General features: G+C 73.6%; 28 protein-coding genes (2 of these 28 only partly in view). 13 read left to right on the top strand and 15 right to left on the bottom strand.

Annotation, left to right across the window (positions count from 1 at the left end; all coding sequences use genetic code 11):
- The 4 genes from ACGFSC_RS16505 to ACGFSC_RS16490 form a co-directional block, all read left to right on the top strand.
- A protein-coding gene (locus ACGFSC_RS16505) for an amino acid adenylation domain-containing protein (RefSeq protein WP_359897601.1) crosses the window boundary here: on the top strand, positions 1-817 show its end. The gene continues 12,191 nt to the left of window position 1, outside the view; only the last 817 of its 13,008 coding nucleotides appear in the window; its start codon lies beyond the left edge, outside the window; it ends in the stop codon at positions 815-817.
- Positions 817-21,027 carry a non-ribosomal peptide synthase/polyketide synthase gene (locus ACGFSC_RS16500; protein ID WP_359897602.1) on the top strand — a complete coding sequence of 6,737 codons (20,211 nt, stop codon included), beginning with the start codon at positions 817-819 and terminating at the stop codon, positions 21,025-21,027. The genes ACGFSC_RS16505 and ACGFSC_RS16500 overlap by 1 nt, the downstream gene beginning before the upstream one ends.
- A 367-nt stretch (positions 21,028-21,394) precedes the next feature.
- A complete protein-coding gene (locus ACGFSC_RS16495; protein ID WP_359897603.1) occupies positions 21,395-22,822 on the top strand; it encodes an APC family permease in 1,428 nt (475 codons plus the stop codon).
- Positions 22,823-22,874: 52 nt separating this feature from the next.
- Positions 22,875-24,512, top strand: coding sequence for an amidohydrolase (locus ACGFSC_RS16490; protein ID WP_359897604.1), 1,638 nt, complete (start codon positions 22,875-22,877; stop codon positions 24,510-24,512).
- A 185-nt stretch (positions 24,513-24,697) separates the two neighbouring features.
- Here the strand turns inward: ACGFSC_RS16490 and ACGFSC_RS16485 are convergent, their stop codons facing one another.
- From ACGFSC_RS16485 to ACGFSC_RS16475, 3 genes are all read right to left on the bottom strand, one after another.
- A complete protein-coding gene (locus tag ACGFSC_RS16485; RefSeq protein WP_359897605.1) occupies positions 24,698-25,405 on the bottom strand; it encodes a TetR/AcrR family transcriptional regulator in 708 nt (235 codons plus the stop codon).
- Positions 25,406-25,479: 74 nt separating this feature from the next.
- On the bottom strand, positions 25,480-26,826 hold the full coding sequence (locus ACGFSC_RS16480; protein WP_359897606.1) for a helix-turn-helix transcriptional regulator: 1,347 nt from the start codon (positions 26,824-26,826) through the stop codon (positions 25,480-25,482).
- 109 nt (positions 26,827-26,935) lie between these two features.
- Positions 26,936-27,724 carry a hypothetical protein gene (locus ACGFSC_RS16475; protein WP_359897607.1) on the bottom strand — a complete coding sequence of 263 codons (789 nt, stop codon included), beginning with the start codon at positions 27,722-27,724 and terminating at the stop codon, positions 26,936-26,938.
- Between the two features lie 444 nt (positions 27,725-28,168).
- Here ACGFSC_RS16475 and ACGFSC_RS16470 point away from each other — a divergent pair, with 444 nt between their 5' ends.
- Positions 28,169-28,579, top strand: a complete 411-nt coding sequence (locus ACGFSC_RS16470) for a metalloregulator ArsR/SmtB family transcription factor (RefSeq protein ID WP_359897608.1) — start codon at positions 28,169-28,171, stop codon at positions 28,577-28,579.
- A 55-nt stretch (positions 28,580-28,634) separates the two neighbouring features.
- On the opposite strand, the gene ACGFSC_RS16465 is transcribed toward ACGFSC_RS16470, so the two are convergent.
- The 4 genes from ACGFSC_RS16465 to ACGFSC_RS16450 all read right to left on the bottom strand — a co-directional run bounded on the left by ACGFSC_RS16465 (position 28,635) and on the right by ACGFSC_RS16450 (position 34,011).
- Complete coding sequence (locus ACGFSC_RS16465) at positions 28,635-30,008, bottom strand: nitrate/sulfonate/bicarbonate ABC transporter ATP-binding protein (RefSeq protein ID WP_359897610.1); 1,374 nt, start codon at positions 30,006-30,008, stop codon at positions 28,635-28,637.
- A 14-nt stretch (positions 30,009-30,022) separates the two neighbouring features.
- The gene (locus ACGFSC_RS16460; protein ID WP_359897611.1) at positions 30,023-31,804 is read right to left on the bottom strand and encodes an ABC transporter permease subunit; all 1,782 of its coding nucleotides are present in this window, start codon (positions 31,802-31,804) and stop codon (positions 30,023-30,025) included.
- A gap of 147 nt (positions 31,805-31,951) precedes the next feature.
- Positions 31,952-32,335 carry a winged helix-turn-helix domain-containing protein gene (locus ACGFSC_RS16455; protein ID WP_359897612.1) on the bottom strand — a complete coding sequence of 128 codons (384 nt, stop codon included), beginning with the start codon at positions 32,333-32,335 and terminating at the stop codon, positions 31,952-31,954.
- Positions 32,336-32,361: 26 nt separating this feature from the next.
- The gene (locus ACGFSC_RS16450; protein WP_359897613.1) at positions 32,362-34,011 is read right to left on the bottom strand and encodes an NRAMP family divalent metal transporter; all 1,650 of its coding nucleotides are present in this window, start codon (positions 34,009-34,011) and stop codon (positions 32,362-32,364) included.
- A 659-nt stretch (positions 34,012-34,670) separates the two neighbouring features.
- Between ACGFSC_RS16450 and ACGFSC_RS16445 the strand changes: the two genes are divergently transcribed.
- A complete protein-coding gene (locus ACGFSC_RS16445; RefSeq protein ID WP_359897614.1) occupies positions 34,671-35,981 on the top strand; it encodes a DUF3533 domain-containing protein in 1,311 nt (436 codons plus the stop codon).
- A gap of 43 nt (positions 35,982-36,024) precedes the next feature.
- On the opposite strand, the gene ACGFSC_RS16440 is transcribed toward ACGFSC_RS16445, so the two are convergent.
- The 6 genes from ACGFSC_RS16440 to ACGFSC_RS16415 form a co-directional block, all read right to left on the bottom strand.
- On the bottom strand, positions 36,025-38,355 hold the full coding sequence (locus tag ACGFSC_RS16440; protein ID WP_359897616.1) for an FdhF/YdeP family oxidoreductase: 2,331 nt from the start codon (positions 38,353-38,355) through the stop codon (positions 36,025-36,027).
- A 208-nt stretch (positions 38,356-38,563) separates the two neighbouring features.
- Positions 38,564-39,481 (bottom strand): LysR family transcriptional regulator, encoded by a 918-nt coding sequence (locus ACGFSC_RS16435; protein WP_359897618.1) that lies wholly within the window; start codon positions 39,479-39,481, stop codon positions 38,564-38,566.
- Positions 39,482-39,484: 3 nt separating this feature from the next.
- A complete protein-coding gene (fdhD, locus tag ACGFSC_RS16430; protein WP_359897619.1) occupies positions 39,485-40,390 on the bottom strand; it encodes a formate dehydrogenase accessory sulfurtransferase FdhD in 906 nt (301 codons plus the stop codon).
- A 26-nt stretch (positions 40,391-40,416) separates the two neighbouring features.
- On the bottom strand, positions 40,417-41,727 hold the full coding sequence (locus tag ACGFSC_RS16425; RefSeq protein WP_359897620.1) for an MFS transporter: 1,311 nt from the start codon (positions 41,725-41,727) through the stop codon (positions 40,417-40,419).
- A gap of 276 nt (positions 41,728-42,003) precedes the next feature.
- A complete protein-coding gene (locus tag ACGFSC_RS16420; RefSeq protein ID WP_359897621.1) occupies positions 42,004-42,471 on the bottom strand; it encodes a GreA/GreB family elongation factor in 468 nt (155 codons plus the stop codon).
- 142 nt (positions 42,472-42,613) lie between these two features.
- A complete protein-coding gene (locus ACGFSC_RS16415) occupies positions 42,614-44,764 on the bottom strand; it encodes a DEAD/DEAH box helicase (RefSeq protein WP_359897622.1) in 2,151 nt (716 codons plus the stop codon).
- A gap of 257 nt (positions 44,765-45,021) precedes the next feature.
- Between ACGFSC_RS16415 and ACGFSC_RS16410 the strand changes: the two genes are divergently transcribed.
- The 5 genes from ACGFSC_RS16410 to ACGFSC_RS16390 all read left to right on the top strand — a co-directional run bounded on the left by ACGFSC_RS16410 (position 45,022) and on the right by ACGFSC_RS16390 (position 53,600).
- Positions 45,022-46,464, top strand: a complete 1,443-nt coding sequence (locus ACGFSC_RS16410) for a glyceraldehyde-3-phosphate dehydrogenase (protein WP_359897623.1) — start codon at positions 45,022-45,024, stop codon at positions 46,462-46,464.
- A 363-nt stretch (positions 46,465-46,827) separates the two neighbouring features.
- Positions 46,828-47,412, top strand: a complete 585-nt coding sequence (locus ACGFSC_RS16405) for a hypothetical protein (protein WP_359897624.1) — start codon at positions 46,828-46,830, stop codon at positions 47,410-47,412.
- A gap of 129 nt (positions 47,413-47,541) precedes the next feature.
- On the top strand, positions 47,542-48,588 hold the full coding sequence (locus tag ACGFSC_RS16400) for a hypothetical protein (protein WP_359897625.1): 1,047 nt from the start codon (positions 47,542-47,544) through the stop codon (positions 48,586-48,588).
- 117 nt (positions 48,589-48,705) lie between these two features.
- A complete protein-coding gene (locus ACGFSC_RS16395; protein WP_359897626.1) occupies positions 48,706-50,574 on the top strand; it encodes an HSP90 family protein in 1,869 nt (622 codons plus the stop codon).
- On the top strand, positions 50,574-53,600 hold the full coding sequence (locus ACGFSC_RS16390; RefSeq protein ID WP_359897627.1) for a hypothetical protein: 3,027 nt from the start codon (positions 50,574-50,576) through the stop codon (positions 53,598-53,600). The genes ACGFSC_RS16395 and ACGFSC_RS16390 overlap by 1 nt, the downstream gene beginning before the upstream one ends.
- A gap of 84 nt (positions 53,601-53,684) precedes the next feature.
- On the opposite strand, the gene ACGFSC_RS16385 is transcribed toward ACGFSC_RS16390, so the two are convergent.
- Positions 53,685-55,004: a chitinase gene (locus ACGFSC_RS16385; protein WP_359897628.1), complete on the bottom strand. Its 1,320-nt coding sequence runs from the start codon at positions 55,002-55,004 to the stop codon at positions 53,685-53,687.
- Positions 55,005-55,362: 358 nt separating this feature from the next.
- On the opposite strand from ACGFSC_RS16385, the gene ACGFSC_RS16380 reads away from it, so the two are divergent.
- Positions 55,363-55,695 carry a hypothetical protein gene (locus tag ACGFSC_RS16380; protein WP_359897629.1) on the top strand — a complete coding sequence of 111 codons (333 nt, stop codon included), beginning with the start codon at positions 55,363-55,365 and terminating at the stop codon, positions 55,693-55,695.
- Positions 55,696-55,713: 18 nt separating this feature from the next.
- Here the strand turns inward: ACGFSC_RS16380 and ACGFSC_RS16375 are convergent, their stop codons facing one another.
- On the bottom strand, positions 55,714-56,598 hold the full coding sequence (locus ACGFSC_RS16375; RefSeq protein WP_359897630.1) for a LysR substrate-binding domain-containing protein: 885 nt from the start codon (positions 56,596-56,598) through the stop codon (positions 55,714-55,716).
- 203 nt (positions 56,599-56,801) lie between these two features.
- On the opposite strand from ACGFSC_RS16375, the gene ACGFSC_RS16370 reads away from it, so the two are divergent.
- A protein-coding gene (locus tag ACGFSC_RS16370; RefSeq protein ID WP_359897631.1) for a DMT family transporter crosses the window boundary here: on the top strand, positions 56,802-57,671 show its 5' portion. It continues 66 nt past the right edge of the window; the window shows 870 of its 936 coding nt (coding positions 1-870); the start codon lies at positions 56,802-56,804; the stop codon falls past the right edge of the window.

Here is a 57,671-nt window from a genome sequence, read left to right as displayed (position 1 = left end):
CGACGGCTCACTGCGACCGCTTCCGGTCGGCGTGCCGGGCGAGTTGTACATCGCCGGTGTCCAGCTGGCGCGCGGCTACCTGGGCCGTCCGGACCTGACGGCGGAGCGCTTCGTGGCCTGCCCGTTCGGTTCGGTCGGGGAGCGGATGTACCGCACCGGCGACCTGGCGCGGTGGCGCGCCGACGGCACGTTGGAGTACCTGGGCCGCACCGACGACCAGGTCAAGGTGCGCGGCTACCGCATCGAGCTGGGCGAGATCGAGTCCGCGCTGCTCGGCCGGCCCGGTATCGCGCAGGGGGTGGTGATCGTCCGCGAGGACGTTTCGGGCGACAAGCGGCTGACGGCCTACGTCGTCCCGGCCACCGGTGCCGAGGTGGACACGGCCGAGGTCAGGACGGCCCTGGCCACCGTCCTGCCCGACTACATGGTCCCCTCCGCCGTCATCGCCCTGGACGCTCTGCCGCTGACCGTCAACGGCAAGCTCGACCGCCGCGCCCTCCCGGCCCCCGACCGCACGGCGGAGCTGGAGGCCTCCTACCGCGCGCCGAGGACGCCCGAGGAGACGCTCCTGTGCGAGGCGTTCGCCGAGGTCCTCGGTCTGGAGCGGGTCGGCATCGACGACAGCTTCTTCGAACTCGGCGGGCACTCGCTGCTGGCCACCCGGCTGGTCAGCCGGATCCGTTCCGCCCTGGAGGTCGAACTGCCTCTCAGGGCGATCTTCGAGAGCCCCACCGTGGCGGGCCTTTCGTCCCACATCAACCGTCCCAAGCGCACCAGGCCCGCCCTGCGTCGTCGCACCAGGCAGGAGGAGATCTGATGATCCCGTTGTCCTACGCTCAGCAGCGGCTGTGGTTCCTCGGGCAGTTGGAGGGGCCGAGCGACACGTACAACATCTCGCTCCCCCTGCGCCTGCGGGGAGCCCTGGACCGTGAGGCCCTGCGGGACGCCCTGAGGGACGTGGTGGAGCGCCACGAGGTCCTCCGCACCGTCTTCCCGGCCAAGGACGGCAAGCCGCACCAGAAGGTCCTGGCCGCCGAGTCGGCCCGGATCGACCTGCCGGTGACCGAGGTGGACGCCGCGGACCTGCCGGCGGCGCTGGCCGCGGCCGCCCGGCACACCTTCGACCTGGAGCACGACATCCCGTTCCGGGCCTGGCTGTTCGCCACCGCGCCGGACGACCACGCGCTGATCGTCGTGATGCACCACATCGCGAGCGACGGATGGTCGAGGGGCCCGCTCGCACGGGACCTCTCCGTCGCCTACGCGGCGCGCCGGGGCGGGCGGGCCCCCGAGTGGGAGCAGCTGGAGGTCCAGTACGCCGACTACACCTTCTGGCAGCAGGACGTGCTCGGCGCCGACGAGGATCCGGAGAGCCTCCTCAACGAGCAGCTGGCGCACTGGCGCCAGGCGCTCGCGGGCATGCCGCACGAGCTGGAACTCCCGGTCGACCGGCCGCGTCCCACCCGCGCCTCGCACGTGGGCGGCGTGGTCGACCTGACCGTGCCCGCCGGGCTCCACGAGCGACTGGTGCGGACCGCGAAGGCCGAGGGGGCCACCGTCTTCATGGCGGCGCAGGCGGCCCTCGCCGTCCTGCTGTCGCGGCTCGGGGCCGGGAACGACATCCCGATCGGCGTGCCGATCGCCGGGCGCCTGGACGAGGCCCTGCACGACCTGGTCGGCCTGTTCGTCAACACGCTGGTGCTCCGGGCGCGGGTCGCCGACGAGGCCACCTTCCGGGACCTGCTCCGGCAGGTCCGGGAGACGTCGCTGGAGGCGTTCTCCCACCAGGACCTGCCGTTCGAGCGCCTGGTGGAGGACCTGGCGCCGGCCCGCTCGATGTCCCGGCACCCGCTGTTCCAGGTGACCCTGAGCGTCCAGAACAACGCGGACGCGGAGCTGCGGCTGCCCGGCCTGGAGGCCGAGCCGCTGAGCGGCGACCAGCGTCCGGCCAAGTTCGACCTCGACGTCCAGCTCGCCGAGCGCTTCGACGCCCAGGGCCGGCCCGCCGGTCTGGCCGGCAGCATCACCTACGCCGCCGACCTGTTCGACGAGGCGACCGTCGAGGCGATGGCGGAGCGGTTCGTCCAGGTCCTCGACTCGGCGCTCTCGGACCCCGACCGGCCGCTCGGCCTGCTGGAGGTGACGAGCCCGGCCGAGCGCCACCGCCTGCTGGACGCGTGGCACACCCCCGCGCGCGGCACCCGGCCGGCGGCGACCCTGCCGGCGCTCTTCGCGGCGCAGGTCGAGCGGACGCCCGACGCCGTCGCCGCGGTCCTCGGCGACGCCCGGCTCACCTACGCGGAACTCGCCGAGCGCTCGGACGCGCTGGCCGCCCTGCTGGTCCGGCACGGCGTCGGGCCCGAGACCTCCGTCGCGGTCTGCCTGGAACGCTCGCTCGACCTGGTCGTGGCCCTGCTCGCCGTGCTGAAGGCCGGCGGCGCCTACCTGCCGGTCGACCCGGCCTCGCCGTCGGACCGCATCAGCTTCGTGTTCGCGGACTGCGCCCCCGCCCTGGTGATCACCTCCACCGCGTCGGCGGGAGCGGTCGCGCACGAGGAGGCCGTCCGCCGGGTGGTCCTGGACGACCCGGAGACCCTCGCGCGGCTGTCCGCCGGCAAGGGCGACGTGCCGCTGCCGGCCGAGGTCCCCGGCGCACTGTCCCCGGCGAACACCGCGTACATCATCTACACCTCGGGCTCGACGGGCCGCCCCAAGGGCGTCGTCGTCCCGCACGGGAACGTGGTGCGCCTGCTCGACGAGACCCAGCCGTGGTTCGAGTTCGGCGCCGACGACGTCTGGACCTGGTTCCACTCCTTCGCCTTCGACTTCTCGGTGTGGGAGCTGTGGGGCCCGCTGCTCCACGGCGGCCGTCTGGTCGTCGTGCCGGTCGAGGTGTCCAGGTCGCCGGTGGAGTTCCTGCGCCTGCTGGCGGACGAGGGCGTGACCGTCCTCAACCAGACGCCGTCCGCTTTCTACCAGCTGGCCCAGGCCGAGGCCCAGCACCCGGACCTCGGGTCCGAACTGCGGCTGCGCACGGTCGTGTTCGGCGGCGAGGCGCTCGACACCGGCCGCCTGCGCGAGTGGTACGCGCGGCACCGGGACGACGCCCCGCGACTCGTCAACATGTACGGCATCACCGAGACCACCGTGCACGTGAGCCACCTCCGGCTCGACCGGTCGACGGCCGTCGAGGGCTCCCTGGGCAGCCCGATCGGCGAGGGCATCCCCGGACTGCGCGTCTACGTGCTGGACGCCGGACTGCGGCCGGCGCCGGTCGGCGTGCCGGGCGAGATGTACGTCGCGGGCGACCAGCTGGCGCGGGGCTACCTGAACCGTCCGGGGCTGACGGCGGAGCGGTTCGTGGCCTGCCCGTTCGGCGAGGCGGGCGCAAGGATGTACCGCACCGGGGACCTGGCGCGTTGGCGCGCCGACGGCACGCTGGAGTACCTGGGCCGCACCGACGACCAGGTGAAGATCCGCGGCTTCCGCATCGAGCTGGGCGAGATCGAGGCCGCCCTGCTCGGTCGGGCGGGTGTCGCCCAGGCGGCGGTGATCGTCCGCGAGGACGTCCCCGGCGACAAGCGGCTGACCGGCTACGTGGTGCCCGACCCGGGCGCGGAGGTCGACACCTCCGTGCTGCGGGGCGCCCTCGCGACGATGCTGCCGGAGTACATGGTCCCGTCCGCGGTCGTGGTGCTGGAGACGCTGCCGCTGACGGTCAACGGCAAGCTGGACCGCCGTGCGCTGCCCGCGCCGGACCGGGGGGCGCTGCTGGAGGCGTCCTACCGGGCGCCGCGCACCGCGGACGAGGAACTGACCTGTGAGGTGTTCGCCGAGGTCCTCGGCGTGGAGCGGGTCGGCATCGACGACAACTTCTTCGAGCTGGGCGGGCATTCGCTGCTGGCGGTGACGCTGGTCGAGCGGCTGCGCTCGCGCGGCCTGCACGTCTCGGTGAAGGCGCTGTTCCAGGCGCCGACGCCCGCCGGGCTGTCGGCGGCCGACGAGGCCGCCCGGGCGTTCGTGGTGCCGGAGAACTGGATCCCGGACGGCGCGACCGCGCTGACCCCGGACATGGTCACGCTGGCCGAGCTGAGCCCGGCGGACCTCGACCGGATCGTGGAGCAGGTCCCCGGTGGTGCGGCGAACGTCGCCGACGTCTACCCGCTGGCGCCGTTGCAGGAGGGGATCTTCTTCCACCACCTGCTGGACGCGGAGCAGGGCCGTGACGTCTACATCCTGCCGACCGTGCTGGCCTTCGACTCGCGGGAGCGGGTCGACGCGTTCGTGTCGGCGCTGCAGGCGGTGGTGGACCGCCACGGCATCCTGCGGACGGCGGTGCTGTGGGAGAACCTGCCCCAGCCGCTCCAGGTCGTCCTGCGCCGGGCGACCCTGCCCGTTCACGAGGTCACGCTGTCCGGTGGCTCCGGTGGCTCCGGTGACTCCCGTGACGCGGGCGACTCCGGCGATGACGCGGTGGCCCGACTGCTGGCGGCCTGCCCGCCGTCGATGGACATCCGGCGTGCCCCGATGGCCGATCTGACGATTGCTCAGGACGCCCCCGGTGGGCGGTGGTTGATGGCCCTGCGCAGTCACCACCTCACCCGCGACCACACCGCGCTGGAGATCCTGCTGGACGAGGTGCGCGCGCACCTGGAGCAGGACGTCCAGCGGCTGCCGGAGCCGGCGCTGTACCGCGACTTCGTCGCCCACGCGCGCCTGGCCGTCAGCGCCGAGCAGCACCGCGCCTACTTCGAGCGGGCACTCGGCGACGTCGAGGAGCCGACCGCACCCTACGGAGTGCTGGACACCCACGGCGACGGCAGCGGCACCGGCGAGTCGATCGTCGAACTGTCCGACGGGCTCGCGGAGCGCGTTCGCGAGCAGGCCCGCCGCCACGGCGTCAGCGCCGCGGCGTTCTTCCACCTGGCCTGGGCAGGCGTCGCCGCGGCCACGACCGGCCAGACCCACCCCGTGTTCGGAACCGTGCTGCTCGGCCGGATGGACGCCGGGGGCACCGCGCACCGGACCCCCGGGCTGTACATCAACACCCTGCCGATCCGGATCGACGCCACCCGGCCGCTGGACGCCGGACTGCGCGCCGTCCAGGTCCAGTTGGGCGAGCTGCTGCGGCACGAGCACGCCCCGCTGACCCTCGCCCAGCAGGCCACCGGAGTCCCCGCGCAGAGCCCGCTGTTCACCTCGCTCCTCAACTACCGCCACAGCCCCGGCGCCGCGAACGAGGGCACCGGCCTCGCCGGGATCCGGGTGCTGTACGGGCACGAGCGGACCAACTACCCGCTCACCGTGTCGGTGGACGACACCGTCGTCGGCTTCCGGCTCTCCGTGCAGGCCGTTCCCGCGATCGACCCGGACGTGGTGTGCGGTCTGCTGCACACCGCCGTCGAGAACCTGGCCGCAGAGCTGGAGCAGGACTCCCGGACCCCGCTCGACCGCATCCCCGTCCTCGACGACCGGCAGCGCGACCGGCTGCTGACCGCCTGGAACGACACCGCCTCCGACGTCCCGGCCGCGACCCTGCCCGAGCTCTTCGAGGCGCAGGCCGCCCGCACCCCGGAGGCCGTCGCCCTGGTCGCCACGGGCGAGAGCCTGACGTACGCCGAGCTGAACGCGCGGGCCAACCGCCTGGCGCACCTGCTGGCGGCCGACGGCGTCGGCCCGGAGCACCTGGTGGCCGTGTGCCTGCCGCGGTCGGCCGAGCTGGTCGTGTCGCTGCTGGCCGTCTCCAAGACGGGCGCCGCCTACCTGCCGCTCGACCCGGACTACCCGGTCGAGCGCCTGGCGACGACCCTGGCCGACGGCCGTCCCACCGCCCTGGTCACCGACAGCGTGACGACGGACGAGGCCCTGACGGCGGACGCGGGCGTCCGGCGGATCGACCTGGACGCGCCGGAGACCGCCAACGCCCTTGGTGCGCAGCCGGTTTCGAACCCGGAGCGCCCCGGCCACCGCCCGGAGAACCCGGCCTACGTCATCTTCACCTCCGGCTCCACCGGCCGCCCCAAGGGCGTCGTCCTCCCGCACTCCGCGCTGAACAACTTCCTCGCGGCGATGAACCACCGCCTGCGGGTCACCGAGCACGACCGCCTGCTGGCCGTCACCACCATCGGCTTCGACATCGCCGGACTCGAACTGCACCTTCCGCTGGTGTCCGGCGCCGCCGTGGTCCTCGCCGACCGCGACGAGGTCCGCGACCCGGACGCCCTGCGCGCCCTCCTCGGGCGCGAGGCCGTCACCGTCATGCAGGCCACGCCCAGTCTGTGGCGGGCCCTGGCGGACGACGACGTCCTGCGGTCCGTCCGGGTCCTGGTCGGCGGCGAGGCGCTCCCCGGCGAGCTCGCCCGCACCCTGGCGGGCACCGCCGCCTCCGTCACCAACCTGTACGGCCCGACCGAGACGACCATCTGGTCCACGGCCTCGGAGGTCTCGGCGGACACCCCGGTCTCCATCGGCCGGCCCATCCTCAACACCCGGGTGTACGTGCTGGACGCGGCGCTGCGACCGGTGCCGGTGGGCGTGGCGGGCGAGCTGTACATCGCCGGCAGCGGCCTGGCACGCGGCTACCTGAACCGCGCCGGCCTGACCGCGGAGCGGTTCGTGGCCTGCCCGTTCGGTGAGGCGGGCGCAAGGATGTACCGCACCGGCGACCTGGTGCGCTGGCGCGAGGACGGGACGCTGGAATACCTGCGCCGTACGGACGACCAGGTGAAGGTGCGCGGCTACCGCATCGAGCTGGGCGAGATCGAGTCCGCCCTGCTCGGCCGGGCGGGCGTCGCCCAGGCCGTCGCGGTCGTCCGCGAGGACGTCCCGGGTGACAAGCGCATCGTCGCCTACGTCGTCCCGGCCGTGGACGCGGCCGTGGATGCCGGCGTACTGCGGGACGCGCTCGCGGTGACGCTCCCCGACTACATGGTCCCGTCCGCCGTGGTCGTGCTGGACGAGCTGCCGCTGACCGCGAACGGAAAGATCAACCGCCGGGGCCTGCCGGCACCGGACCGGTCGGCGCTGCCGGAGGCGTCCTACCGGGCGCCGCGCACCGCGGACGAGGAACTGCTCTGCGAGGTGTTCGCCGAGGTCCTCGGGCTGGAGCGGGTCGGCGTCGACGACAACTTCTTCGAGCTGGGTGGTCACTCCCTGCTGGCGGTGACGCTGGTGGAGCGGCTGCGCTCGCGCGGCCTGCAGGTGTCGGTGAAGACGCTGTTCCAGACGCCGACCCCGCTCGGACTGGCGGCCGTGGACGCGGGCCAGGCGTTCGTGGTGCCGGAGAACCGGATCCCGGACGGCGCGATCGCTCTCACCCCGGACATGATCACGCTGGCCGAGGTCACCGAGGACGATCTCGCGCGGATCGTGGAGCAGGTCCCGGGCGGTGCGGCGAACGTCGCCGACGTCTACCCGCTGGCTCCACTGCAGGAGGGCATCTTCTTCCACCACCTCCTGGACGCCGACGAGGGACGTGACATCTACGTCTTCCCGACGGTGCTGGCCTTCGACTCGCGGGAGCGGGTCGACGGATTCGTGTCGGCGCTGCAGTCGGTGGTGGACCGGCACGACATCCTGCGGACGGCCGTGCTCTGGGAGGGGCTCTCCCAGCCGCTCCAGGTCGTCCTGCGGCAGGCGCCGCTGGCCGTCTCCGAGATCGCCCTGGCGGCGGGTGCCGACGCCGGTGCCGGCGCCGGTGGCGATGTCGTGACGCAGCTGCTGGCGGCCTGCCCGTCCGCGATGGACGTCCGACGGGCACCCCTGATCGATCTGACGATCACTCAGGACATCGATGGTGGGCGGTGGTTGATCGCTCTGCGCAGCCACCACCTGATCCGTGACCACCAGGCGCTGGAGATCCTGCTGGACGAGGTGCGCGCGCACCTGGAGCAGGACGTCCAGCGGCTGCCGGCCCCGGCGCCGTACCGCGACTTCGTCGCCCACGCGCGCCTGGCCGTCAGCGCCGAGCAGCACCGCGCGTACTTCGAGCGGGCGCTCGGTGACGTCGAGGAGCCGACCGCGCCGTACGGCGTTCTGGACACCCACGGCGACGGCAGCGGCACCGGCGAGTCGATCGCCGAACTGTCGGACGAGCTGGCCGGCCGGGTCCGCGAGCAGGCGCGTCGCCACGGCGTGAGCGCCGCCGCGTTCTTCCACCTGGCCTGGGCGCGGGTCGCGGCGGCGACGACGGGGCAGACGCATCCGGTGTTCGGCACCGTGCTGCTCGGCCGGATGGACGCCGGGGACACGGCGAGCCGCACCCCGGGTCTGTACATCAACACCCTGCCGATCCGCATCGACGCCACCCAGCGGTTGAGCACCGGACTGCGGGCGGCGCAGGTGCAGTTGGGCGAGCTGCTGACCCATGAGCACGCCCCGCTGACCCTGGCGCGGCAGGCGACCAGCCTGCCGGCGCAGAGCCCGCTGTTCACCTCTCTCCTCAACTACCGTCGCACCGCCGCCACCGGCGGGGTCGGCGGGGTCGGCGGTGGAACCGCGCGGACGATCGCCGGGATCCAGCTGCTCCGCGCTCAGGAGCGGACGAACTACCCGTTGACGGTGTCGGTGGACGACACCGGTGTCGGGTTCCGGTTCACGGTGCAGGCATGTGCGCCGATGGACTCGGACGTGGTCTGCGGTCTGCTGTGCACGGCGGTGGCGAATCTGGTCGGCGGGCTGGAGCGGGATTCCGCCTCTTCGCTGGATCTGGTTCCCGTTCTGGACGCCGGGCAGCGGGAGTTGGTGCTGCGCGGGTGGAACGACACCGTGCGTGAGGTGCCGGTGGGGACGCTGCCGGGGCTGTTCGAGGCGCAGGTGGCGCGGACGCCGGATGCCACGGCTGTGGTGTTCGGCGGTGGTGCGGCGCGTGAGGTCGTGTCGTACGCGGAGTTGAACGAGCGGGCGAACCGCTTGGCGCACCTGCTGGTCGAGGGCGGTGTCGGCGCCGAGGATCTGGTGGCGGTGTGTCTGCCGCGCTCGACCGAGCTGGTGGTGTCGTTGCTGGCGATCGGTAAGGCGGGGGCGGCGTATCTGCCGCTGGACCCGGACTACCCGGCGGAGCGTCTGGCCTCCACCCTGGAGGACGGCCGTCCGACGGTGCTGGTCACCGACAGTGTGACGATGGGCGGGGAGCTGGCGGCTGGTGTCCGGCGGATCGACCTGGACAGCCCAGACACCGTCAACGCCCTGAGTGTGCAGGCGGTTTCGAACCCGGAGCGGGTGGGCCACGGCCCGCAGAGCCCGGCGTACGTGATCTACACGTCCGGTTCCACCGGCCGCCCGAAGGGTGTGGTGGTCGCGCACGACGGTGTGGTGAACCGTTTGGCGTGGATGCAGGACGACTACCGGCTGACGTCGTCGGATCGGGTGCTGCAGAAGACTCCGGTCGGGTTCGACGTCTCCGTGTGGGAGTTCTTCTGGCCGCTGACCACCGGCGCCACCCTGGTGGTCGCACGTCCGGACGGTCACCGTGATCCGGCGTACCTGGCGGAGGTGATCCGTGCCGAGGGTGTGACGGTCACGCACTTCATTCCGTCGATGATGCAGGTGTTCCTGCTGGAGCCGGCCGCGCGGACCTGTACTTCTCTGCGGGCGGTGTTCGCGAGTGGTGAGGCGTTGTCGCCGGAGTTGCGCGACGCGTTCCTGCGGGATGTGGGTGTTCCGCTGCACAACCTGTACGGCCCGACGGAGGCGTCGATCGACGTCACTGCCTGGGAGTGCGTGCCGGGGACGGCGACGGTGCCGATCGGCGGCCCGGTCGGTAACACCCGGGTGTACGTGCTGGATGCCGGGCTCAGGCCGGTTCCGGTCGGTGTGGCGGGCGAGTTGTACCTCGCCGGTGTTCAGCTGGCGCGCGGGTACCTGAACCGTCCGGGTCTGACGGCGGAGCGGTTCGTGGCCTGCCCGTTCGGCGAGGCGGGCGCAAGGATGTACCGCACCGGCGACCTCGCCCGCTGGCGAGAGGACGGCACGCTCGACTACCTGGGCCGCACGGACGACCAGGTGAAGGTGCGTGGTTACCGCATCGAGCTGGGCGAGATCGAGGCGGCGGTGCTCGGTCAGTCGGGTGTCACGCAGGCCGCCGTGATCGTCCGCGAGGACGTCCCGGGCGACAAGCGCATCGCCGCCTATGTCGTCCCGGCCGTGGACGCGGAGGTGGATGCCGTTGCACTGCGGGATGCGCTCGCGACGACGCTTCCCGACTACATGGTCCCGTCCGCGATCATGGCGCTGGACGAGCTTCCGCTGACGGTCAACGGCAAGCTGGACCGCCGCGCTCTGCCGGCTCCCGAGATCACCGCGATCCACGAGGCCTACCGAGCGCCGCGCACGGCGGACGAGGAACTGCTCTGCGAGGTGTTCGCCGAGGTCCTGGGCCTGCCCCAGGTGGGCATCGACGACAACTTCTTCGAACTCGGCGGCCACTCCCTGCTGGCGGTGACGCTGGTCGAGCGCCTGCGCTCGCGCGGCCTCCAGGTCTCGGTGCGGGCGCTCTTCCAGGCCCCGACGGCGGCCGGACTCGCGGCCGTCGACACCGGCCAGGCGTTCGTGGTGCCGGAGAACCGGATCCCGGACGGCGCCACCGCCCTCACCCCGGACATGGTCACGCTGGCCGAGGTCGCCGAGGACGATCTCGCGCGGATCGTGGAGCAGGTCCCCGGTGGTGCGGCGAACGTCGCCGACATCTATCCGCTGGCGCCGCTGCAGGAGGGGATCTTCTTCCATCACCTGCTGGACGCGGAGCAGGGCCGTGACGTCTACATCCTGCCGACCGTGCTGGCCTTCGACTCCCGCGAGCGCGTCGACGCGTTCGTGTCGGCGCTGCAGGCGGTGGTGGACCGCCACGGCATCCTGCGGACGGCCGTGCTGTGGGAGAACCTGCCCCAGCCGCTCCAGGTCGTCCTGCGCCGGGCGACTCTGCCCGTCCACGAGGTCACGCTCTCCCGTGACTCGCATGGCTCCGGCGATGACGCGGTGGCCCGGCTGCTGGCGGCCTGCCCGCCGTCGATGGACATCCGCCGTGCGCCCATGGTCGACCTGACGATTGCTCAGGACATCGTCGGTGATCGGTGGTTGATGGCTCTGCGCAGTCACCACCTCACCCGCGACCACCAGGCCCTGGAGGTCCTCTTCGACGAGGTGCGCGCGCACCTGGAGCACGAGGAGGACCGCCTGCCCGAGCCAGCGCCGTACCGCGACTTCGTCGCGCACGCGCGCCTGGCCGTCACCGCCGACCAGCACCGCGCGTACTTCGAGCGGGCGCTCGGTGACGTCGAGGAGCCGACCGCGCCGTACGGAGTGCTGGATACCCACGGCGACGGCACCGACGCCGGCGAGTCGATCGTCGAGCTGTCGGCCGAACTGGCCGAGCGCGTCCGCGAACAGGCTCGTCGGCACGGCGTGAGCGCCGCGGCGTTCTTCCACCTGGCCTGGGCCCGCGTCGCGGCCGCGACGACCGGCCAGACGCACCCCGTGTTCGGCACGGTGCTGCTCGGCCGGATGGATGCCGGTGACACGGCGAGCCGCACCCCGGGTCTGTACATCAACACCCTGCCGATCCGGATCGACGCCACCCGGCCGCTGGTGGCGGGTCTGAAGGTGGCGCAGCAGCAGCTGGGTGAGCTGCTGCGGCACGAGCACGCCCCGCTGACCCTCGCCCAGCAGGTGACCGGCGTCCCCGCCCAGAGCCCGTTGTTCACCTCGCTCCTCAACTACCGCCACAGTGTGCCCAGTTCTCACCCCGACCAGCAGGGCGTGCCCGGAAGCGGGACCACGGGCATCGACATCGTGTACGCCTCGGAGCGGACGAACTACCCGTTGACGGTGTCGGTGGACGACACCGGTGTCGGGTTCCGGTTCACGGTGCAGGCGTGTGCGCCGATGGACTCGGACGTGGTCTGCGGTCTGCTGTGCACGGCGGTGGAGAACCTGGTCGGCGGGCTGGAGGAGGACTCCGCCGCCACGCTCGACCGGATCGCCGTTCTCGACGACGGGCAGCGGGAGTTGGTGCTGCGCGGGTGGAACGACACGGCGCGTGAGGTGCCGGTGGGGACGCTGCCGGGGCTGTTCGAGGCGCAGGTGGCGCGGACGCCGGATGCGGACGCGGTGGTGTTCGGCAGTGGTGCGGCGCGTGAGGTCGTGTCGTACGCGGAGTTGAACGAGCGGGCGAACCGCTTGGCGCACCTGCTGGTCGAGGGCGGTGTCGGCCCCGAGCACCTGGTGGCCGTCTGCCTGCCGCGCTCGACCGAGCTGGTGGTGTCGTTGCTGGCGATCGGCAAGGCCGGGGCGGCGTATCTGCCGCTGGACCCGGACTACCCGGACGACCGTCTGGCCTCCACCCTGGAGGACGGTCGCCCGACCGTCCTGGTCACCGACAGCGTGACGATGGACGGGGCCCCGGCAGCGGCGGCGGGCGTCCGGCGGATCGATCTGGACGCGCCGGAGACCGCCAACGCCCTTGGTGCGCAGCCGGTTTCGAACCCGGAGCGCCCCGGCCACCGCCCGGAGAGCCCGGCGTACGTCATCTACACCTCCGGTTCCACCGGTCGCCCCAAGGGCGTGGTGATCTCCCACCAGGGGATCGTCAACCGCCTTTCCTGGGGGCAGCAGGACTACCGGCTGACGCCGTCGGACCGGGTGCTGCAGAAGACTCCGGTCGGGTTCGACGTCTCCGTGTGGGAGTTCTTCTGGCCGCTGACCACCGGCGCGACGCTCGTTGTCGCGCGTCCGGACGGTCACCGTGATCCGGCGTACCTGGCGGAGGTGATCCGCGCGGAGGGCGTGACGGTCACGCACTTCATCCCGTCGATGATGCAGGTGTTCCTGCTGGAGCCGGCCGCTCGGACCTGCACGTCTCTGCGGGCGGTGTTCGCCAGCGGCGAGGCTCTGTCGCCGGAACTGCGGGACGCGTTCCTGCGGGACATGGGCATCCCGCTGCACAACCTCTACGGCCCCACCGAGGTGTCCATCGAGGTCACCGCCTGGGAGTGCGTGCCCAGGACGGCGACGGTGCCGATCGGCGGCCCGGTCGGCAACACCCGGGCCTACGTGCTGGACGCCGCCCTGCGTCCGGTGCCGGCCGGTGTGGCGGGCGAGCTGTACATCGCCGGTGTGCAGCTGGCACGCGGGTACCTGAACCGCCCGGGGCTGACGGCGGAGCGCTTCGTCGCCTGTCCGTTCGGCGGTGCGGGGGACCGGATGTACCGCACGGGTGACCTCGCCCGCTGGCGCGAGGACGGCACGATCGACTACCTGGGCCGCACCGACGACCAGGTGAAGGTGCGCGGTTACCGGATCGAGCTGGGCGAGATCGAAGCCGGCCTGCTCGGTCAGCCGGGTGTCGCCCAGGCGGCCGTGATCGTCCGCGAGGACGTCCCCGGTGACAAGCGCATCGCCGCCTACGTGGTGCCCGCCGCCGGTGCGGAGATCGACACCACCGAGATCCGGGCCGGGCTGGGCGCCGTCCTGCCCGAGTACATGGTCCCGTCCGCGATCATGGTGCTGGACGCGCTCCCGCTGACCGTCAACGGCAAGCTGGACCGCCGGGCACTCCCGGTGCCGGACCGCACGGAGCTGCTGGAGTCGTCCTACCGGGCGCCGCGCACGGCGGACGAGCAGCTGCTCAGCGAGGTGTTCGCCGAGGTCCTGGGTCTGCCCCAGGTCGGCATCGACGACAACTTCTTCGAGCTGGGCGGCCACTCCCTGCTGGCGGTGACGCTGGTGGAGCGACTGCGGGCGAGCGGTCTGCCGGTGTCGGTGAAGGCGCTGTTCCAGGCCCCGACGCCGGCGGCGCTGGCCGCCGTCGACGCCGGTCAGGCCTTCGTGGTGCCGGAGAACCGGATCCCGAGCGACGCGACCGTCCTCACCCCGGACATGGTCACGCTGGCCGAGCTGAGCCCGGCGGACCTCGACCGTCTGGTGGAGCAGGTCCCCGGTGGTGCGGCGAACGTCGCGGACGTCTACCCGCTGGCGCCGCTGCAGGAGGGGATCTTCTTCCACCACCTCCTGGACGCCGACCAGGGCCGCGACGTCTACATCGTCCCGGTCGTTCTGGGCTTCGACTCGCGCGGGCGCATGGACGACTTCGTCGCCGCGCTCCAGCACGTCGTCGACCGGCACGACATCCTGCGGACGGCCGTGCTGTGGGAGAACCTGCCCCAGCCGCTCCAGGTCGTCCTGCGGCAGGCCCCGGTGGCGGTCGAGGAGATCGCCCTCACCGGGGACCCGGGCGAGGACGCGGTGGCCCGGCTGCTGGCGGCCTGCCCGCCCTCGATGGACATCCGCCGTGCCCCGATGATGCGGCTCGTCGTCGCGGCCGATCCGGGCCGGGACCGCTGGCTGATGGCCCTGCAGAGCCACCACCTGATCCGGGACCACCAGGCGCTGGAGATCCTCTTCGACGAGGTGCGGGCGCACCTGGAGCAGGAGGAGGACCGGCTGCCGGAGCCGGCGCCGTACCGCGACTTCGTGGCGCACGCCCGGCTGGCTGTCACGGCCGACCAGCACCGTGCGTTCTTCGAGCGGGCGCTCGGGGAGGTGGAGGAGCCGACGGCGCCGTACGGTGTGCTGGACACGCACGGCGACGGCAGCGAGACCGGGGAGGCCGTGGTCGATCTCTCCGGTGAACTGGCCCACCGGGTGCGCGAGTTGGCGCGCCGGTACGGTGTGAGTGCGGCGGCGTTCTTCCACCTGGCGTGGGCGCGGGTCGCGGCGGCGACGACGGGGCAGACGCATCCGGTGTTCGGCACCGTGCTGTTCGGCCGGATGGACGCCGGGGACACGGCGAGCCGGACCCCGGGTCTGTACATCAACACCCTGCCGATCCGCATCGACGCGACCCAGTCGCTGCTGGCGGGGCTGAAGGTGACCCAGCAGCAGCTGGGCGAGCTGCTGCGGCACGAGCACGCCCCGCTGACCCTCGCCCAGCAGGCCACCGGCGTCCCGGCGCAGAGCCCGCTGTTCACCTCGCTCCTCAACTACCGCCACAGCCGGACGGCCGACACCCATCAGACCGTCCTTGCCGGCGTCACCCCGCTGTTCGGGCAGGAGCGGACGAACTACCCGTTGACGGTGTCGGTGGACGACACCGGTGTCGGGTTCCGGCTCACGGTGCAGGCGTGCGCTCCGATGGACTCGGACGTGGTCTGCGGCCTGTTCGAGGCTCTGGTGGAGCGGCTCGCCGACGGACTGGAGCACGAGCCCGACCTGAAGCTCGACCAGGTCTCGGTGCTGGACGCCGGGCAGCGGGAGTTGGTGCTGCGCGGCTGGAACGACACGGCGCGTGAGGTGCCGGTGGGGACGCTGCCGGGGCTGTTCGAGGCGCAGGCGGCGCGGACGCCGGATGCGGACGCGGTGGTGTTCGGCAGTGGTGCGGCACGTGAGGTCGTGTCGTACGCGGAGCTGAACGAGCGGGCGAACCGCTTGGCAAACCTGCTGGTTGAGGCCGGCGTTGGGCCGGAGCACCTGGTGGCGGTGTGTCTTCCGCGCTCGACCGAGCTGGTGGTGTCGTTGCTGGCGATCGGGAAGGCGGGGGCGGCGTATCTGCCGCTGGACCCGGACTATCCGGCGGAGCGTCTGGTCTCCACTCTGGAGGACGGCCGTCCGACCGCCCTGGTCACCGACAGTGTGACGATGGGCGGGGAGCTGGCGGCTGGTGTCCGGCGGATCGACCTGGACAGCCCGGACACCGTCAACGCCCTGAGTGCGCAGGCGGTTTCGAACCCGGAGCGGGTGGGTCATGGCCCGCAGAGCCCGGCGTACGTGATCTACACCTCGGGGTCGACGGGTCGGCCGAAGGGTGTGGTGGTCGCGCATGACGGTGTGGTGAACCGTTTGGCGTGGATGCAGGACGACTACCGGCTGACGTCGTCGGATCGGGTGCTGCAGAAGACTCCGGTCGGGTTCGACGTCTCCGTGTGGGAGTTCTTCTGGCCGCTGACCACCGGCGCCACCCTGGTGGTCGCACGTCCGGACGGGCACCGCGATCCGGCGTACCTGGCGGAGGTGATCCGTGCGGAGGGCGTGACGGTCACGCACTTCATTCCGTCGATGATGCAGGTGTTCCTGCTGGAGCCGGCCGCGCGGACCTGTACTTCTCTGCGGGCGGTGTTCGCGAGTGGTGAGGCGCTGTCGCCGGAGCTGCGCGACGCCTTCCTGCGGGATGTGGGTGTTCCGCTGCACAACCTGTACGGCCCGACGGAGGCGTCGATCGACGTCACTGCCTGGGAGTGCGTGCCGGGGACGGCGACGGTGCCGATCGGCGGCCCTGTCGGCAACACCCGGGTGTACGTGCTGGACGCGGCGCTGCGGCCGGTTCCGGTCGGCGTTGCCGGTGAGTTGTACCTCGCCGGTGTTCAGTTGGCACGGGGCTACCTGAACCGTCCGGGGCTGACGGCGGAGCGCTTCGTGGCCTGCCCGTTCGGCGAGGCGGGCGCAAGGATGTACCGCACCGGCGACCTCGCCCGTTGGCGAGAGGACGGCACCCTCGACTACCTGGGCCGCACGGACGACCAGGTGAAGGTGCGCGGTTACCGCATCGAGCTGGGCGAGATCGAAGCCGCCGTGCTCGGTCAGCCGGGTGTCGCCCAGGCCGCCGTGATCGTCCGCGAGGACGTCCCGGGCGACAAGCGCATCGCCGCCTACATCGTCCCCGCCGCCAATGCGGAGATCGATACCGCCGCCTTGCGCGGCACCCTCGCGACGGTGCTGCCGGAGTACATGGTCCCGTCCGCGATCGTGCTGCTGGACGCGCTCCCGCTGACCGTCAACGGCAAGCTCGACCGCCGCGCTCTGCCGGCCCCGGAGATCACCGCGATCCAGGAGGCCTACCGGGCGCCGCGCACGGCGGACGAGCAGGTGGTCTGCGAGGTGTTCGCCGAGGTCCTGGGCCTGCCCCAGGTGGGCATCGACGACAACTTCTTCGAACTCGGCGGGCATTCGCTGCTGGCGGTCACCCTGGTCGAGCGCCTGCGCTCGCGCGGCCTCCAGGTGTCGGTGCGTGGACTGTTCCAGGTGCCGACGCCCGCCGGGCTGGCCGCCGCCGACACCGGCCGGGCCTTCGTGGTGCCGGAGAACCGGATCCCGAGCGACGCGACCGTCCTCACCCCGGACATGGTCACGCTGGCCGAGCTGAGCCAGGCGGACCTCGACCGGATCAGTGCGGCGGTCCCGGGTGGTGCGGCGAACGTCGCGGACGTCTATCCGCTGGCGCCGCTGCAGGAGGGGATCTTCTTCCACCACCTGCTGGACGCGGACCAGGGGCGCGACGTCTACATCGTTCCGGTCGTTCTGGGCTTCGACTCGCGGGAGCGCGTCGACGCGTTCGTGACCGCGCTTCAGCACGTCGTCGACCGGCACGACATCCTGCGGACGGCCGTGCTGTGGGAGAACCTGCCCCAGCCGCTCCAGGTCGTCCTGCGCCGGGCGACTCTGCCCGTCCACGAGGTCACGCTCTCCCGTGACTCGCATGGTTCCGGCGATGACGCGGTGGCCCGGCTGCTGGCGGCGTGCCCGCCCTCGATGGACATCGGCCGCGCACCCATGATCGACCTGACGATCAATCAGGACGATGAATCCGGGCAGTGGTTGATGGCTCTGCGCAGCCACCACCTCACCCGTGACCACCAGGCCCTGGAGATCCTCTTCGACGAGGTGCGCGCGCACCTGGAGCACGAGGAGGACCGCCTGCCCGAGCCGGCGCCGTACCGCGACTTCGTCGCGCACGCGCGCCTGGCCGTCACCGCCGACCAGCACCGCGCGTACTTCGAGCGGGCGCTCGGTGACGTCGAGGAGCCGACCGCGCCGTACGGCGTGCTCGACACCCATGGCGACGGCAGCGGCACCGGCGAGGCGGTGGTCGAGCTGTCGGACGAGCTGGCCGGCCGGGTCCGTGAGCAGGCGCGTCGTCACGGCGTCAGCGCGGCGGCGTTCTTCCACCTGGCCTGGGCCCGCGTCGCGGCCGCGACGACCGGCCAGACCCACCCCGTGTTCGGCACGGTGTTCCTGGGCCGGATGGACGCGGGAGGCACCGCGCACCGGACGCCGGGTCTGTACATCAACACCCTGCCGATCCGGATCGACGCGACCCGGGCGCTGGACGCCGGACTGCGGGCCGCGCAGGTGCAGTTGGGCGAGCTGCTGCGGCACGAGCACGCCCCGCTGACCCTCGCCCAGCAGGCCACCGGCCTGCCGGCGCAGAGCCCGCTGTTCACCTCGCTCCTCAACTACCGCCACAGCCCCGGCGCGACGGGCGAGGGCACCGGCCTCGCCGGGATCCGGGTGCTGTACGGGCACGAGCGGACCAACTACCCGCTCACGGCCTCGGTGGACGACACCGGTGCCGGCTTCCGGCTCTCGGTGCAGGCGGGTTCGCCGATCGACCCGGACGTGGTGTGCGGCCTGCTGCACACGGCGGTCGAGAACATGGTCGGCGCGCTGGAGCGGGACGCCGGTACGTCGCTGGAGCGGATTCCCGTCCTCGACGACCGGCAGCGCGACCGGCTGCTGACCGCCTGGAACGACACCGCCTCCGACGTTCCGGCCGCGACGGTCGGCGAGCTCTTCGAGGCCCAGGTGGAGCGGCTGCCGGAGGCGGTCGCGGTGGCCGCCGACGGGGCCGAGGTGTCCTACCGGGAGCTGGACGCCCGGGCGAACCGCCTGGCCAGGCTGCTGGTGTCGCGGGGCGTGGGCGCGGAGTCCGTGGTCGGCGTCTGCCTGGAGCGCGGGGTCGGGCTGATGGTCGCGCTGCTGGCGGTCGTCAAGGCCGGCGGTGCGTACATGCCGATCGACCCGGCGTACCCGGCGGACCGGATCGGCTACATGCTGGAGGACGCGAGGCCGGTGACGGTGCTGGCCTCGGCGGGCACGGTGTCGGCTCTGCCCGGTTCCGGCGCGCTGGTCCTGGACGCGCCGGAGACGGTGGCGGAGCTGGCCGGTCTGGGCGGCGGCGCGCTGGTGGACCGCGTGGTGCGGACCGCGGACGCGGCGTACGTGATCTACACCTCCGGGTCGACCGGTCGCCCCAAGGGCGTGCTGGTCTCCCACGCGGGTGTGGCGAGCCTGGTGGCCGGTCAGGTGCGGTACCTGGGGGTCGGCTCCGGGTCGAGGGTCGGGCAGTTCGCCTCGGCGGGCTTCGACACCTTCGGCTGGGAGTGGTTCATGGCCCTGCTGACCGGCGCGGCCCTGGTGGTGATCCCGCAGGACCGCCGCCTGGGCGAGGCCCTGCCGCACTTCCTGGCGGAGCAGCGGGTCACCCATGTGACGCTGCCGCCGGCCGTGCTGGCGACGCTGGACGAGCGGTCGATCGCCGACGACGTCGTCCTGGTGACCGCCGGTGAGGCCTGTCCGCCGGACGTGATGGCCCGCTGGATGCGCGACCACCGGGTGTTCAACTCGTACGGCCCGACCGAGACGACGGTGGACGCCACGATGTGGCCGTGCGATCCGTCGGCGGGCGTGGTGTCGATCGGTTCGCCGGTGGTCGACACCCGGGTGTTCGTGCTGGACGGGTTCCTCGCACCGGTTCCGGTCGGGGTGCCCGGCGAGATGTACGTGGCGGGTGCCGGCCTGGCCCGGGGCTACCTGGGCCGCCGGGGTCTGACGGCGGAGCGGTTCGTGGCCTGCCCGTTCGGTTCGGCCGGGGAGCGGATGTACCGCACCGGTGACCTGGCTCGCTGGCGCGAGGACGGGACGCTGGAGTACCTGGGCCGCACCGACGACCAGGTGAAGATCCGCGGCCACCGCATCGAGCTCGGCGAGATCGAGGCCGCCCTGCTCGGCCGGCCCGGGATCGCGCAGGCCACCGTGATCGTCCGCGAGGACGTCCCCGGTGACCGGCGCATCGCCGCCTACGTCGTCCCGGCCGTGGACGCGGCCGTGGCCGCGGAGGTGGACGTCGCCGAGGTCCGGGCCGGGCTGGGCGGGGTGCTGCCGGAGTACATGGTCCCGTCCGCGATCACGGTGCTGGACGCGCTGCCGCTGACGGTCAACGGCAAGCTGGACCGCCGTGCGCTGCCCGCGCCGGACCGGGCGGAGCTGCTGGAGGCGTCCTACCGGGCGCCGCGCACCGCGGACGAGCGGCTGGTCTGCGAGGTGTTCGCCGAGGTCCTGGGCCTGCCCCGGGTCGGCATCGACGACAACTTCTTCGAGCTGGGCGGGCATTCGCTGCTGGCGGTGACACTGGTCGACCGGCTGCGGTCGACGCTCGGGGTCACGGTGGGGGTCCGGAACCTCTTCGAGGGCCCCACGGTCGAGTCCCTGGTCCGGGGGCTGCGCCGGCCGGCGGGCGCGGAGGGGCTCAAGGTCCTGCTCCCGCTGCGCGCGGGCGGCGAGCGGCCCCCGTTCTTCGCGGTGCACCCGGCCGGTGGTCTCAGCTGGTGCTACGCCCCGCTGACCGGGATCATGCCCGAGGAACGGCCGCTGTACGGCCTCCAGGCGCGCGGTCTGAGCGAGCCGGGCGCGTTGCCGGGTTCGGTCAAGGAGATGGCGGCGGACTACGTCGAGCAGGTCCGGGCGGTGCAGCCGAGCGGCCCGTACCACCTGCTGGGCTGGTCGCTGGGCGGTGTCGTCGCGCACGAGATGGCGGTGCAGCTGCAGGCCGTCGGCCAGGAGGTCGGCGCGCTGGTCGTGCTCGACGCGTACCCGTCGGTCACCGTGGACCAGGGCGTGGACGAGCCCGGGATCGAGGAGGTCGACTGGACCGACGCCGTCCTGCGGGTCGGCGAGCGCTTCGGCCTCGACCTCTCCGACGAGGAGCTGGCCGTGGCCGAGGGCGTCCGGGCGAACAACGTCGAGATCGCGACGGCGCACGTTCCGGGGACGTACCAGGGTGACCTGGTCCACGTGGCGGCGCTGCTGGGCAAGCCGGCCGGGACGCCGCTCGGGGTCCGGTGGAAGCCGTACGTCACCGGCGAGGTGGCGCAGACGGCCCTGCCGTGCGGGCACCACGAGCTGGCCCGGCCGGAGGCGCTGCGGGCGGCCTGGGACGCGACGAGCCGGTGGCTGGAGGGCCCGGAGGGTCTGGAGGGTTAGGACCCGGCAGGAAGCACCGGGAAGAGCAGGAGGCACCGAGGGGCCCGCCGGACGACCGGCGGGCCCCTCGGGCCGGAACGGGCCGGGCCGGGGCGGGGCGGAGCGGCGACGGCGCGGACGGGGCGGCGACGGTGCGGCGACGGTGCGGACGGGGCGGCGACGGCGCGGAGGCTTATGACAACGCCATTGACGTGTGGCGGGGCCGCCGGTTTCATGGCTCGCACTTCCCGCCCGCGTCACCCTCTGCGACCGGTGCCGGGATTCCCCCACACGCGCACCCCACGACCAAGGCGGTGATCCGTTGGCATCGACGGTGAAGGACACGGGCGGCGGCCCGAGAGCGGACGCGCGAGGCTCCCACGTCACGATGCGCAAGTCGCTCGGCCTGGTGGACGGAGCGGTGATCGCCGCCTCCAGCACGGCCGCCACCAGCAGCATCGGGATCGGCCTGGGCCTGATGGCCGGCGTGGTCGGCCTGCACCTTCCGGCGATCATGCTGCTGGCCTTCCTGCCGGTGCTCGCCATCGCCGGCGGGTACGGGCGGCTGAACGCCGTCGAGCCGGACGCGGGCAGCAGCTACCGCTGGGTCGGGCGCATCCTCAGCCCCTGGCTGGGCTTCCTGACCGGGTGGGTGAACACCGTGGGGACCGTGGTCTTCATGGCGTACACCACGACCGTCACCGGCTCCTCGATCGTCCAGCTGCTGGACCAGGCCCACGTCCGCAGCGTCGCCGGGCTGCGGCTCGACGCCGACTCGACCGTCCAGTGCACCCTGATCGGCCTGGTGGTGCTGGTGGGCGCCGCACTGGTCGCGGTGCGCGGGCTGGACCTGGCGGCCAGGCTGCAGAAGGCGCTGCTGGTCTTCGAGTACGCCGTGCTGCTCGGCTTCTGCGGCTACGGGCTGATCGCCGGCGACCAGCCGTTCTCGCTCCAGTGGTACAACCCCTTCGACATCCCCTCCTTCGACGCGGTCGCCCAGGGCATGGTGCTCGCGGTGTTCTGCTACTGGGGCTTCGAGTCGGTGTTCAGCGTCGGCGAGGAGGTGCGCGACCCGCGGGACGCCTCCCGGGGCGGTCTGCTGGCCCTGGTGGTGATGCTGGCGCTGTTCCTGCTCGCCGGAACGGCCTTCCAACGGGTGCTGCCGATCGACGAGTTGGCCGACAACGGCGCCCACGGACTGACCTACTTCGGCACGAAGCTCGCCGAACAGCCGCTGGCCGCACTGCCGTTGATCGCGCTGATGTTCTCCGCCGTGGCCTCGCTGCAGTCCTCGGTGATCCCGACCGCCCGCGGGATGTACGCGATGGGGCGCGACCGGGTGCTCGGCCCGGTCTGGACCCGGCTGCACCCCCGGCACGCCACGCCCGCCGTCGGCACCCTGCTGATCACCGGCGTCGCGGTCCTGCTGGCACTGGCCTCGATCGCCATCCCGACCGTCAACGACCTGATCTCGGCCGCGGTCAACGCGATCGGCATCGTCGTCGCGCTCTACTACGCGCTGACCGCCGTCGCCGCAGCCGTCCGGTTCCGCGGGCTGCTGCGCACCGACCTGCCGGAGGGGCTGCGCGCGGTCGTCGGGCCGCTGCTGGGCGCGGCGGCGCTGCTCGCCGTCGGCGGGTACCTGGCCTGGAGCTTCTACGACTCCACGGACCACTTCGAACTCGCCGCGGACAACGGGTGGTTCGAGCTGTCCGTGGTGATCATGATGGTGGTCAGCGGGCTGCCGGCGGCGGCCTGGGCCCGCTGGCGGCGGCGCTCGCCGTACTTCCTGCGGGAGGGCGCCGTGGCCGAGTGACCCCGCGGTACGGCAGGACGAATCACGAGGACGCGAGAACGGAGCACCACCCATGACCGAGGCCGATCTGGTCTTCACCCACGGCCCCGTCCACACCGGCGACGCGGCCCGCACCCGGGCGAGCGGCCTGGCGGTCGTCGGCGAACGGATCACCGCCGTCGGGCACGACGAGGTCCGGGAGCTGATCGGGCCGAGGACGGAGGTCGTCGACCTCACCGGCAAACTGCTGCTGCCCGGCTTCCAGGACGCGCACATCCACGCGGTGTTCGGCGGCGCCGAGCTGGCCTCCTGCGACCTCACCGGGACGGTCGGCGTCGCCGACTACCTGGAGCGCGTCCGGGCGTACGCCGACGCCAACCCGGAGCAGGAGTGGATCACCGGCAGCGGGTGGTCGATGGAGAGCTTCGAGGGCGGACTGCCCACCCGGCAGTTGCTCGACTCCGTCGTCCCCGACCGGCCGGTGTACCTGACCAACCGGGACCACCACGGCGCCTGGGCCAACACCAGGGCGCTGGAACTCGCCGGGCTCACCGCCGACACCCCCGACCCGGCCGACGGACGGATCGAGCGCGAGGCCGACGGCACTCCCGGCGGCACCCTCCAGGAGGGCGCCACCGCCCTGGTCGCCCGGCTGGTGCCGCCCTCGACCGCCGCCGACCGGCTCGACGGGCTGCTGCGCGCCCAGCGGCTGCTGCACTCGCTCGGCATCACCGGCTGGCAGGACGCGCTGCTCGGCGCGTTCAACGGCCAGCCGGATCCGTCGGACGCCTACCTGGCCGCCGCCCGCTCCGGCGCGCTGACCGCCCGGGTGACCGGCGCACTGTGGTGGGAGCGGGACCGGGGCGCCGAACAGATCCCCGAACTCGTGCGGCGACGCGCGGAGTTGAGCCACGGACGGTTCCGGGCCGGCTCGGTGAAGATCATGCAGGACGGCATCGCGGAGAACTTCACCGCCGCGATGACCAGCCCCTACCTGGACGGCTGCGGCTGCGCCACCGCCAACTCCGGCCTCAGCTTCGTCGATCCGGTGGCGCTGCGCGGCCACGTCACCGCACTGGACGCGCTCGACTTCCAGGTCCACTTCCACGCGCTCGGCGACCGGGCCGTGCGCGAGGCGCTGGACGCGGTCGAGGCCGCCCGCACCGCCAACGGCCGGCGCGGCGCCCGGCACCACCTCGCCCACCTCCAGGTGGTCCACCCGGACGACCTCCCGCGCTTCGCCCGGCTCGGCGCCGTCGCCAACATCCAGCCGCTCTGGGCCGCGCACGAGCCGCAGATGGACGAGCTGACCATCCCCTTCCTCGGGCCCGAACGGGCCGCCTGGCAGTACCCGTTCGGCGCCCTCCAGCGGGCCGGCGCCACCCTGGCGGCGGGCAGCGACTGGCCGGTGAGCAGCCCGGACCCGCTGGCGGGGCTGCACGTGGCGGTCAACCGGATGGAGCCGGAGGCCACCGACGGGCGGGTCTTCCTGCCCGAGCAGCGGCTCGACCTGGGCTCGGCCATCGCCGCGTACACGGCCGGCAGCGCGTACCTCAACGGGCACGACGACGCCGGCGTGCTGGCGGCCGGACGGCTCGCGGACCTGGTCGTGCTCGACCGGGACATCCTCACCGGGCCGCCGGAGGAGATCGCGCGGGCCCGGGTCCTGCGGACGTACGTCGGCGGCGAGCTGGTGCACGCGGCGGACTGAGCCGGGCAGGGGCCGGACCGGCCGTCGGCGGTGGGCGTACGGGGGCTCACCGCCGGCGGCCGGCGGCGTGCCCGGGCCCGGGCGGTGCCGCGCCGGGCGTCCGGGGCCGGCCACCCCCGTCACCGCGCGCCATGCCTGCCACACCTGCCGAACCCGCCACGAGGAAAGTCACGCGCCCGCCCGCCTCAGCCGCCCGCCGCTCGCAGCCGGGCCTCGGCGGCCTCCAGGAGCAGGTCCAGGGCGTACGGGTAGCCGCTGCGGCGCATGTCGCTGGTGAGCAGGTGGGCGGTGGCCGCGATGTGGGGGTGGTCGGCGGCGTCGAGCCGGGCGTAGGAGGCCTGCCAGACCTGGAGGTCGGCGGTCTGGGCAGGGGCCGGGAGGGCGAGCGTGGCGGCGTCCAGGGCGGCGAAGCCGAGGCTCTGGTCGACGAAGGCGTGGTAGATCCGGACGGCCTCCGGGTCCGGGAAGCCCGCCCTGCGCAGGACGCCGAGGATCGCCTCGACGGCGGCGATCTCGTGGGTGCGGCCGGTGGTGCGGTGGGCGGCGAGGATGGCGGCCTGCGGGTGGGCCAGGTAGCTGGCGTGGATGCGCAGGCCGATGGCGCGCAGGTCGGCGCGCCAGTCGCCGGTGGGCCGCCAGCCGTGCTGGGCGCGGCCGATCAGCTCGTCGGCGACGGCGAGCAGCAGGTCGTCGGTGCTGTGGAAGTAGCGGTAGACCGCGCTCGGGTCGGCGCCGAGCGCGGCGCCGAGCCGCCGCACCGTGAGCGCCTCGGTGCCGTGGCTGCCGATCAGCCGGATCGCGGTCCCGACGATCAGCTCGGCGGACAGCACCACGCCCTGCTTGGTGGGGCGGCGTCGACGGCGCTGCGGTTCGGGGACTACGCGGTCGGTCATCCCCCGAGGTTATGCCCGCACCGTTGACGTAGGCCAGGGGTCGGGCGCCACCCGCCCCCGGCCGTCGGCCGGACTCAGCCCCCGTTGTGGGCCGGGGTCCAGGAGGTGCCGTTGTGGGCGTAGTTCGGCGCGCCCTGCATGCCGACGGTGCGGAACGGCTGCTGGTCGCCGAGGTCCACCCGCATCGTGCCCTTGCGGCCGTCCTTGCCGGTCCACACCAGTTCGAGGAACCAGCTGACGTCCTGGGAACGGGTGGCGGCGTCCACGTCGATCACCTGCGGGTCGGTGGCCGAGATCCGGTACGGGAAGTCCGTCGTGCCGGTCCTCCGTTCGCCCTCCCGGCCCGCGACGGGGACGAGGCGCGGCGTGGCCGCGTCGAGGTCGACCGCGAAGGACGCCGGTTCCAGCCCGCCTCCGCAGCCGGACCCGGGCGTGTAGGCGTTCCACTTGGGGGCGGGCCGGGTGCTGACCACCTGTACGGACATGGAGTTCAGCACGACGGCGTCCGAGCTCGCGCCCAGGGCGGTCAGCTCGATGCGCAGGTGCCCGGCCGGGACCAGGCGCTGGGAGGCCGCCCAGCTGTCGATCCGGCCGGAGGACGACGGGGGCGGGGTCACCTGGGCGGGGGAGCGGGCGGAGAGGAACCACTGGTCGCAGGGGCTGCCCCAGCCGTTGCTGAGGACACTGACGTGGAAGGGCGCGGGGAGGTCCTCGGGGGCCGCCGGGGCGGCGGCGGACGGGGTGTCCGCGGCGGCGGAGCCCGCGGGGGCCGGCGGTGCCGGGGCACCGGTGGGCGCGGTGCCGGCCCCCGCGGTGGCGGCGACGGACGGTGCGGCGGGCGAGGAGGCGGAGGCGTTCGGGGTGCCGCCGGTGTCGCCGGTGTCGCGCAGGAGGAGGCCGGAGGCCACGGCGGCCAGCGCGACCACGGCGGTCGCGCTCAGCAGCACCCGGGTGCGGATGCGGCGGCGCGGCCCGGGGGGCGGGGGCACGGGGTGGGTGGTCGTCACCTCCTGTTCCTCCTCCTCCGGCGCGGCGGCGGACTGCGGGTCGGGTGCGGCGTCCGGCCGGAGCCGCGGCTCCGCTTCCGGCTGCGGCTGCGGCTGCGGTGTCGGTGCGGGCGTCGGCGTGGGTACCGGTGCGGCGGCGGCCGGAGTGCCCGCGGGGGAGGCCTCCCGGCGGCGGGCCGCGTCGGCCAGGATCCAGCGGCGGTGCAGTTCGACCAGTTCCTCGCCGCCGGCCCCGCAGACCCGGGCCAGCCGCTCCACCGGCGCGTACTCGGTCGGTACGGCGGCGCCGTTGCAGTAGCGGTGCAGGGTGGAGGTGCTGACGTGCAGCCGGGTGGCCAGGGCCCCGTAGCTGCGGCCCGAACGCTCCTTGAGTTCGCGCAGCATCGCCGCGAACTCCTCGGTCTCCACACTCATCCGCTGCCCTTCCCCCACCCCGGGCCCGGCCCGGGATGTCGTCGATCCGCGAATCACCGTACCGGCAGGCCGGGGCGGGGACCGGGGCAGGGGAGTGCGAAGCAGCAGGTCAGCTCCGGCCGGCCGTCTCCGTGGAGGCCGCCGCGTCGGCGACGCTCTCCCGGTACAGGCCGAGCTTCGGCTGCTTGCCCACCTTCGCGCCGGCGCCGAGCTGGAAGTTCCGGGTGTCGGCGTTGGGCATCTGGTCGTCGGGCAGGACGTTCAGCTGGTCCACGTCGGCCACCCCGCCGCTGCCGGGGTTGAGGTCCACCACCGCGTAGGTGCTCCTGCCGGGAGCCAGCGCGTAGGCCGGCGGGCCGCCCAGCCCGCCCGGAACCAGCGGGGTGAGGTCGTCGCCGTGGTGGGGGGCCTTCGAGCTGCCGAGACCGATGAGCGGGTAGTAGCTCAGGCCGCAGTAGGCGGTGCCCTGGTTGTGGACCTCGATCACCCGCTGGTCGGGCGACCCGGCCCGGGCGGACACCTTGACCGTCAGCTTGTCGGCCTTGCAGGGGTGGGTGTAGGCGTACGCCTCGTCGCCGGCGGCCGCGGCCCCGCCGCCCGTGGCGGGGACCACGGGGGTCTTCGGGCGGGCGGAGCCGCCTGCGGCGGGCGCCGCGGTGGCCGGGGCTGCCGGGGCCGGGGCCGTCGGGGCCGGAGCCGCCGGGGCCGGAGCGCCGACGGTCGGCCGGTCGGCGGGCGCGGCGGGTGCCGCGGCACCGGGGGCGGTACCGGCCGCGGTGGTCCCGGCGGGCTTCACGGGCCGGGCCGCGTCGCCGCCGTCCGGCCCGCAGGCGGTCAGGGCGAGGGCGGCGCCCAGGGCGAGGGCGGCCGGGACGAACAGGGCACGGCGAGCGGACATGGAGGTTCCCCCGTGAGGTTGCGGATGAAGGAGGCGAGGAAGGCGGCGGGCCGTCGGCGCCGACCGCTGGGCAGCACTCTGGTCCGTCGTCCGGCCGGTCCGCCAGACCTCCCCGCCGAGCCGGGACGCTGGAACGGTTCCACCCCCGTTGACCTGCGGTTTCACACCCGCCTGGAACGGCCTCCCGGAACGCCGCGAGGCCCTCAGGGGCGCCGGCGGCGGAGCCGGGGCGCGTCGTGCGGAGCTTTGCCGGGTGCACCACGCGCCCCCCCGGCGTCCGGCCGGGAGGTGCCCCCACCTCGGCCCCGCGAGGCACGCGCCCGGACGCCGCGCCCCGACGCGACGCCCTGATCCGACAGGACCCACCGGACACGCCCCGGGCCCGGCCGGTGCCGTCGTCGAGGGGCGGGTCGGCGGGCCGGCGGGCGTCGGTACGATCCCTGTATGGGTGGTGCGCGGGAAGAGGCCTGGGACGCCGAGGCGGCGGAGCGGGCGGTGGCGGTGCTGAAGGCGGTGGCGGACCCGTCGCGGTACCGGCTGCTGTGGGCGCTGAGCCACCGGGAGCTGCCGGTGAGCGAGCTGGCCGAACTGCTGGGGGCGCACGTGTCGGCGACCTCGCAGCACCTGGCGAAGCTGCGCGCGGCCGGGCTGGTGGTGGCGCGCCGGGAGGGGACGCGGATCTTCTACCGGGCCACCGAGGTGCGCGGGCTGCTCACCGAGGCCGCGCTGATCGCCCACGACCTGCCCGCCCGCCGCGACGGCGACGACGACGGCGCAGCCCCGGCCGGTGCCACCGCGCCGCAGCCCTTCGCCCGCGCGGCCCGCGCGGTGCGCCGCCGCCCGGCGACCGGCTGAGCCCTCCCGGCCCTCCGCGGTGCTCGCCCGGGGCGTCGGCGTGCGGCCGGGCCGGTCAGCGGCCCGGCGCCGCCAGCCGGTACTCCTGCCGGTCGGCGTCGTACGCGAAGAGCCCCGCGTAGCGGCCCCAGTCGGTGGCGGTCTCCAACTGCCGGTCGGTCTGTTCGCCGGTGTAGTGGCGGCCGAGCAGGTCGCGCAGGAAGCCGGTGCGGACGGTGGCGCCGGGCCGGCCGCCGAGGCTGTTGGCGATCAGCTTGATCAGCGGGACCTCCAGGGCGGCGGCGGCGAAGACGGCGCGGGCCTCCTGGGCGTCGGCCCCGGTGTAGGCGGCGCCCGTCGCGGTGAGCAGCAGGTCGTCGCCGTGGACCTCGGCGAAGCCCAGCAGGTCGAGGGCGTCGACCTGGGGGAGCAGGTCGTCGATGTCCAGGCCGAGTTCGTCGGCGAGGCCGGCCAGGTCGCAGCTCCCGCCCCGGTGGGCGATCGTCTCGGCGAGACCGGAGAGGCCGTCCACGCCGGCGCTGGGCAGCGGGGTGGCGGCGACGGTGCGCCGCTCGGGGTCGGGTTCGGTGCGGCCGGACGGGCGGGTGTCCTTGGGCCGGCCGGTCATGATCCGGTACACCCGGTCCACCAGTTCGTCGAAGGCGGCCGAGTCGCGGTCGCGCGGCCGCTCCAGGGCGACCTCCACGGTCTCCCGGATCGTCCCGTACGGGCGGGCGCCGAGGACCACGATGCGGTCGGCCATCAGCACCGCCTCCTCGATGTTGTGGGTGACCAGGACGACGGCCCGGGTGGGGAACTGGCCGGACTCCCACAGCTCCATCAGCTCGCCGCGCAGGTTCTCGGCGGTGAGCACGTCGAGGGCGGAGAACGGCTCGTCCATCATCAGCACGTCCGGTTCGACGACCAGTGCCCGGGCGAAGCCGACCCGCTGGCGCATGCCGCCGGAGAGCTCCTTGGGGTAGGCGGAGGCGAAGCCGGTCAGGCCGATCAGGTCGATGGCCTGGCCGGCGGCCCGGGCGCGCTCCCGGGGCGGGACACCGCGGGCCTCCAGGCCGAGTTCGACGTTCTGCCGCACGGTCAGCCAGGGCAGCAGCGCGAAGGTCTGGAAGACCAGCGCGGTGCCGGGGTTGGCGCCGGTGAGCGGGGTGCCGCGGTAGCGGACGGTGCCGGAGCTGGGCGGGACCAGGCCGGCCAGGCAGCGCAGCAGGGTGGACTTGCCGGAGCCCGAGCGTCCGAGCACGGCGACGACCTCGCCGGCCCGGACGGTGAGGTCGATGCCGGAGAGCACCGGCAGTTCGCCGGCGGCCCCGGCGTAGGACTTGGTCAGACCGGCGGTCTCCAGCAGCGCCTCCCCGTCCCCGTCCTCGTGGGGGGCGGGTGCGGGGGCGGGTGCGGGCTCGGCGGCACGGTTGCGGAACGGGAAGCGCATCGGCGGACTCCGGACTACAGCGAGTAGCGGCGCTCGGCCAGCCGGTACAGCCGGCGCCAGAGCAGACGGTTGAGGGCGACGACGTACAGGCTCATCACCGCGACCCCGGCGAGCAGATGCGGGTGGTCGCCGCGCTCGGCGGCCCGGGCGATGTACGCGCCGAGGCCGGTCGCGGTCAGCGTGGTGGAGCCGAAGGTGACCACCTCGGCGACGATGGAGGCGTTCCAGGCGCCGCCGGAGGCGGTGATGCCGCCGGTGACGTACGCCGGGAAGACGCCGGGGAGGATCAGCCGCCGCCAGCGCTGCCACCCGCGTACGCCCAGGTCGTCCATGGCCTCGCGCAGGTCGGCGGGGACGGCCATGGCACCGGCGATGGCGTTGAACAGGATGTACCACTGGGAGCCGAGGGCCATCAGCAGGATGCCGCCGAGGTCGATCGACACCCCGGTGCGCAGCAGCAGCCAGACCACCAGGGGGAAGAGGAAGTTGGCGGGGAAGCCGGCCAGCACCTGGACGACGGGCTGGGCGATCCTGGTCAGCCGGGGCGAGAAGCCGATCTTCACGCCGATCGGCACCCAGACCGCGGTGGCCACCGCGACCAGCACCACCACCCGGGCGAGGGTGGCGAGCCCGAGCAGCAGCGGCTCGCCGAAGACGCCGAGGCCGGTGCGGTCGGCCAGGTAGCGGCCGAGGTCGACGAGGCCCCACAGCACGATGCCGCCCGCGACGAGGGCGAAGGCCACGTCCCCGGCCCGCCGCCGGCCGGGGTGGACGGCGGGCGGGCGGTCGGCGGTGCCGAACACCCGCCCGGCCCGGTTCAGGGCCCGTCCGGCGGGGCGCAGCGCGCGGCCGAGCGCGGCGGGCAGCCGGGAGCGGCGCAGCAGGTCCAGCACGACCGAGCGCTGCACCTCGGTGGCCTCGGACTGCTCGTTCTTGAAGCGTTCGGCCCAGGCGGTGAGCGGCCGCCAGAACAGGAAGTTCACGCCGACCACCAGTACCACCATGGTGGCGATGGCCCAGCCGACCCGGCCGAGGTCCCCGGCGGCGATGGCCGCGCCCGCGTACGAGCCGACCCCGGGCAGCGCGTACCGCCGGCCGTCCACGGTGATCGCCTCGGAGGCGACCAGGAAGAACCAGCCGCCGCCGAAGCCGAGCATGCCGTTCCAGACCAGGCCGATCATGCCCGAGGGCAGCTCGACCTTCCAGAACCGCGTCCACCGGCTGAACCCGAAGGAGCGGGACAGCTCGTCGAGTTCGCGGGGCAGCGAGACCAGCGCCTGGTAGAAGGCGAAGGTCATGTTCCACGCCTGGGAGGTGAAGATGGCGAACACGGCGGCGCATTCGAGGCCGAGCACCGAGCCGGGGAAGAGGGCGAGGAAACCGGAGACCGCGAGGCTCAGGAAGGCGAGCACCGGCACCGACTGGAGGATGTCCAGCGCCGGGATCAGCACCCGTTCCAGCCGGCGGCTGCGGGCGGCCGCGTAGGCGTAGCAGAAGGTGAAGACGACCGAGAGGGCGAGCGCGGCGAACATCCGCAGCAGCGAGCGCGCCGCGTCGTACGGCAGCCGGGCCGGGTCGGTGTCGACGGCCGCGTCCCGGGTGGTGGAGAAGCGGACGGCGCCGCCCTGGCCGAGCCGCAGCACGAGGTAGAGCAGGACCAGGACGGCGGCCGCGACGACCAGGTCCGTCCAGACCCGCCCGCCGAGCCGGTGCGCGGTCCGGACGGGCAGTGAGCCCCGGGACAGGCCCGGCAGCGGGCTCCGGGACCGGCCCGGGGCGGGCTTCGTCAGGGTCATGGCGGTACCTCCGGGGCAAACCCGGGCAGTCTGCTCCCTCGGGACGTCCGTACGCAAACCCGCCCGCCCCCACGGGGCCACCGGGTGCGCCCGGCCCCGGGCGGGGCGCCGTGTCCCGGCCCGGGGGCGCGCCGTCCCGGGCCGGGGTCAGGCGGTCCGGGCCAGCCGGGGGTCGTACTTGTAGCCGATCTGCCGGACGGTGGCGATCGCCTCCCGGTGCCCGGGGCCGAGCTTGCGCCGGATCCGGGCGATGTGGGTGGCGACGGTGCGGGAGTCGCCGGTGTCCGGGCGGCCCCAGACGTTCTCCATCAGCTGGCGCCGGGAGTGCACCCGCAGCGGGTTGCCGACCAGGTGCGCGAGCAGTTCGAACTCCAGGTACGGCATGGTGACGTGCCGGCCCTCGACGGTGACGGTGCGCTGGTCGGTGTCCACCACCAGGCCGGGCGCGGGTGCGGGTCGCGGGGCCGGGCGCCGGCCCGGGGCGGGGTGGTGCGAGAAGACGGCGTCGAGCCTGGGGCGGTGCGGGACCATGGCGCGGGGGCTCCTTCGTGGTCGGCTCAGTGGTTCAGCGCGGTCTGGACGATCTTGACGACGACCATGGCCGTCGCGATCAGCAGGTAGGCGCGCAGCGCGCCCATGCCGACCTTGCGGGCGGTGGACAGCACCGGCTTGTCGAGGGTCTCCAGCGGCGGCATCCGCCAGTTCTCCCGGCCGGTGCGGTCGACGGGGTCCTCCTTGGTGCCGCGGCGCCCGAAGGTGAAGGAGTACCCGGCGACGAGCACGCCCGCCACGCCGCAGCCGGCCATGATCCGGAGGATCGTCCTGGAGTCGATGCCGGGCCAGACCACGGCGGCGGTGAGGATCAGGGAGAGCATCACCAGGACGCCGACCACCAGCGAGGTGAAGGCGTTGGTCCGCGGCCCGTTCGTCCAGGGGCCCAGCACCGCGCGGTCGTTGCAGAGCAGCAGCAGGAAGACGGTCGCGGAGGGCAGCAGCACCCCGGCCAGCACCTGGACGAACTGGGTCATCAGGCCCTGGGTGTAGTCGGTGGAGAGCAGCGTGATCGCCGCCGCCGCGACCACCAGGCCCGCGTAGATCCCGTAGAAGCCCTTGGCGCCCTTCACCCCGCGGTGCAGCGAGTGCTTGATGCCGAAGACGTCGCCGATCGCGTACGCGGTGGACAGGGACACCGCGAAGGCGCCGATGATCGAGGCGTCCAGCAGGGCGATGGCGAACAGCACGCCGGCCAGGTGCCCGGCCTTGTCCTCGATGCCCCGGGCGACGGCGGCCGCGTCGGAGAAGTGCCCGAAGCCGTCGGTGCCCGCGAAGGCGGCGGCGGTGAGGCCCATCATGGCGGCGGCGCCGACGATCACGATCACGATGCCGATCCAGAGGTCGGCCTTCTCGTACGTCATGAAGCGCGGGGTGATCCGCTTGTCGATGACGTACGACTGCTGGAAGAACAGCTGCCAGGGCGCCACGGTGGTGCCGACGATGGAGATGATCACCAGCATCACGGCCGCCAGCCCGCCCGACCCGCCGGGCATGGCGGGCACCACGAAGTCGTGCGCCATCCGCGAGGTCTTCGGGTGGACCATGAAGTAGATCGGCACCAGCAGCAGCGAGCCCAGGCACAGCGTCACGGCGACCCGCTCGAAGCGCTGGAACGAGCCGGTGAAGGCCGAGGCGATGATGATCCCGGCGGCGAGCACCACCGAGGCCGCCTTCGGCAGGCCCAGGTACCCGGCCGCGAGCGTGACCCCGATGAACTCGGTGACCAGCGTCAGCGCGTTCAGCAGGAACAGGTCGATCACGCTGAACGCGCCCCAGAACTTCCCGAAGCGCTCCAGGATCAGCCGGGCGTGGCCGACGCCGGTGACGGCGCCCAGCCGCAGCACCATCTCCTGGTTGACGTACAGCACCGGGACCAGCATCAGCAGCGTCCACAGCAACTGGGTGCCGTAGTTCTGTCCGGCCTGGCCGTAGGTGGAGAAGGCGCCGGCGTCGTTGTCGCCGACCATCACGATCAGGCCGGGCCCGACGATCGCGAGCAGGGTCTTCAGTCTCGCCGACAGGCCGTGCCGGGGCGTGGTGTCGTCGAGCCGGATGGTGCCGAGCGCGCCCTTGATGTCGCCGACGTGCGCGTCGTCGAGGACGGCCGAACGCGGCTCGGGCGGAGCGGAGTTGAGCGTGGCGTGGGTGGTCATGGGTTTCCTCCCTGGGCCCCGGAGGGGCGGTTCGGAGGCAGGCGGCGGCTCTCCCCGCGGGCGGGCACGGCGCATCGGCGCGCGGCTGCGCGGCCCGTACGGTGGCGTGCGGGCACGGCGGAGCCGCGTGCGGACATGGCGTGCCGTCGTCGCTGATGACTGCCGAAGAATGGTGACTGATCGTCAGGACGTGCTGCGGGGAAAGGTGTTACCGCATGCCGGAGGTGTGCGAGGGCAGGCGGGGGCAGGGGCAACTGTGGCCCGGACTACTGCAATCCATGTCTCTCGCCTCCTCCCGGCCGGCGCACCCCGTGGTGCGTGTCATCGACGCGGCAAGGAGCTCACCGGCCCGCGCGACGCGACCGCCGGTTCACCCCAACTCGTCAGAGCTTAGTCCCGCCCGGGAGCGATACTTGCGCACTTGGTAAAACCTTTACCTTTCTGTCGGCGTACGCCGGTGCCTGCCGCCGCCGCCCGTCCGCGCCCGCCATTGCCCGCCGCTGTCCGCTGCTTCCCGTCCGCGCCCGCCGCTGTCCGTCCGCGCCCCGGGGCGGGCGGCGGCCGGCCGGGTGACGGGGGTTTGGCCGCCGGGCCGCCACGGAACGACTTCCCGCCGTACCGGCACCGGCACCAGGTCGTGCCCGAACCCGAGGGGTGGCATGGCGACCGCAGACTCCCAGGGGCCTCCCCGGCAGGCGCGGGCGCTGACGCTCGCACGGAACCCGAAACTGTGGCTCTTCCCGGGCGTCCTGTGCTGCCTGCTGGCCGTCCTCCTCTCCCTGCTCTACATGGGGGGCATCCTCAACCCGAGCGGGCACCTGCACCGGCTGCCGATCGCCCTGGTGAACGAGGACCAGGGCCCGCCGCCGCCCGGGCAGGCGGAGCCCCTCGGCGCCCGGCTGGCCGCCGCCGTGGTGGCCGGCACTCCCGACAGCACCGTCCAGTGGCGGCAGGTGGACGCGGCCGGACTGAGCGAACAGCTCGCCGCCGGCAAGGTCTACGGCGCGCTGGTCGTGCCGAAGGACTTCAGTGCCGCCGTCACCGCGCTGGTCACCGGCGGCGCCGTCGAGCGGCCGACCGTCACCGTGCTGACCAACCCCGGCATGGGCAGCCTCGGCTCCTCGATCGCCGCGCAGATCTCCCAGAACGCCGCCCACCAGGCCTCGTCGGCGCTCGGCGGGCAACTGCTGGCCGCCGTACCGGCCTCCGGCGCCCCGGGCCCGGACACCGGAGCCACCGCCCGGCTGCTGCTCGCCGACCCGATCGCCGTCACCACCCAGGTCGGCCACCCGATCGGCGGCCACAGCGGGCTCGGCCTGAGCGCCTTCTACTTCACCCTGCTGGCCGTGCTGACCGGCTTCATCGGCGGCAACATCGTCCACAACGGCGTCGACGGCGCGCTCGGCTACAGCGACAGCGAGATCGGCCCCTGGCACACCCGCCGCCCGACCGTCCCGATCAACCGCACCCAGACCCTGCTGCTCAAGATGGTCATGACGGCCGGGATCATGCTGCTCACCACCTCGCTCGTGGTGCTCTGCTCGGTCGGCGTCCTGGGCATGGACGCCCCCCACCTGGCACAGCTGTGGATCTTCGCCTACTGCGCCAGCCTCGCCGTGGGCCTCGGCGTGCAGGCGATCAACGCCGCGTTCGGCGGGATCGGGCAGCTGGTGTCGATGTTCGTCTTCATCGCGCTGGCGCTGCCCTCCTCCGGCGCCACCGTCCCGCTCCAGGCGGTCCCCGGCTTCTACCGCTTCCTGAGCCTCTTCGAGCCGATGCGCCAGCTCAGCGACGGCATCCGGGCGATCCTCTTCTTCGACGCCAGGGCCGACGCCGGGCTCACCCGCGGCTGGGTCATGATCGGAATCGGCGCGGCGCTGGCCCTGCTGTTCGGCTTCGGGATGACCCGCTACTACGACCGCAAGGGCCTGCACCGCTGGACGCCCCAGCCCTCCGGCCAGGACACCTGACCGCCGGGGCCGGTCGGCCGGGGCGGTCGGGCGTCCTGGAAGGTCAGGACGACTTGGTGACGGTCACCTTGAGGTGCTTCATGATCGGCTGGTCGCTCTGGGTGCTGTAGTCGCCGATCGCGCACAGCACGTTCAGCTCCGGCATGTACCCGGCCGCGCAGCCGCGCGGGATGTCGTACGGGACGGCCAGGTAGCCGTGCACCGAGCGGGTGGACCCGTCCCGGGCGGTGCTGGTGACGTCCACCCGGTCGAACTCGTCCAGGCCGCGCTCGCGCATGTCGTCCCGGTTCATGAACACCAGCGTGCGCAGGTTCCGCACGCCCCGGTAGCGGTCGTTGTCCGAGTAGATGGTGGTGTTCCACTGGTCGTGCGAGCGCATCGTGCCCAGCGCCAGGGTGCCCACCTCGGGGACGACGTCGGGCAGCGGGGCGGCGGAGAACTCCGCCTTGCCGGAGCGGGTGTCGAAGACCAGCTCGCGGGCGGGCTGCTTGATCCGGAAGCCCAGCGGCAGCCGCACCCGGCGGTTGAAGTCCTCGAAGCCGTCGAGGACCTGGGCCATGGTGTCGCGGATGCGGTCGTAGTCCTCGATGTACCACTCCCAGGGGGTGGAACTGTCCGGCAGCGCCGCGCGGGCCATCCCGGCGACGATCGCGGGCTCGGAGAGCAGGTGCGGCGAGGCCGGGCGCTTCATGCCGACCGACAGGTGCACCATGCTCATCGAGTCCTCGACCGAGGTGGACTGCACCCCGGCCCGCTGGTGGTCCTTCTCGGTCCGGCCCAGGCACGGCAGGATCAGCGCGGCCCGCCCGTGCACCAGGTGGCTGCGGTTCAGCTTGGTGCTCACCTGGACGGTCAACTCGCAGGACTCCAGGGCCTGGTAGGTGTACGGGGTGTCCGGGGCGGCGAGCGCGAAGTTGCCGCCCATGCCGACGAACACCGTGATGTCGCCGCGCCGCATCGCCTCGATCGTGCCGACGGTGTCCAGCCCGTGCTCGCGCGGCGGCTCGATCCCGCACACCTCGGCGAGCCGGTCCAGGAACGCGCCGGCGGGCCGGTGGTCGATGCCGCAGGTGCGGTTGCCCTGGACGTTGCTGTGCCCGCGCACCGGGGAGGGGCCGGCCCCCTCCCGGCCCAGATTGCCGCGCAGCAGCAGGAGGTTGACGATCTCCCGGACGGTGTCCACCCCGTGCTCGTGCTGGGTGACGCCCAGGCACCAGCTGAAGATCGAGCGGTCGGCCTCCCGGTAGACCCGCGCCGCCTTGAGGATCTCGGCCCGGTCCAGCCCGCTCTGCCGCTCGATCTCGTCCCAGGGCGTGGCCAGGCAGACGTCGCGGTACGCCTCGAACCCGCTGGTGTGGCGGTCGATGAACAGCCGGTCCAGCGCCCGGTCGTCGGCCGCGGACTGTTCCAGGATCGCCTTCGCCATGCCGCGCAGCAGCGCCATGTCGCCGCCGATCCGCGGCTGGAGGTTCAGGGTGCTGGTGCGGGTGGCCCGGTTCAGCGCCATGTCGGTGAAGTCGTGCGGGATGATCGTCCGGGTCGCCGCCGCCTCGACCAGCGGATTGACGTGCACGATCTGCGCGCCCCGCTTGTACGCCTCGGCCAGCGAGGTGAGCATCCGGGGCGCGTTGGAGGCCGCGTTGACGCCCAGGATGAACAGGGCGTCGGTGACCTCCCAGTCCTTGAGGTCGACCGTCCCCTTCCCGGTGCCGAGCGAGGCCTGCAGGGCCCGGCCGCTGGCCTCGTGGCACATGTTGGAGCAGTCGGGCAGGTTGTTGGTGCCCAGCTCGCGGGCCATCAGCTGGTAGAGGAAGGTCGCCTCGTTGCCGAGCCGGCCGGAGGTGTAGAAGGCGGCCCGGTTGGGGTCGTCCAGCCCGCGCAGGGTGCGGCCGACCAGGGCGAACGCGTCCTTCCAGCCGATCGGGACATAGCGGTCGGTGTCCGGGTCGTAGACCATCGGCTCGGTGAGCCGGCCCTGGTCCTCCAGTGCGAAATCGCTCCACCCGGACAGCTCGGTCACCGTGTGGGCGGCGAAGAACTCCCGGCCGACCCGCTTGCGGGTCATCTCCCAGGTGACGTGCTTGATGCCGTTCTCGCAGATGTCCAGGTGCAGGCCCTTGGTGTCGTCGGGCCAGGCGCAGCCGGGGCAGTCGAAGCCGCTGTTCTCGTGGTTCATCCGCATCACCGCCCGCGGCCCGTCCAGGTACGCGCCCTCGCGCACCAGGAAGCGGGTGACGCTCTTGGCGGCGCCCCAGCCGGCGGCCGGGTGGTGGTACGGCTGGGCGTGGGGCGGGCCGGCGGGGGAGGGGCCGACCTCCTCGTGCCCCGGGGGCTCCTGCGGGGGAGTGGTGACGGCGTCGTCGGAGGTGGTCACGGGCCTCGCCTTCCGTCGCACGGGGGTCGGACACCCGGCGTTGCAGTCGACGCTACGTCCGGAGGCCGGTCCTCGCGCGTCGAGCGGTCGTGGCCCGGACGGTCCTCGCGCGTCGAGCGGTCAGGCCCCGGTCCCCGGTCCCCGGTCTCGGGCCCCGGTCCCCGGTCCCCGGTCTCGGGCCCCGGTCCCCGGGCCCCGGTCCGGGCGATCACGCCGCCGGCAGGCTGCCGAGCACGGTGGCCACCTCGGTGCGCCGGGCGACCTCCAGCAGGGCGCGGGCCATCACCGAGCCGGGCTCCCGGGCGGCGATCACCAGCCCGATCGGCGCGCTGTGCGCCGGCTCCGTCAGCGGGACCGCCCGCATCCCGCGCGGCACGCCGAACACGTGCAGCCACGCGTACGGCACGACGCTCGCCCAGTGCCCGGTGCGGACGTGGGCGAAGAGCGAGGCCACCGAGTCGGTCTCGACCCGGGGCGTCGGTGCCAGCCCGAGCCCCGCGAACACCTCGTCCAGCACCCGGCGGCCCTGCATGCCCGGGTGCAGCAGGCACAGCGGCAGCCGGGAGGCCTGTTCCCAGGTCGCCCGCGGCTGCTGGGCCGGCTCGTCGGCCAGACCGGTCAGCAGGACGTACCGCTCCTCGTACAGCGGGAGTGCCCGCAGGTCGTCCTCGCCCGGTCCGGGCAGGTAGGTGACGCCCGCGTCGATCTCGAAGTTCCGTACCTGGCGCAGGAGTTCATCGGATCGAAGGTCGGTGGACAGCTCCACTGCGGCCAGCGGGTGGGCGGTGCAGAACGGCCCGGTGAGCAGCGACACGGCGCCCGAGGCGGTCGGCACCGAGCCGATCCGCAGCCGTCCGCTCAGGCCGGTGCGCAGCGCGTCCACCTCGTCCCGGAGGGCGTCCCGGTCGGCCAGGATGCGCTGCGCCCACAGCACGATCCGCTCGCCCTCGGGAGTCAGGCCCTCGTAGGCGCGGCCGCGCCGCACCAGCAGCACCTTCAGCTCGTCCTCCAGCTTGCGCAGCGCCTCGGAGAGGGCGGGCTGGGAGACGTGGCAGGCCTGGGCGGCGCGGGCGAAGTGGCGCTCCCGGGCGAGCGCGACGAGGTACTCGAGCTGGCGGAACAGCATCGCCTACTCGACTCCGGTGGCGGTGGCGGTGGCGGGGGCGGGGGCGGTGCTGGCGGCCGTGGCGCCGGTGGTGGTGGCCGGCGTGGAGGTGTCGACGCGGTCGGTGCGGGTGTAGACGTTCATCGAGTCGCCGCGCAGGAAGCCGACCAGGGTCAGCCCGCTCTCCTCCGCGAGGTCCACGGCCAGCGAGGACGGCGCGGAGACCGCCGCGAGCACCGGGATGCCCGCCATCACCGCTTTCTGCACCAGCTCGAAGGAGGCCCGCCCGCTGACCATCAGCACCGTGCCGCGGGCCGGCAGCAGGCCCTCGCGCAGCGCGTGGCCGACCACCTTGTCCACCGCGTTGTGCCGGCCCACGTCCTCGCGCAGGCAGAGCAGCCGCCCGTCGGCGTCGAACAGTCCGGCCGCGTGCAGGCCGCCGGTGCTGTCGAAGACCTTCTGGGCGGCGCGCAGCCGGTCGGGCAGCGCGGAGAGCAGCGCGGGGGTCACGCGCAGCCCGTCCTCGGCGACGCTCCACGGCGCGGTGGTGCGCACCGCGTCCAGGCTGGCCTTGCCGCACAGGCCGCAGGAGGAGGTGGTGTAGAAGTTGCGCTCCAGCGAGGCGTCGGGCGCCGGCACACCGGGGGCGAGCAGGACGTCCACCACGTTGTAGGTGTTGCCCCCGTCGGCGGTGGCACCGGCGCAGTAGCGGATGCCCGCCACCTGCTCGGCGGCGTGCACCACGCCCTCGCTGACCAGGAACCCGGCCGCCAGGTCGAAGTCACTGCCCGGGGTGCGCATGGTCACCGTCAGCGCGCGCCCGCCGACCCGGATCTCCATCGGCTCCTCGGCGGCCAGGGTGTCGGGACGGTACGAGGGTGCGCCCTGGCGCAGGCGCAGCACTCTGCGGGGGACGGTCACTCGGCCCATGGTCGTCGGCTCCTCGAAGGTCTCCGTCAGGTCTGTACGGATGAATCCTCCCTCCTGGCGGCGGCGTACGGGTCCGGCGGGTCGGGCAGGTGGCGGCGGCTGTGCGCGGCGGTGACCGCCAGGCAGAGCAGGCCGACGGCCGCCATGCCCGCCAGCAGCGCCGGGTAGGAGGCGTGGCCGGCGGTGCCGGCGAGCAGCAGCGGGGTGAGGAAGCCGCTGGAGGTGATGCTCTGGTAGAGGGAGGCGGAGGTCGGCCCGGAGGCGCGCGGGGTCAGCCGCTCCACCTCGTGCAGCCCCGCGCCGAGCGTCAGCCCGTACCCGGTGCCGAGGACGAGGGCGGCGGCCACCACCAGGCCCACCGAGTCGAGGTCGGCGGCGAGGGCGCCGAGCAGCAGCCCGGCGATCACCGTGGCCATCGCGGTGAGGGTGGCCCGGGCGCTGTCCGCGTCGTCCAGCCGGGCGGCGAAGGGCTGGGCGACCACGCCCGTGGCCAGGGTCAGCGCCGCGACCAGGCCGCTGAACAGCGGCGCGTAGCCGGGCACCCGGTCGGCGACCAGCGGCGGCAGCACCACGTACGCCACCGTGGCGGCGCCGAGCACGGCCGGGCTGGCGGGCAGGACCACGTAGCGGAACCGGGGGTGGCGGACGGCGCGGAACCGGGGGTGGTGGACGGCCGCCGGTCCGCTGCCGTTGTTGCTCCCGCCGTTGCCGCTGCCGCTGCTGTTACCGCTGCCGTTGCTGCCGTTGCCGTGGCTCCGGGCGGTCTCCGGGAGTCCGCGGGTGGCCCGCAGCACCAGCAGGCAGCCCAGCGCATGGGCGAGGGCGGGCAGCACCGTCGGGCCGGGCAGCCACTCGGCGATCACCCCGGAGGCCAGCGCGCCCGCCGCGAAGCCCGCACCGGTGGCGTACATCGCCCGGCGGGCGCTCCGCTCGGGCGGGACGGCGGGCCCGGAGAGCTCGCGCAGCCAGGCCGTCCCGGCCAGGAAGACCAGCCCGGCCGCGAAGCCGGTGGCCAGCCGGGCGGCGTACACCGAGGGCTCGTCCGGCAGCGCCAGCACCACGCTGGCGGCGGCGGACAGGCCCAGCGCGCCGCGCACCGTCCGCCGCCGGCCGTACCGGTCCGCGGCGGGCCCGCCCAGCAGCAGACCGGGCAGCAGGCCGAGCAGGTAGACCGAGAACATCGCGGCCAGCGAGAGCGCCGACCAGTCGGTGCGCGCCCGGTACACGGTGGCCAGCGCCGTGAACTGGTTGGCGCCCCAGGCGGCGACGGCGACGGCGGCGGCCGCCGGGAGCCAGCGGGCGGTGCGGGGCGCGGGCATTCCGTCGGTACCGCCCATGCGCTGTCCTGCCCCGTTTCCGGCTTTCCGGCCATTCCTGGATTTCCGCAGTCCAGTGTGCGGTCCGTCGCCGCGGGGCGTCAAAGAAGTGAATCCTGTGAGTCGATAGGCGGCGCCTATCGGAGATTCGACGGATATCCCACTTTGCCGGGTGTCCGGAAAACCTTCCGGACATCCCGAAAGCGCGACCGGGAATTCCGTTCCGAATATTCCGTTCGGATTATTCCGCCCCGGCTGTTCCGCCCCGGCTATCGCGTGCCGGCTATTCCGTGCCGGCTATTCCGTGCCGCCCACCGACAGCACCACCGCGCTGGCCGCGCCGGCCGGCGTCTCGTAGTTCACCGTCTCCCCGGCATGCCGCCCGAGCAGCGCCTTCCCGAGCGGACTGTCGAAGGTCACCAGGGTGAGGTCCCGCTCCTCCGCCAGCTCGGAGATCTCGACCGTCTCCTCCGTGCCGTCGTCGAACCGCACGGTGACCGTCGATCCCACCCCCACCACCCGCGCGGACGGCTCCCCGGCCACCTCGGCCTCCCGCAGCCGCGCCTCCAACTCGGCGATCCGCCGGTCCAGCCGGGTCACCTCCGACGCCCGCTGCAACTCGTCCGCCGCATCCGCCCGGTCCCCCACCGGTTCCAGCCCGCGCAGCGTCGCGGCCACCTTCCCCCGCTCCTCCCGCAACTGCGCGAGGTCCTCCTGCACCGCACGCAGGCCCTCGGCACTGATCGGTTCCGGCCCACCGCTCATCCCATGCTCCCGGGGCTGCTCGTCACACGCTCGAACACCGGCCGCCTCCCATTACCCCACCCCTCCGGGCCCCGGGCAACTTCCGGGCCGATCGACCACCCGGAGCGATTCGTCGAGGAGGCGTCGCCCGGGGCGCCGCGGGTCACCGTGCGAGCAACTGCGCCGGGACGACCGGTTCGAGGAAGACGCTCGGTGTGCCGTGCCAGGACACGCTGAGGGCCTCGCGTGCGCGCGTGCACGCCACGAAGAGCAGGCTCAACTCGCCGCTGAGGTCCTCCTGGTGCTGCAGCGGGTCGGTGTCCACCGGGGTGATCGCGCTGCGCATGGGCACCAGGCCGTCGCTCACGCCCACCACGGCGACGCAGCGGAACTCCAGGCCCTTCATCCGGTGCATGGTCCCGACCCGCACGCCCGGGGACGGTGCGTTGCCGAGCACGTAGGCGGGCGTCCCGGCCTGCTCCAGGGCCTGGGCGATCTCGCGGCCGAGCTGGGCGGTCCGGGCGGCGACGCCGATGTCCTCCGGGGCGACGCCGGACGCGGTCCACGCCGCGATCCGGGCGACGAGGTCCTGGATCTCGTCGGCCTTGTCGACGTGGCCGTGCACCTCGGGGTGCGCGCCGTGCAGGGTCGAGTGGTAGCCGACGAGGGAGTCCTCGCCGCCGTCCATGTCGTCGGGCCGCTCGCCGGTGAGCAGGGACGCGGACCAGCTGATGATCTCGTGCGTGGTCCGGTAGTTGACCCGCAGTCGGGAGGACCGTCCGACGACCTGGATTCCGAGTGAGCGCAGCGAGACCTTGTTCCCGTAGATCCGCTGGTGCGGGTCGCCGGCGAGGAACAGGTCGTCCGGTCCGGACGCGACGATCGCGCGGAGGAACCTCCACTGCGCGGGGTGCAGGTCCTGCGCCTCGTCGATCACCACGTGCCGGAACGGGCGGTCGTCCTGTTCGTCGAGCGCCCGCGCGGCCTGCGCGCAGACCTGCAGGAACGTCAACTCCCCGGCCTGTCGCAGCTCGTCCTCGAACGCGGCCACCGCACGCCACACTTGGGCCTTCTGCAGCGGACCGAGGGCCGTACCGCGGCCGGACCGGGGTGCCTTCAGGTACTGCTCCGGGCTCTCGATCGCCTGGGCCAGGACGACCTGCCGCCACTCCTGGTCCAGGAAGACGTCGGTGAGGTCGATCCCGAGCCGGCGGACGATCCGGCCCCAGCGGGCGAGGACCGCGCGCTGGTTGAAGACGATCTTCAGTGGGGAGCCGCCCCGCGAGCGGCGGAGCACCTCGTTCGCCAGCGCGTCGACGGTGACCACCCGGACCTTCGCCCTGATCCGCTCGTCCGTGATGAGCAGCGTGAGGCAGCGTTCGAGCTCGCCGGCGAGGTCCTTGGTGAAGGTGGTCAGCAGAATCGATCCGTCAGGTGCGTCCGGCGGCAGCCGGCGCGCCAGGTGATAGGCCCGGTGCAGGGCCACCACCGTCTTCCCGGTCCCGGGGCCGCCGGTCACCCGGGCGGGCCCGTTGTACGACTCCCGGTAGGCGATCCGGTACTGGGCCGGGTGCAGGAAGATCCGCCACACGTCGAACGGGCGCTCCAGGATCTCCCGCAGTTCCTCGGGGCCGGACACCAGGGCGACCCGGCCGCGCGCGTGGGCCATCGCCGAGACCAGCCCGTCCTCGGGCTGCGCGGCGTTCACCGGAGCCGCCGCCCGCGCGTACGCCTGGACGATCTCACGGTCGATGTCGGCCGGTTCCATCCCGCTCGCGAGGCCGATCAGAACGTCGAACTGCTGCTCCGGCAGGACCCGGTGGAGCGCCTCCAGATGGGCCTCGTCCGGAAGCAGCCGGATGATCGGCAGGATCTCCTCCTCGATGCCCAGGCTGCGCAGGACCTTGTCGGAGCGGTCGGCGAAGAGCCTCCGGGGTTCGTCGGGGGCCAGGGCCCGCAGCGACTCGGTGGCGCGTTCCAGGGCGACGTCGTTGCGGATCTCGACGCCCTGGGTGGCGGCGTTCACCGAGGCCCGGTGCTTGTACGCCCAGTCGTTCGCCTTGTCGTGGGGGAGCACCTTCAGCAGCATGTACCCGTCGCCCCGGTCGGCCTTGAGGACCACCCCGCGCCAGAAGTCGGTGATCCGTATGGTCCGGATCCGCGGGTCCCGCTGGTGGGTGAGCTTCTCCAGATGCGCGCCGGTGTGCGTCGCTCCGGTGAACTTCTCGAACACGTCGAAGACCCTGCGCTGCACGGATTTCTCCAGTGCCGCGAACTCCAGCAGAAAGTCCCGGTGCATACCCAGCGTCGCCACCCCGGCCCCCTCGCGCGCCCCGGCCCGTCCGCGCGGCCGGGCAGTGCGCCTCACTGTACTGGCCCCGGTGATCACTCGCGGCGGGCCGCCCGGCGGCGGGCCGGGGGAGGGTGGCGGTGATCACCTTCGGGGGCGGGGCGGGGGTGAACGCGCAGGTCGGGGGCTCGGGCGGGAGGGGCCGGGGAGGGACCGGCGGTCGGGGCGCGGGCGGGCGAAGCTACCATGTGGGCAACACCCTCAGCTCGAAAGATGGACTTGTGACTGTCAACGACGACGTGTTCACGGACTGGAAGAACCGCGAGGAGATCGCGGAGTCGATGATCCCGATCATCGGGCGGCTGCACCGGGAGAGGGACGTCACCGTTCTGCTCCACAGCCGTTCCCTGGTGAACAAGTCGGTGGTCAGCATCCTCAAGACGCATCGCTTCGCCCGGCAGATAGCCGGCGAGGAGCTCTCGGTCACCGAGACGATGCCGTTCCTGGAGGCACTGACCGCCCTGGACCTCGGCCCCTCGCAGATCGACCTCGGCATGCTCGCCGCGACGTACAAGGCGGACGACCGCAGCCTGTCGGTGGCGGAGTTCACCGCCCAGGCCGTCGTCGGTGCCACCGGCGAGAACAAGCTGGAGCGCCGGTCCGGGCAGGACGTCGTGCTTTACGGGTTCGGCCGCATCGGCCGGCTGGTCGCCCGCCTGCTGGTCGAGAAGGCCTCGGGCAACGGCCTGCGGCTGAAGGCCATCGTCGTGCGCAACAGCGGCGGCGACGACCTGGTCAAGCGCGCCTCGCTGCTGCGCCGTGACTCCATCCACGGCCAGTTCCAGGGCACGATCACCGTCGACGAGGCGAACAACAAGATCATCGCCAACGGCAACGAGATCACGGTGATCTACTCCGACGACCCGACCAAGGTCGACTACACGGAGTACGGGATCAAGGACGCGATCCTGATCGACAACACCGGCCGCTGGCGCGACCGCGAGGGCCTGTCGAAGCACCTGCGCCCCGGTATCGCCAAGGTCGTGCTGACCGCGCCGGGCAAGGGCGACGTCCCGAACATCGTGCACGGCGTGAACCACGACACGATCAAGCCGGACGAGCAGATCCTGTCCTGCGCCTCCTGCACCACCAACGCCATCGTCCCGCCGCTGAAGGCGATGGAGGACGAGTACGGCGTGCTCCGCGGCCACGTGGAGACCGTCCACTCGTTCACCAACGACCAGAACCTGCTGGACAACTACCACAAGGCCGACCGCCGCGGCCGCTCGGCGCCGCTGAACATGGTGATCACCGAGACCGGTGCCGCCTCGGCCGTCGCCAAGGCCCTGCCGGACCTCCAGGCGAAGATCACCGGCAGCTCGATCCGCGTCCCGGTGCCGGACGTCTCCATCGCGATCCTCAACCTCCAGCTCAAGCGGGAGACCAACCGCGAGGACGTCCTGGAGTACCTGCGGAACGTCTCGCTGACCTCGCCGCTGAAGCGCCAGATCGACTTCACCGACTCGCCCGACGCCGTCTCCAGCGACTTCATCGGCTCGCGCCACGCCTCGATCGTGGACGCCGGCGCGACCAAGGTCGAGGGCGACAACGCGATCCTCTACCTGTGGTACGACAACGAGTTCGGCTACTCGTGCCAGGTGATCCGGGTCGTCCAGTACATCTCGGGCGTCGAGTTCCCGACCTTCCCGGTTCCGGCGGTCTGATCCACCGGTAGGGCAGGACGACGGGGCAGTACGACGAGCAGTACGACGGGGCGGTGACCGACAGGTCGCCGCCCCGTCGGCGTTCGCGGGCGGGGCGGTCGCTATCTTGAGGGATCACTGACAGGTCTAGGGAGGGCGACGGGGATGGGTGGTCGGCGGGTGCTTGCCGCGGTGGCGGCGGCGGGGGTGCTGACGGGCGTGTTGGCCGGGTGCTCCTCCGGGGGGTCGAAGGGGGTCGGCGGGGCGGAGGCCGCGGGTTCGTCCGCGTCCGGTCCGGCGGCGGCGTCGACGGGTACGGCCGGGGCGTCCGCGTCCGGGTCCGCGGCTGCGCCCGCGCCCGCGCCGAGCGGGTCGGACGCCGGGGTGCCCGGGGCGGGTTCGGCGCCCGCCTCCGCACCGGCCCCGGCCGCGGTGGAGGTGCCGCGCGGGGACCTGGAGGTGGCGCTGCTGGACGACAAGGTGGTCGGGCAGGTGCTGCCGGACGCCAAGGCGATGGCCGGCTGGGAGGAGGAGAAGCGGAAGGTCGACACGGCCGACCACAAGGTCACCTGCACTGGTGCCGCCGCCTCCTGCGCCGGAAAGCCGCTCAGCGGGTCGGTCCGGTTCTCCTCGGGGGACGTGGTCGTCCGCTTCCTGGTGGACACCCTGCCCAGCCGGGACGCGGCGGCGCAGCGGCTGAAGGAGAGCTACGCCTCGTACGCCGCCGGGCCGTTCAAGAAGGTCGACACCCCGGTGCTGGGCAGCGAGAGCCAGGCGTTCCAGGGGCCGCTGGCCGAGGGCGAGGGCGTCGGCATCGTGGTGCGCTCGGGCACCGTGGTGGCGAGCGTGACCAGCGAGGGCGGTCCGGTGGACGTGGCCGCGACGCGGAAGTTCGCGGTGATGCTGGTCAAGCGGATCGAGCAGGCCCAGGCCGGGAAGGCGCCGGACGCCGGGCCGGGCGTGGGCTGAGGGGCCCCTCTCCGCACGGGCGGGGCGCTGGGCTGGGGAAACGGATGTCAGTCGACCGTGATATGTACCTATCTCGTGGCCACTGTGCGGCCATGCGAAAGATACCGATGACGTTCGAGGGGGCCAGACATGCCGCTGTTCCGACGCCGCTCCGGCGGGGAGGGCGCGGAGGACCGGGCCGAGCGGCGCGGGCTCGGGTTCGGCTTCGGCCGGCGGGGAGCCGGATCGGCCGCGCCGGCCGGTGCTGCCGAGCCGCGGCTCGACCCGGCGTACGGGGACGAGTCGGTGCGTCTGGCGCTCCGCCAGGCCGCCGACGGGGACTGGGCCGCGCTGCGCCCCGCGCTGGCCGCCGCCGAGGGCGAGGACCTGACCTTCCTGGTCGGGGCGATAGCCGACGTGCCCCGGGTCGAGCAGTGGACGTCCCGCGCGCTGGCCGACACCCCGGACGACACGCTGCTGCTGTTGCTGTCCGGTGCCCGGCACATCGACTGGGGCTGGGAGGCCCGGACGGGCGCCCGGGCCAAGGACGTCACCGAGGAGCGGTGGAAGGTGTTCCACGAGCGGCTGGAGGTCGCCGAGGAGCAACTGCTGGAGGTCGCCGAGCGCGAGCCGTCCTGGCACGCCCCCTGGCGGTTCCTGCAGACCAGCGCCCTCGGGGCCTCGCTCGGCCCGGAGGTCGCCACCAGCCGCTTCGAGGCCGCGGTGCGCCGCGCGCCCGGGAACTCCGCCTCGCACTGGGTCAGGCTGCAGCAGCTGAGCGCCAAGTGGGGCGGTTCGCACGAGGAGATGCACGAGTTCGCCCGCTCCGTGATGCTCGCGGCCCCGGAGGGCAGCCGCCTCGGTGAGCTGGTCGCGGTCGCGCACCTGGAGCACTGGCTGGCCCTCCCGGACGGCGAGGACCGCGCCTACCTGACCAGTCCGGCAGTGGTGGCGGGGCTGCAGGAGGCGGCCTTCCGGTCCGTCCTGCACCCGGCCTTCGTGCCGGCGCGCGGCTGGCAGGGCGCCTTCAACACCTTCGCGATGGCCTTCTCCCTCGCCGACCAGCCGAAGACCGCGCGCCTGCTGTTCGAGGCGCTGGACGGCTTCGTGACCGAATCGCCCTGGCACTACCTGTCGGGCAATCCGGTCAAGGCCTTCCGCGCCCACCGCGACCGCTGCACCTCGTACTGGCGCTGAGGCGTGCCGGTGCCGGTGCCGGTGCCGGTGCCGGTATCGACCCGCACCCGCACCCGCACCCACATCCGCGCCCGCACCCCACCACCGTCATCCACCCCGCGATCGAAAGAGCCTCCGGTGTCCCCTACCGACAACCCGACGAGTGCGCACACCTTCCAGGTGGACCTGCGCGGTCTGGTGGACCTGCTCTCCCACCACCTCTACTCCAGCCCGCGGGTCTACCTGCGCGAGCTGCTGCAGAACGCGGTGGACGCGATCTCCGCCCGCCGCGCCCTCGACCCGGAGGCGCCGGCCAGGATCACCGTCCGCGCCGACGACGAGCTGTCCGTCACCGACACCGGCATCGGCCTGACGGAGAAGGACGTCCACACCTTCCTCGCCACCATCGGCCGCAGCTCCAAGCGCGACGCCGACGGCCGGCTCGACGGCGCCGGGCTCGCCAAGGCCCGCGGCGACTTCATCGGCCAGTTCGGCATCGGCCTGCTCGCCTGCTTCGTGGTCGCCGACGAGATCACCGTGGTCACCCGCTCCGCCGCCACCCCGGACGCCCCGGTGATCGAGTGGCGCGGCAGCTCCGACGGCAGCTACACCATCCGCACGCTGCCCGCCTCGGCCAAGCCCGAGCCGGGCACCACCGTCACGCTGGCCCCGCGCGCCGACGCCGCCGAGTGGACCCGCCCCGGCCGGGTCCTCACCCTCGCCCGGGACTTCGGCAGCCTGCTGCGCCACGACGTCACGGTGATCGACGCCGCCGGCACCGAGCACCGGGTCAACCGCACCCCGCCGTGGGCCGAGCGCCACGCCTCCCCGCTGGCCAGGCGCGACGCGCTCACCGAGTACTGCCGCGCCGCCTTCGACTTCACCCCGCTCGACACCATCGAGCTGGACCTGCCGCTGGTCGGCCTGCGCGGCGTCGCGTACGTACTGCCGGACGCCGCCCCGCCCTCGCGCCGCAACGGCCACCGGGTGCACCTCAAGGGCATGCTGCTCTCCGACCAGGCCGACGAACTGCTGCCGGACTGGGCCTTCTTCGTCCGCTGCGTCGTCGACACCGACGGGCTGCGCCCGACCGCCTCCCGCGAGGGCCTGTACGCCGACGAGACGCTGGCCGCCGTCCGGGACGCGCTCGGCGCCCGGATCCGCGACTGGCTGACCGGCCTGTCCGCGAGCGACCCGGCGCTGCTGCACCGCTTCCTCTCCGTCCACCACCTGGCCGTCAAGGAACTCGCCCGCTACGACGACGAGTTGCTGCGGATGATGCTGCCCTGGCTGCCGTTCGAGACCACCGACGGCAACGTCACCCTGGACGAGTTCGCCCGCAGCCACCCGACGGTGCTGGTGACCCGTACGGTCGAGGAGTTCCGCCAGGTCGCCCCGATCGCCGCCGCGGCCGGGCTCGGCGTGGTCAACGGCGGCTACACCTACGACCACGACCTGGTCCACCGGCTGCCCGAGATCCGGCCCGGCGTCTCGGTCTCCGACCTCGACCCGGGCACCGTCACCGCGCACCTGGACACCGTGGACCCGGCCGTCGAGCTGGCCGCCAACGCCTTCCTGGCGATCGCCCGCGAGGTCGTCGGCCGGTTCGACTGCGACGTCGCGCTGCGCAGCTTCCACCCGACCAACGCGCCCGCCCTGCTGCTCGACAACCGGGAGGCCCGGCACGAGCGCACCAGGGCCCAGCTCGCCGACGAGGCCGACGGGCTGTGGGCGGACATCCTCGGCTCGCTGCGCGCCGAGGTGCCCCGCGCCCAACTGGTGCTCAACCACCTCAACCCGCTGGTGCGCCGCGCCGCCACCGTCACCAGCCGCGAGCTGGCCGTCACCGCCGTCGAGGCGCTGTACGGGCAGGCCGTGCTGATGACCCGCCGCCCGCTCAAGGCCAGCGAGTCCGCCCTGCTCAACCGCTCGTTCATCAGCCTGCTGGACCACGCCATGCTCGGCCACGAGGCGGCGGGCACCCCCGAAGGCGACAAGGAGGCGTGATGCTGGACACCCCCGACGCGGTGATGGCCGCGCTGCGCGAGAACGACGCCCGCCCGTACGGCCGGACCAGGACCGTCACGGCCGAGGAACTCGTCGACGCCGCCGAGCAGTTCGAGGACACCGGGATCCGCTCGATGGCCCTGCTGGAGCTGATGGAGGCCTACGAGTACGACGGCGAGCGCAGCAAGAGTCCGGTCGTCTTCGCCCGCATCCTCAAGCTCTGGGACACCGACCCGGACGGCTTCGGCGAATGGGCCCGGCGCCAGGTGCTCTGGCGCTTCAAGTGGGTCGCCGACGCGCTCAAGGACACCCCGGACGTCCCGCTCGCGGCGATCCGGCGCTGGCACACCGAGCTGCGCGACCGCTACCGCACGGCCGGCCACGACCTCCAGCCGTACTACGCCCAGCGCTACCACCTGGCCGTGCAGACCGGCCTCGACGTGCAGGACGCCTACGAGCTGTGGGCGGCCCGCCCGCGCTCCGAGCTGAGCGACTGCCACGCCTGCGAGACCCGCGCCCGCGCCCGGCACTTCATCGCCGCCGGGGACGACGCCCGGGCGCTGGAGGTGATCGCCCCGGTGCTGGACGGCCGCAGCGGCTGCGAGCAGGAGCCCTACCTCAGCCAGGCCACCGCCCTGCTCGCGCAGCTGCGCCGGGGCCGGTTGGACGAGGCCCGCTCCGGCCACCTCTCCGGCTACCGCTTCGCCCGGGGCAAGGCCTCGATGCTGAACGCCGTCGGCCTGCACATCGAGTTCTGCGCGCTGTCCGGCAACGAGCCGCGCGGCCTGGAGCTGCTCGCCGAGAACCGGGACCTGTTCGCGGTCACCGGCGAACCCGCCGCCCGGCTGGGCTTCCTGACCGGCGTCGAGGTGCTGCTCGCCCTGCTGGCCGGGGCCGGCCACGGCGAACTCGCGGTGAGCGGCCCGGCGGGCACCACCTGGACGGTGGACTCCCTGCTGGCCCACGTTCGCACCGAGGCCGACGCGCTGGCCGCCCGCTTCGACGCCCGCAACGGCACCGGCGCGGTCGGCGCCGAGCGGCGCGCCCGGCTGGCCGTCGAGCCGCTGCTCGCCGAGCCGCTGGCACTGGGTGTGCGGGCCGTCGCCGCGCCGGGGCTGTCCGACGCCCCGGTCGTCGCGCCCGCGCCGCGCCGGACGGTCGAGCCGGAGCCGGAGGACTTCACCGCCCTGGTGCTGCGGGCCCGCGAGCTGGAGGTGCTCGGCCACCCGGACGCCGACCGGCTGTGGAAGCGGGTCGCCGAGCGCGCCGGGGCCGCGGACTTCGTCCACCCGCGGAGCACCGAGCTGGGCGGCCCCGAGCGGCTGCGCGCCGAACTCGCCGAGCAGCGCGCCCACGAGGCGCTCCAGCGGGACGCGTACGCCGAGGGCAAGGCCGGGCTGCTGGCCGCCGCCGAGCTGTTCGAGCAGGCGGGGCTGGCCGGGTCGGCGCTGATGTGCCGGGCCCGGACCCTCATCGCGGACCTGGACGACGAGAGCGCCGGGGGCGAGGGCACCCCGAACGAGGGCGCCGGGCACGAGAGCGACGAGGGCGAGGGCGGCTCGGGTCGCAGCGTGGATGCGGATGCGGATGCGGGCGCGGATACCGGGCACAGCGGCCGGCGGGCCGACTGGGCGGCGCTCGACGCGGTGCTGGCGCGGGCCGAGGAGCTGCGCGCCGGCGGCGAACTGACCGACGACGACTACCTGATCGTGCTGCAGACCCGCGCCTACGCCGCCCACCACGACCTGGTCGAGACGCTGCCCGAGCCCGCCGACGAGGTGGCCGAGCGCTTCGAGGCGGTGGTCGGGGCCTACCGGCGCGCGGCCGTGGAGCTCGGCTCCGAGCGGCGGGCCGCCACCTCCCGGCAGTACACCGCCGACGCCGCCGCCCGGAAGGGCCTGCTGGCCGAGGCGGAGGCCGAACTGCGCGAGGTGCTGGCCCAGTTGGACGCCGCCGAGCTGCCCTGGCACACCCCGCGGGTGCTCGGTCTGCTGGGCCAGGTGCTGCTGCAGGGCCGCGAGCCGGGCCAGGCGGTCGAGGTGTTCCACCGGGCGCTGGCCGAGGCCGTGCGCTGGGGCGACGACTCCTACCCGTACGCGCCGACGTACATGATGCTCGGCCACGGCTGCCTCCAGGTGGGGGACCTCGGCGGCGCCGTCCGCGCGCTGTCGGAGGCGGCCGCGCGCTACGACCGCAAGGGCGCCGAGGCGGTCGAGGAGGCCGCCCGGGTGCGCATGCAGCTGGCCGACGTGCTGCGCGACACCGGGCGGGCGGCGGACGCGGTGGCCGTGCTGGAGTCGGTGCTGCTGGACGCGTCGGCGGCCCGGCTGGACGTGCGGATGCTCGCCCAGGCCCGGCTGGACCTCGCCCGGGGGCTGTCCGAGCTGGAGGAGCACCGGGACGCCGCCGAGGAGTACCTGCGGCTGGCCGATCTGGTGGCCGGCTGGGAGGACCAGGAGACCCACACCATGGTCGCCTGCGAGGCCACCCTGGCGCTCGCCCGGGCGGAGCGCCCGGACGCCGCCGAGGCGGCGCTGGCCCGCGCCCGCGAGGCGCACGGCAAGGCCCCGCAGGTGGACCAGCTGGCGGCCACCCTGCGGGAGCTGGCCCGGATGACGATGCGGGAGCAGGGCGCGGAGGGGCTGGCGGCGGCGCTCGCCCTGCTGGCCGAGGCGGACGCGGTCGGAGAGGCGGCCGAACAGGGCGGCGAGGAGTACAACTCCTGGTACCTGCGCGGTGGTTCGCACTACGAGCGGGCGCGCTCGCTGGCCGTCGCGGGGCGGTACGAGGAGGCGCTGGCCGAGGCCGAGCAGGCCGTCCCGGAGTACGAGGCGGGAGGTGAGCGGGCCGAGTCGCCGCGGGCGGAGTCCGTCCGGCTGGCCGCGCTGATCGAGGGCAGCGACCTCGGTCGCACCGAGGCGGCGGTGGCCCGGCTGACCGCCGGCATCGCGCGCTGCGAGGCGGCCGGGCTGTCGGAGGCGGCGGAGGTGCTGGTGGAGCTGCGGGAGCGGTTCGCCGGGGAGTGACCCGCGCGGTGCCCCGCCGGGTCGGCCCGCACCCAGCCGTCAGCGGCGGTGTGCGGGCCGACCCGGGGCACCGGCAGGCTGCGCTCAGCAGGGCCCGTCGTCGGCCCAGACGCCCCACTGGCCGCCGGCGCTCGGCACCTCGTTCAGCGTCCACCACTTGGCGTGGTAGTTGTGTCCGTTGTACGAGACCTTGGCGCCGCCGGTGTACGTGGTGCTCGCGCTCCACGCCGGGGCGGTGCAACTGCCGGGGGTGGTCGGAGGAGTCGTCGGGGGAGTCGTGGGCGGGGTGGTGGGCGGCGTGGTGGGCGGGGTCGCCCCGGCGAACTTCACCGTGTACTTGGTGAAGTCCCAGTCGTTCTGAGCCACGCTGGAGCAGGAGCCGGACAGCCCCGGGTCGACGTTGCCCGCGCACTGGCGGTCCCGGTTGACCGACCAGTAGGTGTACCGGGCCAGGCCGTGCGCGGTGGCGAAGTCCAGCACGGTCTGGAAGTCGGACTGGTGGAAGTACTCGGCGGCGTCGGTGCGGCCGTTCATCATCGACACGCCCTCGTGGGCGTACGCGGTGGCCTCGTTCCAGCCGAAGGTGCTCTGCAGGATCTGGTTGAACTTCACCAGCGCGTCGGTCTGCGCCGCGGCGCCGCTGAAGCCGCCGTCGAACGGCATGATCGAGTAGTTGTCCGGCGTGAAGCCCTGCGACTTGGCCTCGTTGAGCATCTGGGTGCCGAACCAGCCGGTGCCCGCGTTGGTGCCCGCGGTGGTGATCGAGACGTACAGGCCGGGGTTGTTCTGCTGGAGGATCCGGGCCGCGCCGATCTCGTTGTGGATGGCCGCGGTGTTCTCGTACTCCGGTTCCTCCAGGTCGAAGTCGATCGCCTTGAGGCCGTACTTGGTGATCACCTTCTGGTAGCCGGCGGCGGTCGCCTCGGGGGTGCCGCAGACCTGGCCCAGCTTGGTGCCGCCGTACCCGCCGACCGACACCGAGACGTCCCCGCCCTTGCCGCGCACGGTCTGGATGACGCTCGGCATGGTGGTGTCGGTGTCGATCGAGGAGGTGCCGCCCCAGGCGGGCGAACAGCTGTTGCCCTGGGCCAGGATGAAAGCCAGTTGGAAGGCCTTCTGGCCGGTGGCGTCCATGACGGCGGCGGCGTCCGGCGGGTTGTTGTCCTCGGGCATCAGGTACGGCGCCGAGGCGTACCAGTTGCTGCCGAGCCCTCCGGTGGCGGTGGTGCCGGTGGTGTCCGCGGAAGCGGAGGCGGAGCCGGTGCCGGCCAGGGCGGCGACGCCGCTGGCGACCAGGCCGAGCGCGGCGGCCACGGCGAGTGCGGCGGGGCGCCCGAGGGCGGGGCGACGGGCGGGGCGAGGTGCGGTGTGCCGGTGGGAATGCGGGGGAAGGGCGCGTTCCATCGGAAGCCTTTCCAGGAAACGGCAGTGGGGGAGGCCGGCCTGGTCGCGCCGGGTGTGGGGGTGGCGCGGCGGCCGAACGGACCGTCGGCGGCGGGTGGTTGCCGAAGGTCCTCACTGGTATAGACCTGTGGGGAAGGGGGGTCAACCCCAAAAGGGTCAAGCCCGCCCGTCCGTCACGGGCGCGACAGCGCGCCAGGAGTCCGGCGGGTGCGCGGGCAGGCGGAAATGCCGTGGATCGCCGGGCGGGCCCGTGGCAGCATGGCGCCCATGACGACCGACCGAAAGGACCGTGCCGCGTAGTCGGCCGGGACGTTTCCGCGCAGAGCTTCCGCGCCGCCGGGTCCGAGGAGCGCAGCCGGTGATCGACGGGGTGTCCGCGCGGGCCCTCGCCGAGATCGCGCGGCTCGAACGTACGCGGAACCACCTGCGGCCCGGGGGCACGGCGGCCGCACTGCGTCGGTGGCGGGCGTACGTCCACCGTTCCGAGCGCCGGCTGTGGGAGGACTACGCGGAGCGCGACCTGTACTGGTTCTGCTGCGGTTGCCCGTGGGACGACCGGGACCTGTTGGAGACGGTGATGCTCGCGCTGTCGCCCCGGCACGCCCGTCAACTGCGCGCCGTCGTCGCCCGGTTCGACGCCCGGTGGGACGTGCCCGTACCGCCCTGGCTGCCGCCGGACGGATGGAGCTGAGCGCCCGGCGCCGGGTGCTCAGGCCCCGACGGCGGTGTCCGCGCCAACCCCCGCCAGCAGTCCGCTGACCGCGGGGGCCCACGGGCGGCCGGTCGGCCCGGTCAGCGACAGAGTCCGGTGGACGGCGGGCCGGATCGGGACCAGCACGCAGTCGGCCGGGAGCATGGTCAGCGCCAGCGCGGGCATCACCGAGACCCCGACGCCCGCGTGCACCATGCCGATCAGGGTGTTCAGGTCGCGGATGCGGTGCCGGGGCGCGAAGCGGGTACCGGCCCGCCGGTAGGCCTCGCGGATGTGACGCTCGCAGCCGCCCTCCGAGAGCAGGAAGTCGTCGTCCTCCAACTCGGCCACGTGGACGGTCGGCTGGTCGGCGAGCGGATGGTCGCGGCGCAGCAGTGCGTGCATCGAGTCGGCGCCGAGCGCGACCGCCCCGGGCGGCAGCGGACCGGCGTCCACCAGCACGGCGGCGTCGACCGTGCCCGCCTCCAGCCAGGCCGCCAGCTCGTCGTCCTCGCCCTCGAAGACCCGGACGGTCAGCTGCGGGTGGGCCGCCCGCCAGTCCTTCAGCAGTCCGGGCAGCAACGCCTGGCAGACGGTGGTGGGCGCCGCCAGCCGTACGGTGCCGGTCAGGCCGCCGCAGTGCCGGGTGGCGATCGCGCGGACGGCGACGGCCGAGGCGACGGCCGTCCTGGCGTGCGGGAGGATCTGCTCGCCGAGCGGGGTGGGGCGGCACGGGCTGCCGCGCCGCAGCACGGGCGCGCCGAGGTTGCGCTCCAGCGCGGCGACGGCGTGCGAGACGGCGGACTGGCTGATGCCCAGCTCGTCGGCGGCCGCTCCGAAGCCGCCGGTGTCGGCGACCGCGACCAGTGCCCTGAGCTGGGCCAGGTTGACGTCCGAGGTCATGAGACTTCCTCATCACGGGTGCACTGCCACTTGTTGGACTCATGCTCCGGTGCCGGGCCACGCTCTGTCCAGTTGATGGCACGGCCACGAGCGTGGCCACGGCCAGGGCCACGGATGCGGACGCGGAAACGGCCACGGCCACGGAAACGGCCACGGAAACGAAAACGGACGCGGCCACGGACACGGACAAGGAGGTGGTGGGGGTGCGGCGCTGGCTGCCGGGCTTCGTGGCCCTGTCGGCGATCTGGGGCGCGAGCTTCGCCCTGATCAAGGTCGCGGTCGACGCGGGGGTGCCGCCGCTCTGGGTGGCGCTGTGGCGCTGCCTGCTGGGCGCGGCCACGCTGTGGGCGATCCTCGTGGTGCGCGGCGAGCGGGTCCCGCGCGACCGGGTGCTGTGGGGCCATTCGGCGGTGGTGGCGGTGCTGCTCAACGCGGTGCCGTTCACCCTCTTCCCGTTCGGCGAGACCAGGGTCGGCTCGGTGCTCGCCGGGGTGATGAACGCGACCACCCCGCTGTTCACCCTGCTGTTCGCGGTGCTGGCCGTCCCCGGGGAGCGCCGCCCTGGCGCCCGCCGACTGGCCGGCCTCGGGCTCGGCTTCCTCGGCGTGCTCACCGTGCTCGGGGTCTGGCGCGGCCTCGGCGCCGGGGCGACCGCCGGCGCGCTGGCCTGCCTGGCCGCCGCCTGCTGCTACGGCGCCGGCTTCGCCTATCTGCGCCGCTTCCTGTCCGGCCGCCCGGAGTCGGTGACCACCCTCTCCGCGCTCCAGATCGCCTGCGCCGCAGCCGAGTTGGCGCTGGTCGCGCCGCTCGCCGAAGGCGCCCCGCACTGGCCCGGGGCGGGCCCGGCGCTCGCCCTGCTGGTGCTCGGCGTGGCCGGCACCGGCCTGGCGTACCTGCTCAACCTGGCCCTGGTCCGCGGCGCGGGGGCGACGGTGGCCTCCGCCGTCACGTACGTGATGCCGCTCTGGTCGACGGCGCTGGGCGCGGCGTTCCTGCACGAGCCGGTGGGCTGGAACGCGCTGGTCGGCGGCGTGCTGGTGATCGCTGCCGTCGCGCTGGCCCGGCCGCGCCCG

The sequence above is a fragment of the Kitasatospora sp. NPDC048715 genome, assembly GCF_043198905.1.
Classification (GTDB): Bacteria; Actinomycetota; Actinomycetes; order Streptomycetales; family Streptomycetaceae; genus Kitasatospora; species Kitasatospora lactacystinica.
This window is presented reverse-complemented; position numbering and strand designations above follow the sequence as displayed.

Excerpts from the sequence above, each read along its gene's own strand:
- ACGFSC_RS16500 (WP_359897602.1), top strand. The coding sequence starts at position 817 with ATGATCCCGTTGTCCTACGCTCAGCAGCGGCTGTGGTTCCTCGGGCAG.
- ACGFSC_RS16495 (WP_359897603.1), top strand. The coding sequence starts at position 21,395 with ATGCGCAAGTCGCTCGGCCTGGTGGACGGAGCGGTGATCGCCGCCTCC.
- ACGFSC_RS16490 (WP_359897604.1), top strand. The coding sequence starts at position 22,875 with ATGACCGAGGCCGATCTGGTCTTCACCCACGGCCCCGTCCACACCGGC.
- ACGFSC_RS16485 (WP_359897605.1), bottom strand. The coding sequence starts at position 25,405 with ATGACCGACCGCGTAGTCCCCGAACCGCAGCGCCGTCGACGCCGCCCC.
- ACGFSC_RS16480 (WP_359897606.1), bottom strand. The coding sequence starts at position 26,826 with ATGAGTGTGGAGACCGAGGAGTTCGCGGCGATGCTGCGCGAACTCAAG.
- ACGFSC_RS16475 (WP_359897607.1), bottom strand. The coding sequence starts at position 27,724 with ATGTCCGCTCGCCGTGCCCTGTTCGTCCCGGCCGCCCTCGCCCTGGGC.
- ACGFSC_RS16470 (WP_359897608.1), top strand. The coding sequence starts at position 28,169 with ATGGGTGGTGCGCGGGAAGAGGCCTGGGACGCCGAGGCGGCGGAGCGG.
- ACGFSC_RS16465 (WP_359897610.1), bottom strand. The coding sequence starts at position 30,008 with ATGCGCTTCCCGTTCCGCAACCGTGCCGCCGAGCCCGCACCCGCCCCC.
- ACGFSC_RS16460 (WP_359897611.1), bottom strand. The coding sequence starts at position 31,804 with ATGACCCTGACGAAGCCCGCCCCGGGCCGGTCCCGGAGCCCGCTGCCG.
- ACGFSC_RS16455 (WP_359897612.1), bottom strand. The coding sequence starts at position 32,335 with ATGGTCCCGCACCGCCCCAGGCTCGACGCCGTCTTCTCGCACCACCCC.
- ACGFSC_RS16450 (WP_359897613.1), bottom strand. The coding sequence starts at position 34,011 with ATGACCACCCACGCCACGCTCAACTCCGCTCCGCCCGAGCCGCGTTCG.
- ACGFSC_RS16445 (WP_359897614.1), top strand. The coding sequence starts at position 34,671 with ATGGCGACCGCAGACTCCCAGGGGCCTCCCCGGCAGGCGCGGGCGCTG.
- ACGFSC_RS16435 (WP_359897618.1), bottom strand. The coding sequence starts at position 39,481 with ATGCTGTTCCGCCAGCTCGAGTACCTCGTCGCGCTCGCCCGGGAGCGC.
- fdhD (WP_359897619.1), bottom strand. The coding sequence starts at position 40,390 with ATGGGCCGAGTGACCGTCCCCCGCAGAGTGCTGCGCCTGCGCCAGGGC.
- ACGFSC_RS16425 (WP_359897620.1), bottom strand. The coding sequence starts at position 41,727 with ATGGGCGGTACCGACGGAATGCCCGCGCCCCGCACCGCCCGCTGGCTC.
- ACGFSC_RS16420 (WP_359897621.1), bottom strand. The coding sequence starts at position 42,471 with ATGAGCGGTGGGCCGGAACCGATCAGTGCCGAGGGCCTGCGTGCGGTG.
- ACGFSC_RS16400 (WP_359897625.1), top strand. The coding sequence starts at position 47,542 with ATGCCGCTGTTCCGACGCCGCTCCGGCGGGGAGGGCGCGGAGGACCGG.
- ACGFSC_RS16390 (WP_359897627.1), top strand. The coding sequence starts at position 50,574 with ATGCTGGACACCCCCGACGCGGTGATGGCCGCGCTGCGCGAGAACGAC.
- ACGFSC_RS16385 (WP_359897628.1), bottom strand. The coding sequence starts at position 55,004 with ATGGAACGCGCCCTTCCCCCGCATTCCCACCGGCACACCGCACCTCGC.
- ACGFSC_RS16375 (WP_359897630.1), bottom strand. The coding sequence starts at position 56,598 with ATGACCTCGGACGTCAACCTGGCCCAGCTCAGGGCACTGGTCGCGGTC.